Consider the following 57,671-nt stretch of genomic DNA (forward strand, 5'->3'; position numbering starts at 1 on the left):
GCAATCGGTAGTGCGATCCTTGTAACATTTATGAATAACCGTACAAAAGTTAAAGCGGAAGAATTAATTGCAGAAGCAAAAGCGAATGCTGCACAATCAGGAGCAGCGCCTACAGCAGAGCAAATGCAGCAAATGCAAGATCAAATTATGCAAACTGCCTTATTAGATGGTATTACGCATTCCTTCTTAATTGCAGCTGCAATAACAGTGATTGCAGTGGTACTCGCATTCTTCTTGAAACGCGTAAAAGTTGAAAGCGCAGCAGCGTCAATGGATTTAAAAAAGCCAACTAAATAATCAAGTGAATCCCTAGCCAGTAAACATTTACTAGCTAGGGATTTTTTAATTGAGCTTATATGAAAAAAAATTTTAGGATTATTGTTATTTTTCATCATTTTATTTTATATGATAATACTAATTTACAGAAAATTTAGATATTTAAGTGGTGAGGTGCTTACTTGGTAGATGCATATATAAACGACTTAGTGAAAGAACAAGAAATTCCAGGTGCCGTGTTAATTGTTCAGCAGCAAGAAAGAAGGCTATTTTCAGGCAGCTATGGAGCCTATACAGCTGAGGATGGCAGCGAGCAAGCTATATTAAGCAATACGTTATTTGATTTAGCCTCTTTAACAAAAGTTGTTGCAACACTCCCGTCTATTTTACTACTGATGAGTCGAAATCAAGTTAATGTAACAGATTCAGTTCAAACCTATTTGCCTGATTTTAAATATCCCCTTATGACAATCCAACATTTATTGCAGCATTGCTCAGGTTTGCCAGCAGATTTAACACCTGTAGTTAAGAGGCATCATAAGCGTGACATCATGCAGGAAGTATTGGCAAGTGATGTAGTGTGTCAGCCAAATGAACAAGTGCTATATAGTGATTTAGGTATGATTATTCTAGGAAAGGTGATTGAAAAAGTTACTGGCAATTCATTAAAAAGTTTTGTAGAGCAAGAGGTTTTTAAGCCGTGGAGCATGCATCATACATGTTTTCAACTGCCTGAGCATACAAGAAGGCTTGCGGCATCTACAGAAATGGTGGCAGATCAATTTGTGCAGGGAATTGTCCATGATGAGAAAGCTTTATTACTAGATGGGATTGCTGGTAGCGCAGGTTTATTTTCATGTGCAGAGGATTTAGCAAAGTATGCGGAAATTTGGTTGGGGATCAAGCAACAAACGGTGATTCCATACGATTGGTTAGAGCTTGCCTATACGAAAACATTTAAAACGAGGGGACTTGGATTTGAAGTATGGGGAGGGGACGACGCATCATTTTGTTTTGGTAGGAGGTGGAGCAAGGGCTCATTTGGTCATACAGGATTTACAGGTACGAGTATTTGGATGGACCCTGTACAAAAGGCATTTGTCATTTTACTAACGAATGCTGTGCATTATGGGAGAAATACAAACATGAGCAAGATTAGAGAGAAGCTTCATACGATGATTTATGAAAAATTACTGATATGAAGGGTGGATCTGCTGGTATGAGACAAAAGAGTAAATGGTTATTGCCACTTCTTTTATTACTCGTTGTAGGTTTAGTAGGCTGTAACACGAGTGAGAAATCAACGAACTCAACAACACCTGATAAAGAAGAGGAACCGAAAACAGAAGAGGTTTCACTAACAATAGGGAGTTGGCGTACAGAAGATGTTGCCAAGTATGAAAAAGTGATTGCTTTATTTAATGAACAACATCCTGATATACATGTGTCATTTAACCCAACTAAAAATACAGAATACAATACAGTCCTCAATACGGCATTACAGGCTGGGGAGGGTCCAGATATTTTCCACTTACGTCCTTATGCAGCTGGATTGAAGCTTGCGGAGGCAGGTTTTGTTGAGAAAATAAACGGCTTAAATGGATTGAGTGTATTTCCTGAAGAAGCATTAAAGGCTTCTCGCGATGACCAAGGAAATCAGTACGGTGTACCAATTAACTTAAGCTCTACACAATTTTTCTATAATAAAAAGATTTTTAAAGATAATAATCTTGAAATTCCTACTACATGGGATGAATTCATTGCATTAAACGACCAATTATTAGAAAAGGGCATTACACCAATTGCAATGGGTACAAAAGAAGGCTGGTTATTATCATTGCTGCACGGTATTGTCGGTCCGGCTGTTTATGAAGGCAATGACTTCTATCAAGCGGTGCTTGCGGGGGAAAGAGATTTTACAGATGCAAAGTTTATTGAATCGATACAAGTAATGAATGACTTGAAAAAGTATTTTCCAGCCAATTCTGAAGGCTTAGGAATGGATGATATTCGTACTTTGTTTGCGCTGGAAGATGCGGCTATGTTCCCGTTAGGTAGCTGGGAAATTCCTGTTGTATTAGAAATGAATCCAGACTTAGATTTAGGTTATTTCCCTATTCCATCTAAAGTGGGAAATAAAACAGTGACGACTTGGGTAGATGGCTCATTTGCGATCAATGCTAATTCGAAACATAAAGAAGCAGCTAAAATGTTTTTAGAGTTTTTAACAACAAAGGAGTTTGGTGAGTTATTTGTGAAGGAGTTTTCCATGATCAGCGCCATTCCTGGTATTACTTCTGACGATGCATTGCTCAATGATATTAGTCATTCGACTGCAAATGAAGCAACGCTATATATGTGGGTAACTAATTTTACTGGTGGGGACCCGACAACAAAGAGCTTGCTTGAAAGTGAGCTACAAGGCATGTATTTAGGTCAAGTAACGCCTGAAGAGGTGGCCACAAAAGTACAGGAAAACGCTAAAACTTGGTTTACGCCATTTCAAAAATAATGAAAGCATCAAGCCAGCAGACCCCTGAAGCGCTATAAAGGAGTTTAGGGGTCTTGTTGTCTCATTATTAGTAAAGGAGGCTGCTCATGATGAGAGAATCTACAGCTTCATCAGTAAGAAAAAGGAGATCGTGGGCAAGATGGACTATTCATCTTTTCCCTATTCCTGCATTAATCGTATATGGAATGTTTGTGCTTTATCCGATAGTAGCGGCAATGTCCTATAGTTTTTTTGAATGGAAAGGGATGGCTCGTGGCGATTTTATCGGTCTCCAAAATTTTGTGACGCTTTTTACGACAGAACCCTATGGCTCTATGTTTTGGAACGCCTTTAAACATAATGTCCTGTATTTTGTTGTGCAAATGGTAGTTATGAATGGATTAGCCTTCTTTCTTGGCTTTATTATCTATCAAAAAATTAAAGGAGCAGCGTTTTTTAAGGCGGCTTTCTTTCTACCACGGTTATTATCAGTGATTGTGGTAGGTTTCTTATGGAAGCTCATTCTAAATCCTAATTTTGGTACTTTAAATGTTATTTTAGAGAAATTAGGTCTAGAAACCTTACAAAAAGCTTGGCTGGGGGATCCTGGAACAGCGTTAATCGCCATTATTTTAGTTAATTGTTGGTTTGGACTAGGTTTTGGTGTCTTAATTTTCCTTGCTGGCTTTCAAGGGATTCCAAGTGAGTTAGTTGAAGCTGCAAAGTTAGATGGTGCTAAGGGCTTTACTTTACTGCGTACTATTTATTTGCCTCTAATGGTGCCATCTATTATGATCATGGGCATTTTAACGTTTATCCAGTCCTTTGAGGCATTTGAGCTTGTATATGCGATGCAGGGCTCTATGGGAGAGCCATATTATTCTACGGATACGTTAGCTGTGTTTTTCTATCGCTTGGCATTTGGTAGCTCTACAGCTTCTGGAACGACAGCTATTGGGCTAGGCTCTGCGTTAGCGACGGTTCTATTCCTATTTATATTAGTTTGTACCACGCTATTTTTACGCTTTGCCAATAAAAAGGACGTTCAAATGTAAGGGGTGCGTATAGTGAAGCAAGGTGCTATTTGGGTTCGACCATTTTATTATCTAGTGGTATTTACGGTAGCGACCATTAGTTTATATCCTATCGTATTAATGATTTTATCTTCATTTAAAAAGAGCGTGGACATCTACAAAAATCCATTGGGCTTACCGACTAGCTTTAGCTTAGATACTTACCGTACATTATTAGCAAAAATTCCATTTACAACGTATTTTCTAAACAGTTTGTTTGTCAGTATTGTATCTGTTGTACTGATTGTTGTTGTTTGTTCACTGGCTTCATTTTATATTGCCCGCTTTAAATTCTCTTGGAATCATGCATTATTCTTTATTTTTTTACTAGGCATGATGATTCCTATAAAGCTTGGGATTGTACCGCTCTTTATTTTAATGCGTGATTTAGGGCTGATTAACTCCTTATGGTCTTTAATTTTGATGAACACAGCGACAGGGATTCCATTATCCATGCTGATCTTAACGGGCTTTTTTAAAACGATGCCCTATGAGCTGGAGGAAGCGGCCCGTATAGATGGGGCGGGGAACTTAAGAGTCCTTTGGCATGTGGTGTTACCGTTAATGAGACCTGCACTTGGAACAGTGGTGATTATAAATTTTATTGCTGCATGGAATGATTTCTTCTTCCCACTTATTTTTATTACAGAAAAAATGAAACGGACGATACCTGTTGGAATGATGTCACTCTTTGGGGAGCATTCGGCAGATTGGGGCTCTCTTTTTGCAGGTTTAACATTAGCATCATTACCAATGATCCTATTATTCTTTATTGCGTCAAAGCAATTTATGGAGGGGCTGACGGCTGGTGCCATTAAATAGGCAATACATTATTGGGGTCGATGGTGGCGGGACGGAAACTCGTGCAGTGATTGGTACAAGAAAAGGGGAAGTGCTGGCCTTTGTTGAAGGAGCTGGAACGAATATAAAATCAACGCCACCAGACGAGGTAAAGCTACAAATTATCCAGCTACTTGCCCAGTTACTACAAAAGATAGATGCAACAAAGAATGATATTTCTGCGGTGTTCTTATGCGTGGCAGGGGGCGATCGCCAGGTAGATAAAGAACGCTGGGAGCAATGGATTAGTTTCCTTTTCCCTGCTAGCGCCTGTAAAATAACCATCACCAATGATGCGGTAGCGGGGCTTACTAGCGGTACATTTACACAGCAAGGGCTCGTTGTGATAGCAGGAACGGGTTCTATCGTATATGCTGTCGGAAAAAATTATCAAGCTAGTCGTGTTGGAGGATGGGGTTATTTATTAGGCGATGAGGGCAGTGGGTACTATATTGGGCAAGAGGCATTGCGATTTATTACGCGACATTATGATGCTTTTGGCGTGAATGAGGATCTATTTACAGCGACTATTTTGGATCAGCTAGCATTAAAAAATCCTACTGAAATTATTACGCATGTTTATGAGCATTTACAGCCGCGTGTACTCATAGCCTCCTTAGCTCGAGTGGTGTTACGTTTAGCCGAACAAAATAATGATAGGGCAAAGAAAATTATTGGGCAGGCTGCTCATCATTTAGTTCAATTCATCCAAATAATGTTGAAAAAAGAGCCGCAGCTAAAAGGTTACCCTATTGTCCTGTGTGGAGGTTTGTTCGAAAATTTTTATTTTGTTCAATGCTTTCGAGAAAAATTACACCTCGCTACAATACCTAATCGACTCATACAACCAGAGGTGCCACCTGTTATAGGAGCTTTCGTTAATGGACTTCTCAGTGAAGGAATTCCAATAACAGAGGCTTTACAACGAACGGTAAAAGAAACTTGGATGAGCATCCATGAAAAATAGCGTGGGAGGGATTTGATTTCAATGGAAAGAATGACAAAACTGACGACTGAATGCTATCATCCAGATACGACAAATCTAGATTTGATGTCCACTAGTGAAATTGTAAAGCTGATGAATGAAGAGGATAAAAAAGTACCGTTAGCCATAGCAAAGGTTTTACCTGAAATCGAACAAGCTATTACAGCTGTTGTGCATGCGTTAAAGAATGGCGGTAGATTATTTTATGTAGGTGCAGGGACGAGTGGTCGAATTGGTTTGCTAGATGCAGTAGAATGTCCACCTACATTTAGTACGTCACCAAAGCTTGTCCAGGCAATATTGGCTGGAGGGGCAGATGCAGTGATGATCGCCATAGAAGGTGCAGAAGATGATCTTTCATTAGGAGAGGTTGAACTACAGAAACAACAGCTAACAAACCGTGATGTAGTGATAGGGATTGCAGCAAGTGGGCGAACACCTTTTGTCAAAGGGGCATTAATTTATGCTCAACAATTAGGGGCGAAAACAATCAGCTTAGTCAGCAACGCTCATTCTGTCATTAGTCAGCATGCAGATATTGCAATAGAGGTGATTACAGGGCCTGAAATTTTAACAGGTTCTACAAGACTAAAGGCTGCCACAGCTCATAAACAAATATTAAATATGATTACAACGACAACCATGATTAAGCTTGGAAAAGTCTATAAAAATTTAATGGTGGACGTCCATGCTAGTAACTTTAAATTGCGAGAGCGAGCCAAACAAATTGTCTGTGAAGTGACGGGTGTTTCTTATAGTCAGGCTGAAAGTGTTTTAGAACAAACTAATTTTCAAGTAAAACTCGCCATTGTGCTGTTACTGACAAATACAACAATAGAAGAAGCGGCAGAATTACTGGCTCAATCCGAAGGGCATGTACGTAGAGCAGTAGAATTAAAAAAGTATTGATGATAGAGATGAATGGAAGACCTTTTTTTAACTAGGGATGGGGATAGAAAAATGGAAAAAATAAATGCTGGCTTAATTATGCTCGCAGAAATGCGAAAAAAGCTACCACCTTCGGAAAAAAAGGTAGCAAGCTATATTTTAGAGAATCCAACACAGGCGATTAAAATGACTGCGGTTGAGTTGGGAGAAGCAAGTCATACAAGTAGTGCCGCGGTTATTCGGCTGTGTAAATCGTTAAATTTTAGTGGTGTTCAAGAGCTGAAATTGCGTATTGCTGGTGATTTACAACATGCTAAAACGGAAGATCGGGATATTGAAGCGAATGAAGCATTGCCATCGATTGTAGAGAAGGTGACGATGCAAAGTAGTGAAATTTTGACACAAACAGCTAATTTAATAGATATTGCTGAATTGGAGCGTGCCGTAACGGCCTTATCACAAGCCCGTAAAATTATATTTTTTGGAGTGGGTGCATCAGGTATAGCAGCAATGGATGCGGATCAAAAATTTTTACGAATCAATAAAAATAGTAGGGCATTTGTGGATTTGCATTTAGGAGCTACAGCCGTTGTCAATGCACAGAAAGGGGATGTGGTAGTAGGTATTTCCTTCTCTGGAGAAACGCATGAAGTGGCTAAAATCCTTGAAATAGCTAGCCAAACACCAGCCACTACAATTAGTTTAACGAGGTATGGAAGTTCACTTGTGTCTAGCCTAGCAGATATTTGTTTATATGTATCTCCAAATGTTGAAGCAACCTTTAGAAGTGGTGCAACCTCCTCACGTCTTGCTCAGCTACTTGTCATTGATATTTTATTTATGGGGGTCGTGACGAGTGCCTATGAGCAGACAATAAACTATTTAGATGAAACACGTTCAGTTATTCAAGGGTTGCATAAAAAGGTGGCTAAACGAAAAAATAAAATAAAGTAACGAAGACGATTCTATTAGCCATAGCATCGTCTTCGTTTTTTATCTTAATTCAGCAAAGCTTTTTGACGAGCCAGGTACAAAAGGCTCCCTTCTTTCAAGTGGGAGCAAGCATGTTTTTTCAAAGACGCTCCTCTGTTTGAGGATCGAAGAAATGGATCTTTTCTTCCTTCATGACTAGGAAAACCTTATCGGATGGATGCAAATTGTTATCAGCCTGTACTCGTGCAATGAAATTTTGATTTGCTAAAGAACAATAGAGGTAAGTTTCTGCTCCTAGTAATTCTGCTACATCAATCGTTGCATTGAACGTATAGGAGGAAATAACATCAGTAATTTGTAAATCCTCAGGACGAATACCCATAACAATCTCTTTCCCTAAATAATTTTTTTCCTTTAACAATGGTAAGTACATGGATGGAATAGGGAAGCTTTGCTCACCTAACAGGATTTCCGTTTCTGTTAGACGACAATGGAAGAGGTTCATGGATGGTGAACCAATAAAGCCGGCCACGAACATGTTATGTGGTGTATTGTATACTTCTTTAGGTGTCCCAATTTGTTGGATAAGTCCATCTTTCATCACTACTAGACGAGTAGCCATTGTCATAGCCTCTGTTTGATCATGAGTGACATAAATCGTTGTCGTTTGAATTCGTTGATGGAGCTTCTGAATTTCTGCACGCATTTGCACACGTAATTTTGCATCCAAATTCGAAAGAGGCTCATCCATTAAAAATACCTTAGCTTCTCTGACAATAGCTCGGCCAAGTGCTACACGCTGTCGTTGGCCACCAGATAGAGCTTTTGGCTTTCTTTTTAAATAATCCTCTAATCCTAAAATCTTAGCAGCTTCTTTAACGCGATGATCTATTTCCTTTTTATCGACTTTTCGTAGCTTTAAGCTAAATGCCATATTATCATAAACTGTCATATGCGGATATAATGCATAGCTTTGGAATACCATTGCGATGCTACGATCTTTTGATTCCACATCATTCATGAAGACATCGTCAATATATAGCTCTCCATTTGATATATCCTCTAAGCCAGCAATCATACGTAAAGTTGTTGTCTTACCACAGCCAGAAGGACCTACAAACACAATGAATTCTTTATCATGAATATGCAGATTAAAATCAGTTACGGCTTGTATATTTTTATCGTAAATCTTATAGATATGCTCTAACCGTAATTCCGCCATACACACTACACCCCTTTATAAGTCATATTTTCATTGTAAATGACTTTAGAGTAGAGTGATATGGAAAGCATGCACAGTATTGAGGTCATAAATTGTGCAGTTGGTCTTAAAGTGATTCTAAGAAAATAATTGCGAGATAAACTTCTAGCCGATGGGAAAATTGCCGAATATCCTTTTGCGTTATTTGTTGAAATTTTTCTAAGCGATTTTGTAAGGTATTGCGGTGCATATACATTTTTTTAGAGGCTAATGTAATGTTTCCCTCGTATTCAATCAATTTCTTGATTGTGTGGAGTAAATCTGGCTGAGAGGTGGCACTTTTTAGAATAGAGGAGATAAAAATCTCTTTCTCTTGATAGGCTAGATGCTGCGTTACATATGGCACTAAAAGCTCTTGCTGTGTGAGTACATGCTTTGGTGTATAAGTCCAAATGGATGGTAGGAGGTGAACATACCAGTTAAATCGTTCCTTGGTCGTGGTGATGTCATGTATAACATCAGAAACAAAAATCCTAAAATGAACCTCTAAGTCAACCATTATGGGATCATGATAATGAGCCAAATTTAATAATTCATCGCTGTCGATACATTCGATAATGACAAATAATTGTGGATGAAGCGATAGCAGTATAATATCCTTCCCCAGTAAAGCTTCGAAGACTGAACGCAATAATGTAGGTGCTGTAAAGTCTTTGTCAAATTGAAGAAATAACAAACGATGCATAGGAAGGACAGCTGGGGCAACGTCTGTTTTCCCTGTTAGATAATCAAGCCAAACTATACTGTAGTTATGCGACAAGTCAATGGGTCCTGAGAATATCCGCAATAACTCATATTCACTTTGTGTCATTGTGTGTATTGGAATTTCATAAAGCTGGTTGTCAAAATTAAACACATAGTTTCCATCAGTTTTACCTGAAAAGGGGCTTAATAATGGGAAACGTTGCTGTAATTTTTGAAGATCCATGCATGCCACTCCTTTATTTGAATAGAAAGTAATAAGGTCAACTTACTATAATTATATGATGAAATGATTATAGTGTTAATATAAAAACACGGATATTAGCGAGTATGACAATCATACTTAGCTAATGTCCGTGTTATCTATTTAGGCATCTTTTTTAAATAACTTACCTGGCCAAAAAGCATATTTACCTAGTACTGTCGTGATAGCTGGCACAAGCAATGGTCTTACAATAAATGTATCGAGCAACACACCAATGGCTGTCACAACACCAAATTGAACAAGCACCTGAATTGGTAATGTTGCCAGCACAGCAAATGTACCTGCTAGGATGAGTCCAGCAGATGTAATAACGCTTCCTGTTCGGACAACACCTTCTTCTACAGCTGTTAAATGGTCAGTGGTTTTACGCTTTTTCCAAATTTCTGAGATCATAAAGATATTATAATCCTCTCCGAGAGCTACTAAGAAAACGAAGGCATACAATGGAATAGCTCCAGAAATAGCCTCGGCCCCCATGATGTGATGCAAGATTAACCATCCAGCGCCTAATGCTCCAAAGTAAGAAATAATAACAGTCGCTAATAAATAAACAGTTGCTGTAATAGAACGTAAATAAACAAATAATAATACTGCAATTAAGGCAATCATGGTTGGCATGATCACTGTTTCGTCACGCTTAGTTATTTGCTGTGTATCGTATTGACTAGCTGTTTCCCCGCCAATCCAAACTTGTTTCTCAGCATGATTGAGACCTTTTGCCTCCAGCATTTTTATAACCTCTGTTTGTAGTTCTGGAATATGGGCTAATGATTCTTTCGCATAAGGGTTGGCATTGAAAGTGAGTTCGTACAAGTGAATGGACTTATTTTTTTCGCCAATTTGTACATCTGACACACTATCAATATAAGAGATAGCTTCAAGTTGTTGCTGTAAATTAATATCAGTACCTTCTGTATCTATTACTAATTGAACAGGTGCTAGCTCTCCAGGTGAAAAATTCTCTTCAATTAAAGTAAATCCTTCTCTAGACGGCATATCTTTTGGGAAGGATGAAAGCAAATCAAACGTATATTGAATACGTGGAACAAATGCTGCCAATCCTCCAAGTAAGATAACAGTTACAGCAATTACGACCCAAGGTTTATGGGTAACAAAATGGCCGATTTTATGACTGACCTTATGTGAAGGCTTATGCTGTTTCTTGCCCTTTTTATTTGCCATTTCCTCCGTGCGTGGAGTGAAGGGGAAGAACGCTACACGACCAATAAGGACAAGAATAGCAGGTAGGACAACAAGTGCTGCGATTCCCATGACAAGCACGCCAAAGCTAAATGGCACGGCAAAGCGTTGAAATGCGCCATAATGGGCGAGACTAAGGGTAGCTAAACCTATGACAACCGTTAGGGCACTCATTAAAATAGCGCCACCCGATTCTTTGACAGCTAGCTTCATAGCGACCGCCTTATCTTCAACATTAAAGAGTATTTCTCTATATTTAGAAATTAAAAATAAACAATAGTCAGTACCTGCACCAAAAAGTAAAACAGTCATAATGGAGACTGCCTGTGAATCCTTATCTATCCATCCCTGATCAGCAAAAAAACCAAGTGTTGGACTAATTACACCATAGGCAAGCCCTACAACAATTAAAGGAATAATAGCTAGCAATGGAGAACGATAAATGATAATAAGTAGTACCAAAACGAGTAATACAGTTGCGATCAATAGCTTCACATCTGCTTGTGAAAATAAACTGACAGCATCAGTGGCAATTCCCACTGGTCCAGAATAGCGCACATGGAGTACATCACTAGATAATTTCTCATCTAATTGTACTTGATAGCCTTCCATTATCTTTGTCAAATTATCTAAACTATCCTGTAGCATATCTGTAGCGACACCCTTTTCAAAAAATACAGGTGTAACAATTGTTGTGCCATTTTCGGAAGCGGAAGCCATTAAAGCCTGCGGTGGCATTTGATCAAATGGTGGAACCATAGTTTGATGGGCTAAGGGCTTTGCTTGCAGCTCGCTGTAAACACCTTGTATGGCTGAAAAATCATCCGATGTTAAGCCGTTTTCACGATGCCAAACCAGCAATAGCGGTGTGCCAGCATCATTAGGAAATTGCTCTGCAATAATTGCTGCTGCTTGCTCAGACATTTCAGTGTCAGGTAAGTTTTTGCCTGATTCACTTTCTATGCTATTGATTTGTGGCCAAGCAAACGATAATACAACTACTAATAACACCCAAAAAGCTAGTGCTAATAAACGTCCCTTTTTACTTGCAACCATTGAGCCCCATTGCTCAAGTGGATGTTTTTTCATAAGAAGACCTCCATTCATGTAAGTGATTTAATTATATATACTAGAAGGTTAATTAATCAATCTATAAATATTAATATGTTATAATATGCGTAAAAAGAATGCTTAATTAAGGAGGCGAACTTGTTGAAACAATCACCGCGTGTTCTCGGGAGACCTCGCCATGATGAAAATGCGAAACCTACAAAAGATATTGTCCTTGAAACGGCCACAAGACTTTTTATTAAAGAAGGATACAAAAATATTTCGATGGATGATGTAGCAAAAGCTTGTAGCGTAACAAAGGCGACTATCTATTACTATTACCCAACAAAAGGGGAATTATATACATCTGCTTTAATCGCGATGATGGATCGTATCAAGCTATCGATTCTACAAATTTTAGAGCAGCCTAAACCATTTAAAGAACGACTCGAACAGCTTGTTGAGGTTCATTTATCAGCCACTATCGATATTGATATGAAAAATTTTATGAAAGAGGCGACTATCAATTTATCGGAATCACAGTTGAAACAAGTCCAAGCCTCCGAAAATGATATGTATCAAACAATAGAGCAGGCTATGCAAGTAGAGATGGAAAAGGGAACAATTCGAAAAGGAAATGCAAAATTTTTCGCTCATAACTTTATGGCATTGATGACTGTAGGGTATTTTAAAGATGGCGATGGTAAAACCTTGCTAGGCTCAGTAGATGTGACGGCAAAGGAAGTAACAAATTTCTTTTGGCGGTCTGTTGAAAATAAATAAAACTTAATGATTATGTGATTTTTTATAAAAGGAGTTATCTCATTATTTGGGGTAACTCCTTTCTTGGTGTTGAAAAACAAAACAGTCAATTGAAAGGTAGAAATGGATTTTCGTTGCTGGCTACTTGCTTTCCTGTGGGCGAGCGCCGAGCCGCTTCCTCTGCTACCGCTCCGTTTAGTGTCTCGCTATCCCACGGGAGTCAAGTAGCCTTCCACTCCAATCAACAAAAGTGTTACCTTTTTAGCAAAGGTTTTCAAATAATTTTCAAATAAAGTGTAGGTTTTATGAAGAGGTGTTGTCACGCATCACTTCCCCAATAAGAGCTTATCCCCTCTAAGAATACAGATAATGGGCGATTTGATCGCTACTATGAAAAAAGTAAAGACACTTTGCAAAGTAGCTTTTTCTGCCGTTGACATCATCTTTTTGCAACAAACAACATGAAAGGAGTTATCTCATTATTTGAGGTAACTCCTTTAATTGTGATATAGGTCACATACATTGATAATGGTTCTCATTTATAGTTTGGTTATTGACAGAGGAGGAGAAAAAAATGAATTCAACAGAACAGCGTTTACCAACACATCTATTTTTAGCGAAATTAGGAAAGACAATCTTACGTCCAGGTGGAAAAGAGGCAACGAATCGACTATTAGATGCTTGCCAGCTAAATGAAAATAGTCATGTCCTAGAGGTGGCTACTAATATGGGGACAACAGCAATACATATTGCCAAAACATACAATGCTAAAGTAAGTGGCATCGATATTAATAAAGAGGCAGTTCAGAAAGCAAATGAAAATATTATTGGTGAAAATGTTCAGCATCTCGTCCATATTCAGCAAGGGAATGCTACACAATTACCATTCGACGATGGAACCTTCGATGTGGTTATCAATGAAGCGATGCTCACAATGCTACCGCAGGAATTAAAAGAACAGGCTTTGGCTGAATATATGCGAGTTTTGAAGCCAGGTGGCATCTTAGCCACACACGATTTAGTTGTTAAAGCGTCAAGTGAAGAAATTCTTACTGATGAAATTAAGGCACTTCGAAAAGTCATTATTGTAAAGGCACAGCCACTATCAAAGCAAAATTGGCGAAATTTAGTTGAAAAAATAGGGTTCAAACCTGTAGAAGTGCATACTGGAGAACTTCATTTAGTATCTTTGGTAGGGCTTATTCGAGATGAGGGCATCGACGGTTTAATACGTATAGTTGAAAATGCACGAAAAAATTCGGATGATGAGCAATATTTCCTTGAAATAATTGAGCATTTTGATCATGCTCGCCATCACTTTGGTCACATTACCATCATCGCAAAAAAGCAAGGATAATCAATGAAAACAGCAGTTCAATTTCAACAAGTATCTAAATTTTTTGGAACGAAGCAAATCATTAAAGATTGTAATTTAAGTTTGCAGGAAGGTGAAGTAGTGGCTATTGTTGGACCTTCAGGGTGTGGGAAGACGACTTTTTTACACTTAGCAACAAATGTGTTACAGCCGACATCAGGTCATATTAAATGCTTCACAAATAAGTTAGGTTATGTATTTCAGGAACCAAGGCTATTACCATGGTGTACATTATATGAAAATGTCACATTTAGCTGTAATGGAAATGTAGATAGAGCCCAAATTATGAATCTATTGGCTCGTGTCAAGCTTAACAATGAAATTGACAAATTTCCTAAGCAATTATCAGGTGGAATGAAGCAGCGAGCCTCTATTGTCAGAGCATTTGCATGCAAGCCTAAATTTATTATGATGGATGAACCTTTTTCAGCATTAGACTATTGGTTGAAAAAAGAACTTGTGCAGGATCTGATTGCTTTAATAGAAAATGAGCATGTGGGTATGTTTTATGTTACTCATGACTATGAGGAAGCGGCAACGGTGGCAGATCGCATTGTCAATATTGCGTATGCAAAGGATGGAATTTACAAGGAAATAATTTTAGATGTACCAAGAAAACAACGCAGCTTTGATTATATAAAAAATATTGAATATCAATTATTACAACTTTAAACAGGGGAGAAAACATACCATGAAAAAATGGCCTATATTTAGCCTTTTACTATTATGTCTTACAGTGATTTTAGTCGCTTGTGGCAATAAAGAAGAAACAAAGCAAAATCAAGAACCAGAGAAAAGTGAACAAGCTACTGCTGACCAATCAAATGTATCTGAAGTAGCAAAGGCAAAAAAAATGACTATTCAAGCACCAGCAGGTATTTCCATTGCCGCACCACTCTATAAAATGATTGATGACGAATCATTATTAGAAGGTGCAGAGGATGTTGAGTTTCTAACTTGGAATACGCCTGATGAATTACGTGCACGTATCAGTGGAGGTCAGGTGCAAGTATCTGCCGTCCCAACCTATGTAGGGGCTAACCTTTATAATAAAGGTGTAGACATTCAATTAGTGAATACACTGATTTGGGGGATTTTATATTTCATTGGTCCAGAAGGTGAAGCAATATCATGGGAAGATTTAAAAGGTAAAACAGTTCATGTACCATTTAAAGGAGATATGCCAGCATTAGTATTTCAATACTTATTACAAAAAAACGGGCTTGATATAGAAAAAGATTTAACAGTGGAATATACAGCGACACCTCAGGAGGTTGTCCAGTTATTAGCAGCAGGCAAAGCACAGTATGCTGTATTACCAGAGCATACCGCTTCACTTGTTATTGCGAAAGCGAAGAAAGAGGGAATCGCCCTACAAAAATCCATGAGCCTGCAAGAAGAGTGGGCAGCAGCAACAGGAAAGGCTCCACGTATTCCACAAGCAGGAATTGTTGTTGATAAGGCATTGATTCAAGAGCACCCAGAAACTGTAGCATTGCTGCAAGAAAAAATAGAGGAATCTATTCAATTTTTAAAAGATGACCCTGAAGCTGCTGGCGAGCTATTAGCATCATATCAGGAAGGGCTTGATCCAACTTTTATTGCAGGATTATTACCCTATTTAAATATCGAATTTGTCACTGCGCAAGAAGCCAAGGAAGAGCTTGAGTTTTTCTTTGAACAACTAGCTTCACTATCGCCAGATATTATTGGTGGGCAATTACCGGATGATGATTTCTATTATGAACCGTAAAAAAAGCTTGATTATTCAAATGAGCACTTGCAGTGGCATCGTGCTCATTTGGACACTATTATCTTTAAAGTTTCCGAGCATTTTAATACCCTCCCCATATGAAACACTAACAGCACTATGGCACATTACAGTTAGTGGGGAGTTGCTTCATCAACTTTATTTAACAATGGTTCGTATGTTAGTAGGTTTAATAATAGGGATGTCGTTGGCCATTCTATCAGGTTTATTGGCTGGTAGATTTGCAGTTATCTACGAAATGTTCCGCCCCATTATTGCCTTTTTATTAGGTATTCCACCTATTATTTTGGTCGTGGTTGCAATGGTTTGGTTTGGTACTAATTCAATCATACCAATTTTTGTCGTAAGTATTTTAGTGTTTCCGACTTTTTACATGAATATTGCAAATGGTTATCGTCAAATAGATATTCAACTCTTACAAATGGCAACGGTCTATAAAAAATCGACGTGGCAAACATTACGCTTCATCATTTTACCAAGCCTAATGGTGCCATTTTTTACAGCCTGTTCGTTGGCAGCAGGAGGTGCAGTAAGAATTACCATTATGGCTGAATTATTAGGAACAAGCAGTGGTATTGGTGCTGCTTTAACCATGGCACGTATCAATATAAACACGGATAAAGTATTCGCTTGGACATTGATAAGTGTGTTAGTAATTTTAGCAATTGATAGCTTTATCTTAAACCCATTAAAAGCAAGAATGATGAAATGGAATATGGAGGAATGACAATGGCAATTATACCAATTCAAGCAATGTTAGAAGAAAAGGCAAAACATATTGGTAAATTAGGGCGTATCGATGGTGCAGATATTTTGAACATTCAATTGCGTGCAGGTGAAGAAATTCCTGAGCATCATACAGACAATGAAGTTCTAATTATTGTTCAATTTGGTGAAGTTCGCTTTCTTGTTGAAGGTATAGAGGAAATTTTAACACAAGATACTATTCTAACCTTAAAACCATCTGAAAAGCATAGCTTAGAAGCAATTACAGACGTTCGTGTTATTGTAATTAAATTAAATTAAAGAAAAGCTCCTATTCAATATGGAGCTTTTTATATGCTTATTCTAAAGAACTATAATCCATGTTGCGGCAGACGTGCAACGATGGAGATGCCTTGCAGATTCTGGTTATGCTTCATAAACGTTTTACGCATAAACAATACACGCTTCCGAGCTTGCGAATTAGTTGCTACATTTTTTAGGATTTTTAGGACGCCAAATAACCCCTCATCTTCAATTAAGCGTTTCGGATAGAGGAGGTGCATAGGTGCCGTTTCAACATGCTCTATAACAAAACCATGTTGCCTTAAAGCATCCTCCCATTCCTCCATTGTTAGTGGTAGTGCATTGACCTTAATAGCATTGACTAGATCTTTGCGAATATTCTCACGTTGATTACTAGCGATAGTAGAAGGGGTCAAACACATCTCATGGATGGCATATGTGCCACCAGGCTTTAATATTCTTTTTGCCTCACTAATAATGGCATTTTTTTGTTTAGCAGATTGCATGGTCAACATGGCTTCCCCATATACAACAGTTGCACAAGTATTTGGTAAACCAGTTTGCTCAGCATTACCAATAATACAACGTTGAGTTTCCCTATTTAAATAACTTCTTACTTTTGTAGCAGCTTCCTCATCACGTTCAATCGCTATATAGGTAGGATTTTTTTCCAAGGTCATTTTTGCGGTAATACCAAGCCCAGGCGCAAACTCTACAACATAGTCTTGTTCTGTAATGGCTAGATGCTTAAGCATTTGTCGTGTCATTTGAATGCCACCAGGGCGAAGTACTGTTTTTCCCAAGTTTGCGAGCAGCCAATGTCCTGGCATTTTTTCATAATTTAAGGTATGTTTTTTCATTTATAAAATCCTCCTTTAGTTGAAAATGATTATTATTCTCATTATTATATAGGTAATGTATTAATTGATAATGTGATCTAAATCAAATTTGGGGGTATATGAATGGTCTGTCAAAAACAATATTGCTTCTCAAAGGTACCGATATTTCAAAATCTAAAAGGGCATGAAATGGAGGGAATTTCACGTATTATAACGCATCATCATTTTGATAAGGGAGAAATTATATTACTTGCAGGTGATCGTAAGAAAAAATTATTTATCGTAAGACATGGACGAGCAAAAGTTTCTCATATATCTGCAGATGGTCGGGAGTATGTCATGAGAATATTAGAAGCAGGGGAATTTTTTGGTGATGTTACCTTGTTTAATGATGAACCACAAAAATCGACAGTAGAGGCACTGGAAAAAACAGAAATTTGCTCGCTTGATGGTGAGGAACTTATGAAGATATTAGCGGGTACACCTATTACCTTGTTTCATATGCTTGCCCAGCTTTCTGCACGTTTAGAGGAGACAGAAAATCACTTGAGTGAAGCTATTTCTAAAGAGGTGAGTGAAAGACTTGCTGCCTTTATTTTAAAATCAGCTACTTTGGCCAAGAGTGACACATTTCTATTGACACTAACAAAAAAAGATTTAGCTTCCTTATTGAATACTACAAGAGAAACTTTAAGTCGTCGTTTATCTGTATTCCAAAAAGAAGGGTATATAGAGATGACAGGAAAAAGAATTATCATTAAAAATTATGATGCTTTGGAAAATTTATTATAGCAAGACAGTTAATAGTTAATAAAATCAATGAATTTTGAAAAGATTGTCGAAATTGTGATATAGCTCATTGAAATAATGTACAAACAGTCTTATAATGAAGGTTGTAATGTCACCAAGACAAGATAAGGATGGTATTATGATGCGCTTTTTGCGATTTAAAGTAAACATTGTAATAACAAGTCATACGAATCGCTATCCAGCCCTTGTGACTGGTGATTGTGTAAGATATACGCTGTAACGACTGTTAAGTTTTACCTTAATGGTCTTTTTTACATGTAAGCAATAAAAAATAGTACTAGTGATGGCAAAGGAGAGTTCAAAATGTCAGAAACGAATAACCAAACACAGGCTGAACAAGTAACTGTGAGTAAAGAGCAATTAGATGTACTAGATCAATTATTAAAGCCTGAAGTTCAAGAGTCACTTACAACTTTAGTTGAGCAATTACCGAAGTTAACTGAAATGATGACATTATTAACGAAATCATACGAGTTTGCTCAAGCTGTTGCAACAGATGAAGTGCTTAAAAACGATACTGTTGGAGCAGTAACAGAAATGGCTGGTCCTGTAGTTGGCTCTGCGAAAAACCTTGCAGCAACTGCAATTGAAGCGAAAGACCGTGCATCTGAAAGCCATGAAGTAATTGGCTTATTCGGTCTTGTGAAAATGTTAAAAGACCCTCAAGTTCAAAATGTTTTCCGTTTTGTTAATGCTTTCTTACAAGTAAGCTCAGAACGTAAAGCTAAATAAGACTCAAGGTAAATTCAATTCGTAAGGACGGAGGATTAATTAATCATGTCAAAAGAAATCGTCATCTTAGGTGCAGGTTACGCTGGCGTTTTAACTGCATTAACAGCACGTAAGTATCTATCAGCTGATGAAGCAAAAATTACTGTAGTAAACCAATTCCCAACACACCAAATTATCACTGAGCTTCACCGTTTAGCAGGTGGTACAATTGCAGAAGGTGCTGTTGCATTACCACTTAAAAAAATCTTTAAAGGTTTAGATATCGACCTACACATTGCAAAAGTATCAAAATTCAATGTGGATAATAAAAAAGTTGATCTAGATAATGGCTATACATTAACTTACGATACACTTGTAGTATCTTTAGGTAGCCAAACTGGGTTCTTTGGTATCCCAGGATTAGAAGAAAACTCTATGGTTCTTAAATCAGTAAATGATGCCAATAAAATTAACAAACATATTGAAGACCGCATTAAAGCATATGCACAATCTAAAGATGAAGCAGATGCAACAATCGTTATTGGCGGTGGCGGTTTAACAGGTGTTGAGCTTGTTGGTGAAATCGTGGACAACTTCCCGAAAATCGCTGCAAAACACGGTGTTAATTTTGCTGATCTTAAAATTAAACTTGTTGAAGCTGGTCCAAAAATCTTGCCAGTGCTTCCGGATACACTTATCCAACGTGCTACTGAAAGCTTAGCAAAACGTGGTGTAGAATTTATTACAGGTACACCAGTAACAGGTGTTGACGGCAACGTTATTTCTTTAAAAGATCGTGAACCAATTGTTGCAAATACACTTGTTTGGACAGGTGGGGTAGCTCCACTTCCAATCGTAGGCGAATCAGGTCTAGCAGCTGATCGTGGTAAAGCAACGATTAATGAATTCTTACAATCTACATCTCACGAAGATGTATTTGTTATTGGTGACGCATCTGTTGCACTACCAGCTGATGGAGGTCGTCCACTATACGCTCCAACAGCACAAGTTGCATGGCAAATGGGTGAATGTGCTGGTTATAATGTATTTGCACAATACAAAAACCAAGACATGCAATCATTCTCAGCTGTAAACTCTGGTACACTTGCAAGCTTAGGTCGTAAAGATGCTGTTGCTACAATAGGTGCGAGCAACACAGAGCTTAAAGGCCTTCCTGCAACATTAATGAAAGAAGCTTCTAATATTCGTTACCTAACACATATTAAAGCTTTATTCGGTTTAGCCTATTAAAAACATCACACTCACTACTATCACGATATGAAGCTGCTAGTAGTGAGTGTTTTTTTCTAAAAATGTATATTAATCACTTTAAATCCAGTAAAATAATTACATATTCAATATTCTATTTTCTGAGGTGATGGCTGTGTTAACAATGTTTCAATCAAAAAAAGTAGATATAGAGCAATTTAAGGCTAAAATTGATGAACTAAATGCAAAGCTGGACAAGAAAGATCATGAATTTCAAATTTTTTTAAATGAGTTACATAAGGATATCATTGAAACGATTGAACAACATAACAAGGTAAATGATCAGCATACTATTTTAGGAGAAATGGTCGCCGATATTGTAGGAGAGTTTAATAAAGTTGAGGATAGCACTATTCAATCCAATAAAATTTCTGAAAATGCGCTTGATAAAGGCAATTTATTAATTTCTTCCTCGGATCAAATGATGACGTTATCGGTTGAAAGCAAGCAGGCTGTCCAGGAGGTAGAACAGCTGATTGATGCGTTAGGAGAGCAGTCTCAAAAAACATCTTTAAGCATGAGTAATTTAAGTGAGCGCTCAAAGCAAATAGCAGAAATTGTAAATGTTATTGGAGAAATTTCAAATCAAACAAATTTACTAGCTTTGAATGCATCTATTGAGGCAGCAAGAGCTGGGGAGCATGGTAAGGGCTTTTCAGTTGTTGCTGAGGAAGTTCGCAAACTAGCTGAAAACACGAAAACTAGCACAGAAGATATTGCTAATTTAACAAAGAAAATTGAAGAACAAATTGGACTTGCTTACGAGGATAATAAAAATAACATGCAGCTTGTCACGGAAGGTATTGACAAAAGCGCTAAAACCTCAGTAAAAATTGATCAATTACTGCACATTATGACGAATGTTCAAACGGGAATTAATGAGCTATTAGCTTCAATCAAAGATCAAAAGCTATCAAACGAAGATGTTATGCATAAATTTAATACGACTACTGCCTTATTTGATGAAACAAATCGCGTACTAACAAGCCATATTGATGAATCAGAAATTGTGACGAAAAAATTATTAGAGGCAGTCGATCAAGTAAAACATTTCCCAACAGAAAGATAAATAATCTAACTTCATTCAATGGAAGTTTAAAAAAGCAAGAACCCTGCATAGCACCTCCTCAACTTCTTAGTGACTACTACAGGGTTCATTTAATTATTTCAAATCGCCAACTTCAGTCATTTCATTCCACAATTACATCTTTCATACCGCATCTTTCAAAGGCTCGAACACCAGTCGCGGTCTTCCACAAAACGTTCCTGCGATTAAACCTGTGCTAACGCTGACTCGATATAGGTAGCACCAGTCCTAAACAAAGATAAGCTATAGCATTACGCCATATAAAACCTCTTTCAATTCTGTTTTGTTCATCCTAGATTAGTAGGTAACAATTCAGATGGGAGGATGTGAAAGCAATTTTTGCATGAAGCTCCTCTTTACTTAAAATAAACTTTTAATCAATGTATCAATCATGACAGGCATTTCTTTAAACGCACTATCCACATGCAATCGTTCTGTTTTTTGATGGGCATCCTTACCAAATGGACCGACATTTAATACAGGACCTTGTAATGCCGCCATTTCTTTAAATGGAATATGATACGTATCGCCCCATACTGGTGTGTTCCGCTCAAATGCTAGCCATTCATTGGATGCATCTGAATAGTTGACATAGCTTAAATCACAAATTCCGTTAAAGTAGTGAATCTGCTCCACCTCAATATCGAATGTCCGAGCTGTTTGCTTCATTAATTCAATCGACTGTTTCACTAATGGATGATTGGATGAATTAATGGCTGGGTAGTAAGGTGGCGCATATAACAGAACTGTGGCAGGTGCTAATTCCTGACAGCGAATCATGAGCTGATCCACAATGCGAATGGATTTTTCACGATCATCCCATGCACTATGTTGCAGAACCTGCTGCTTAATCGCTTGTACTTCCTCAGCGCCTAATTTATCGATGGCGTGCTCCAATAATGCCTCGTAGCGTAAGACCTTTACTTTGCCCACACCCTGCACATTTTCTCGTGTACAAATGTCCTGATAGTGCGCATTGCAAGCAGCCATAGCCTGTAATGCAACTTCCTCAAAAATAGCCATCACTTCAGCCGCTGTCCGTTTTAACAAGAAGACATTGTAAAGTGCCGCCGCACGATATGGTGTTTGTGTAGAATACTCCATTTTTAAATCTTTTAATTGTAGAGAGACGGGTAGTGGCGTGCTTTCACCTAAATCTGTTTCACGGAAAAGCGGATTCCACTCCATATGCTGTGTCATATAGGAGGCGATAAAGGTAGCCGTCATCCCTTTTAATGGTTCACCCACATGTGTCTCTTTTCCATAGAACAAGGCAGCAGGCATGATTTTACCAATTGTGCCTGAATAAATATATTCATTCGTATCCGATGGCCCTTGTGAAAAGGAAGGCTCACTATTTAAAAATAATTGATAGGATAAACCATGCTGTTCACGCAGTCTCACCAGTTCCACAACAGCCGCTCTCATACCAGCAGAGTTGACTTCCTCATCAGGAACAGTTGTTAAAATCAAATTAATCGGCCATTGCTCAAAGCTTGCCTTTTCAATTAACTGCATGTGTAAGGCAAGACCCATTTTCATATCCATTGTGCCGCGACCAAATAAATAATTCCCTGACTCCAAATCAATGCGAGCTGCCTCTGGTAAGTCTTTTAGGTATTTAGGCTCCAGTAGCTTTTTCGTTAGTTCTTCCGGATAAAAGGCTAACGGCTCTAGTTCGCCATATTCCTCCGTATGTACGGTATCAAAGTGGCTAATTAATACAACCGTTTCCGTTGCCGTTGGATGCTTATAGAAGGCTGTAACCGCGTTTCTGCCAAGTCCTGCATCATGTAATTCAATCAATTCCGGATGTTTATCAAAATATGGAAGCGTTAACAATTTATCTTTTAAGCGAAAGGCAAATTCATTTTCACCCTTCGTTAATGTTCTGCTTTCCCAGCTCACAAGTTCACATAAGAGGGCACGTAGTTTTTCGGGTGTATCCCACATAAAAGTATTCATTATTTTTTCTCCTTTTATAGTAAAATGTTTTATTTTCAAGATGATATAAATAGAAAATTAGAAGGGAATTAAATATTTTTATTGTCATTTATTTTTCACTATATGAAATTAAATCTACATAGTGGAATATAAATTCATCGTAAATGGAAAACAACAAATTGTCAATTTTAATTTTTGTGAATACTCGTAATTTTCCTTACTAATTAAGTGGAACTATGTATATATTTCATGTAGCATCTATTTATATGCATAAAAATTAGTTAAAATAAAATGAAACTACATTCAAAAGTAGGGGCTACATGTAAAAATTTGAGGGTACATAAAAATTTGATAAGTTGCATGAATATTATTTTCATAATGATTCCACTTAGTGCTAACTGGATCTATAAAAACCTTAAGATAGTGATCATATGGGGAAATGAAAGGGAGTAATTGTAATGATTCAATCAATCGAAAGAGCTATGTTAGTTATAAATATACTGGCGAAGCATCCGAAACGTTTTTTTACTGTGCAGGAAATTTTTAATGAAACAGACTTGCCAACGAGCACAATTTACAGATTATTATATACATTAGAAAGTTTTGATTTAGTAGAGAGAAATGAGAATAAAAAGGAATTTCGACTGGGCTATACATGGTTGCAACTTGGCATGAAAATGTATCACGAGACGGATATTAGAGAAAAAGCGCATCCTCTGTTAGAAAACCTTGCATATAATGTTCGCGAAACAATCTATTTAAGTATCGCCAAACAGTTTGCATCCATTATTATTGATCGAATTGATAGTCCTAAAAATGTCCGTATTATTGATATGATTGGCGAAAAAATCCCTTATCCTATCGGAGCTCCTAATAAAGTGTTGCTTGCGTTTTCTAAAAGCGATGTACAGGAACAATTTTTGAAACAACTTGAGGAGCCAGAGAAAGAAAAATTGATTGAGAACCTCAATGGTGTGAGAGAAAAAGGCTTTGCCATAAGCATTGGAGAAAAAACAAAGGGGACAGTATCTATAGCAGCCCCTATATTTGATTCAAATAAACAAATAATTGCGGCCATTAGTGCAGAGTGCTTTGAATATGATACAGATGAGGAAAAATTAGAGAGTATAACACAGGAAGTCATTAAAACAGCACAGCAGCTATCCTATGAATTAGGGTATATATAATAATTTCTTCCTTAAATAAAAACCATCTAGTGTCAATATTATGTTGACGTTAGATGGTTAATTTTTTTCATGAAAAGGGGTTACTTTAGTTTTTCAATTATTGTTGCCTGCTATTCACAATCCTTTGATAATAGTGACCTTTCGTAGGTTTTACATTTAGCAATAGTAGAATAACAGCTACAACCAACATCATAAAGGATGCACTAACGACAACGGAGCGTATTGTTATCCATTCAGCAAAAATCCCAAAAATAGCAGTAAGTATAATAATAAAAAGGGCTTCAAAAAATCCATAAATACTTCCTATTCGACCCATGCTCTTAGAGGGGATATTATTTTGATAAAATGTATAAAATCCTGTATTCGCAAAGGCGGTTGCAAAGGATAAGACAAAGCAACCTAAAGCAGCTATAAAAAAAGAAAATGATGATGTAAATATTAAATAACCTAATGCTGTTATGAGAGATCCCATACCTATTAACCAAGAAGTTGGTATTTTTTCAACAATAACGGAATTAGTTAGCGAGCCAATTAATACACCCACTCCCGCAATACTGACTAAAATACCATATTCTCCTTCAGATAAAGCTAATATTTGTGTTGCAAAGGCAGCCTCTAAAGAATCAGTAGCTGTCATCAAGACAATAGTGATGCTAAACAATAAATAAATGACCATTACATAGGAATTTTTTAAGCTAAAGCGTATGACCATTTGCCAATCTTGAAGCAATACGCGATAAAGCGATGTTTTTTCGGTATTACGATCAAACTTTTCAAAGGCTTCAACATTGGGCATTTTGAACGTTATACAGGCTGATAGAAATAAAGCAATCGCGTTTAAATATATAGCCATATGAGGTGTTCCGACTGTAAATAGCAAGCCTGCAATAGCTGGTCCAGTTAGAAATGCACCAGAGTCGAGCAAGCTGCGTAATGAATTAAAACGTTTCCTTTGTTCGATAGGTATTAACTTAGTGATGTAAGTCATAGATGTTGGATGATACATAGAGCTAGCAACTGTAATGATAAAGACAAAGACATACATCCACACTAGGCTAGAAAAGAAGGGGAGTATGACAATGAGTATAGATTGAAAAATATTTAAAATAATCATTAGCTTTTTCTTATTAAAACGATCGATTAGGCTTCCTGACCAAAAATTAGTGAACAAGGATGAGATTGCTCTTACTATATACAAGCCAGAAACAGCCAGAGCAGATTGTGTAAGATTTAATACAAGAAGATTTAAGGCAATAAAATAGATCCATCCACCAATACTGGAAACACCAATACTACATAATAGAATGGCAGGATACCGCCAGTTCTCAAAAGATTTTTTCATATAAATTCCTCCTTAAGCAAAATGATGATTTGCAAAATAAAAAATCCCACCCCCAAGACGATTAGTCTTAGGGACGAGATTGTGGAATTTATATACTCACGTGGTGCCACCCTAGTTCACTATTATGTCACCATAATAGCCTTTCAGTACGGCATAGTGCCTATGCTTATACTGTAACTCTATAACGGGAGTTCCCGTCGCACCATCATTCAAACAAAATCCAATGCGCTACTCCGAGACTTGTTTCAATAATTCGTTCTTACTCGTTTTCAGCAATCCGAGCTCTCTGGGAAGAACAGCCTTATTTACTCTTCTCTTCAATGTATTTTTGCTAGTGTAGCATATGTACATGATTCTGGTAAATAGTACTATAAAAATATTACTAATAATTTTGTAAAAAGATTTTTAATTGTGTCATCAGCGATTGGCAGTGCTGTATGGATAAATCAACATTCAAAGGAATTTCAAGGGAGTGATCGAGGTCCTCAATAATAGCAAGCTGAAGAGTAGTAAGTTGCGCCAGTTTTTCCTGTGAATAATAAGGATCCGCAGTACCGATTGCCAAAAATGCATGTTTGTCTAATAGATTTGCCATTGTATGTTGAAGAGATAGTAATGGGGTGAAGAGAATATAACGAGCAGGAATAAAAGGAGTCTGCTGCATATAAAAGTCGATAATAGGCATAGTACCTAAAGATTTTCCTAGATAGACGACTTCTCTATAAGGTTTTGATTGCAAGCTGTTTTCTACAATAGGGTTGGCAACATGATAGACCATTTTTGATATGGCTTGTGAGTCCTGTTCGAATTGCTGCTGCTCAAACGTATAATTGATTTGAATGACATCATAGTCAAGTTCTAGCATTAATGCCGTAGAATAATAAAGTATAGGTTTATCATAGGTATAGCCTGTGCCAGAGAGCATAAAACATACCTTATCGCTTTTTCTATCAAAAAAGTTGTAGGATATACCGTTATACATGGCGTGCTTAGGTTTGATTTTCATGAAGATTCCTCCATTTATAGTAACAATAGTTTATAATTGTACTATAACAAAGGGGGAGAAATTTATGAAGGCTATTATTATCAATGAGTTTGGTGCACCTAATGTTTTAACATCTATTGATTGTCCAAAGCCTACTATTTCTGAGGGTGAAATCTTAATACGAACAACCTATACAAGCGTCAATTTTGCAGATATTAAAAACCGTACAGGTAATAAAGCTAAAGCAAAATTTCCGATGGTTCTTGGTTTAGATGTTGCAGGGGTGATAGAAGAAGTTTTTAATGATAACAGTGGCTTTCAAAAGGGTGACCAAGTTATCGCCTTCCCGAAAAACGGTGCTTATGCAGAATTTGTTGTAGCAAAGGAACAACTGGTTTTTAAAGTTCCTAGTGATGTACCAATCGAGAAGGTGGCAGCTGTACCAACTGTTTCATTTTTATCGTATATGTTAACACATCAAATAGCAGCAATTGGTCAGCAGGATGCCGTCTTAATTCATGCTGCTTCTGGTGGAGTCGGGACAATGCTTATCCAAATGGCAAAAAGGCTAGGAGCTAAACTGATTATTGGTACGGTGAGTAGTTTGGAGAAGGCCTCAATCGTTTATCAGCTCGGCGCAGATCACGTGCTTACATATGATCAATTCAGTACACATGTCAATGAACTAACAAAGGGTCGTGGCGTTGATATCGTGTATGATTCCATTGCAGAAGCTGTCACAGAGGAAAGTTTAACTTGTTTAGCACCTTATGGCACGCTTGTCCAATTCGGAAATAGTGGAGGCAGAGCAGGCAATATAAAAACATCAGATTTACACAGTAGCTGCCGCAATATAAAAGGATTTAGCTTAGGTACGACAAGAGCTTTGAAGCCAGAACTGTTACAGCAGGTTGCACAGGATATTTTTTCTTTGTTAAAAGATGATAGTTTCCAGGTGCCAATTGCTAAAATATTTCCCTTAGAGGAAATGCAAAAGGCCCATGAATTTATGGAAAGTCGCCAGCATCAAGGGAAAATACTTATTAAAATATAAAAATACAAAAAGATGACGCTCCAAAATGGGTGTCATCTTTTCAACGTCTATCAGCGATCTAGTTCAGTAAGCTTTTCATAAATACGTCTTTTTCGGTACAGCATCGTACCAGTTTCGGCTACATCCTGAATCATGCCTTTATTGGCATAGGCTCCAAAAACCATCCCTGCAATAGGAATCATTTGAAACAGCTTTTTCCAGCCTAGTTGATCTCGATACGTGTAAAATACTTCCTGCCATCCTTGAAGCTGAGAAATCATATTATCTGAAGCCTTTTTCGAGCTGTTCATAGTAGAAAGCTCCTGTAGGATTGCTTCTTTACCAACAATATCAGCAGAAGTAAATTGTAGACATTTTACAATAAAAATACGTTCCATTTTATCATTCGGATCATAGCCATGAATGATCGCTATTTCTTGCAATGTTTTGAGTGCAGTTCCTAAAATCATTGGAATATCAATAGCTAAAGTAAAGATGCCACCAAAGCCAGTAGAGGCTCCTTGTACAGTAGCAAATTTTACACGGTCATTTTGTAATTTATCACTGAGAGTGATCATGTCCTCTAAAGGAATCTGACCAATATCAGATATAGTTAAAATATGCTGTGTGGAAGAATAGTCACGGATTTTTTGTATCATGGCTTGTTCATTGATTAAATACTTTCCACCTGACTGAATATAATTGCCTAGTTCATCGACCAATAAAGCAATTTTATTTTGAAGAAAGGCGGGTGTCACTTTATCTAATAATTTAAATGGTATTCTCCCTAGTTTCTCCCAAAACCATAAATCCTTTTGATCTTTTTCCCACACTTGAATCTCTTGTAAATGCTGCTCTAATAACTCTCGGTTCTCCATGATTGTCTTATCCCCTTATGTGTCCATTTAACTTTAAATACGAAAAATACTATATAAAGTTTCGCTTTATTAAATGAGATTTCGACAAACTAATGAATCACATGCTATTGCCAAACGGACGCAAGGAGTGCAATTCCTTCATTTATTTGCTGAAGCGTCAGTCCACCATATCCTATAATGACCATCGTTTCATTCGTACCATCCTGATAGGAGGTAGAGCATGGATAGACTTGAACTCCTACCTCTTGAGCAAGCTGAATCGCTCTACTCTCGTTGAGATGTTGGGGTAGCTTGATGACAATATGTAGTCCAGATTTTTCACCGATTACTTGAAATTCATTTGAAAAATGTGTAGAGATGGCGGTCAATAATGCTTGCTGCTTTTTACGATAGATTGTTCGCATTTTTGCTAAATGCTTATCGAATAGACCTTGTGCAAGAAAGTCCGCCAAGACAAGCTGGTCTACTTTGGAGACAACTGATTTTTGCTCATCATGAAAAGTCATAAACGGCACTACTAGAGACTTTGGTAGGATCATATAACTAATGCGTAATGATGGAAGCAATGTTTTCGAGAATGTTCCGAAATAAATGACATGCTGAAGCTGATCCATTTTGGCTAAAGAGGGAATTGGCAGCCCCTTATAACGAAATTCGGAATCATAATCATCTTCTATAATAAGAGCCTCGTTCAAGTTGGCCCATTGTAACAATGCTGCTCTTCTTTCCATGGTCATAATCATGCCTAAAGGAAATTGATGAGCGGGTGTTGTGTATAACATGTGAATTATTTTTCGAGGTAGGGTAATTCCTGAATAATCCACAGGTATCGCCTCTGTGGACAATCCACATTGCTGAAAAACGGCACGTACTCGTTTAAAGCCTGGCTCCTCTAATCCAACACGTGTCGCTGGACCAAGAAAATGACAAAGAGCCTGAAGCTGGCTTTGTGTACCACTATAAACAAATACCTGTGAAGCATCACAACTAACCCCACGAGAACGTTCTACATAGCGAGCAATCTCTGTGCGTAAAATCGTCTCTCCTGCCCAAGGGCTTGTTGATAAGTTGTTACTATTAAAATGCTTTTTTATAAGCTTGTGCCAAGCAGTATAGGGAAAAGCCTCGTTATCCACATGCCCATTAGTAAAATCAAATTGTATATTGTTAGGGATACTATTACTTGTAGCAGACACATGCTGGGGTACTTGCTGTAGCCAATCAAATTCAAAGGGAGCAATAAAATAGCCAGATCGCTCTTTGCTATAAATATAGCCTTCTGCAAGTAATTGCTCATAGGCTTCTTTTATAGTGTGTACACTCACATCCAATGTTAGGGCGAGAGCTCGCTTAGAAGGCAATTGTTCGTGAGCAAGTAATTTTTTAGTGATAATAGCATGCTTTATTTCTTCATAGATTTGAATGTATTTCGCCAAATCCCCTCTAAATATAATGGCTAGCTCCACATAGATGCCTCCTTTGGTATGGTTGATTTTTTAGTAATTGGTTATATCTATCATATCAATTTTACCGTTAAATAAGTAAAAAAGGAGTGAAGTGTAATGGAATTTATAACATTAGAAAATGAAGTGGTTAAACTAAAACCTTTAGAATTGAGCGATTTACCAGAAATTTTAGAGACAGGGAGTTATCCAGAAATTTGGTCACATATGTCCACAACGATAGAAAAAAAGGAGGATGTGAATAACTTTGTGGAAAACGCATTAAGAGCCAAAGACGAAAAAACAGAATTTCCATTTGTGATTGTGGATAAACAATCAGGGGACATTATTGGTTCTACTCGTTTTATGGATATTGATGACAAGCATCAGCGATTAGAAATTGGCTATACATGGCTAACACCCGCATACTGGCGTACAGCTATTAATACTAACTGTAAGTATTTGCTCTTACAACACTGTTTTGAGCACCTTCATTTACAACGCGTTCAAATAAAAACGGATCATGATAATATCCGTTCCCAAAAGGCAATTGAGCGAATTGGTGCCACAAAAGAGGGGATATTGCGTAATCATATGATTCGCAAGGATGGTACAACAAGGCATACCGTTATGTATAGTATTACAATTGAAGAATGGCCACAGGTGAAAAAACATTTAGAAAAGCTCTTAGTGCAATTCGGATAGTTATAGGTATAAAATGGTATTTATTTAATTCATAAAACCGTTTTTTCTTATAAAAAGTGTCAAAAAATAAAGGGAAGGGTAGAGTAGAGTACCGAAAAATTGAAAGAGGGTAATCTACTTGAAACCAAAATATACTTTAAGACAAATTTATGGCGATAATGCTGTGTACACACCAAGAACACCGTATAGTGATAATCCGTGGATGATGGATGATCCTCATAAGCTGGATGCTTTAACCTCAAGAGAAGTTGCTATTGCTGATATCCCGGTGCTAGTACATCGAGCCACACAAACAGAAAAAGCCCAAGAGTTTCATCAACTAGCAGGATTACCATGGATTGAACAGCCCTATAGCTATGAGACACAGGAGGAATATCTGGCACTGATCCAAGCTTGGTGTGAGGAAGGGAAGACCATTGTATGCCAATATATACATGACCTGGAGCATATGGATCGTCAATGTTATTGGATGGATGCAGAGAAATTTAATGAGTTGAATACAAAAGCATATATCGATCATTTAATCGATAGCAAATTTGTGCCAAGTCGTCTAAATGTGGAGACGTATAGACTTTCAGATGCCATTAAAAATTGGCAGCCACCTGTAGTACTAAAGCCTGGCGATGATTCTCCAACATCGGGAGGATATGGCGTAACCATTTGTCATAACAAAGAGGAACTGACAGAAGGTTTACGTCAATTTCGGATGACGGGAACTGAAAGTATAATCATTGAGGAGCTTTTACAGACAAAGGACAACTATAGTTGTCAATTTGTTTACTCGGAGGAGCTTGGCATTCAATACTTAGGAGCTTCCCAGCAAATTACGGATGACAACGGCATTTACGAGGGGAATATCATTGTAGATAAAGTACCCGAAAAAGTAATTGAAGTAGGAAAACATATTATGGAACGCGGTGTTGAGGAGGGCTTTGTTGGTGTGGCAGGCTTTGATTTAATTGTCACTGAAGCTGGTGATGTTCAAGCGATAGACTTAAATTTCCGTCAAAATGGTTCAACCTCTATGCTGATGTTTCATGAGGCTTTAGGAAAGCCCATCAATAAATTTAGCTCCTATTCAGCACAAAGCCCACAACAGAATGATTACTTCTATCAAACAATCAAAAAATTTATAGAACAGGGAATGTTATTTCCCTTATCTTTCTATGATGGAGATTATTTTGAGGAGCCCGTAGCTTCTAGATTTGTCGGTGTATGGTACGCAGATACGCTAAAAGAGATTGAAAAGCTGGAAAAGGAATTATTATAGGTAGAAAAGAATGGTCTTTAATCTTATATGTACTAAATGCACTAGAATCCTTTTGCAAGAGTTAGCGTCAGAAAAATGCGGATTTACAACGTTAAGAAATATGCATAATTTTATTTATTAAAGTCGATAGTGCAGCAGTGTTCCAAATACCACTAAAGCATTGCTATGGCCTAATTTAGTAGAACGTGCATAAAAGCATGTATAAATAATGTTCACAAGGAAAGGCACGAACGTTGATGGTACAACATTCGTGGCTTTTTTTGGCGTGTTCAAATTTTTACTTGGGAACGTTATTTTGAATTATTATGTATACGTTATAAATCCTTGTTGCACTAAAGCTCCCGTTGAAAAGGAGGCTTTATATTAATTTGAGATGAATGGTGCTTTTTGTACATACTTTAGATTTTCAATTTGGTTAATAATAAAAGTCGCTATATCTTGATTAGTTATTTTTGTACCAGGCATATTTATTAAACTTTCTTTTATGCTTCCTATTTCTGCGCCATCAACTATAAATGGAAGCCTAATTAAAGTCCAATTAATTAGTTTGTTCTTGTTAAGAATATGCCATTCTTTTTTCTTATCTATCATCATATTAGAGTAGATAAGTTCAAACAACTTTGCACCAACTCTATTTACAATGCTCTTTTTATCCCCACTAATAGTTAGAGACGCACCCGTAACACTAATATAACGACCAATTTGTAAATCAGTCATTACTTCAAGTATATTTTCAGTTACACTGCTATAAATCGGTTTCTCTTTGATTGGTTGACCAAAAGTATTTATAACTATCTGACAATCTTTTAGTAGCTTTCGAATATCTTCAGGATTTTGTACATTTCCTTCTACTACTTCAATCCTACTGTCTCTGAAAGTTAAATTTTCTGGATTTCTAACTAACATACGGACTTGATACCCATTTTCTAACGCTCTAGAAGCAATATGACGTCCTACTTTCCCTGTCCCACCGATAATAGCTATCTTATAAGAGTTAACCATAATATACCTCCAAATAGTCATAATATTATGTATACGGTCAAAATCTGTTTTAGATTCAAATATTCCGTTTTTCAATTAATCTGCGCTATTAGTTGAAGGAAAAAAAGCACCCAAAGCGTTGGTTGGGTACTTTATGTTGCTTACCGTTGTAAATCCGTATGAACCCGAATAAGTAATTATTTTTTATTATTTAGTTCTAAAGGTATGGGTGCTATCTTTAGTAAGATAGAAAAATTTGTGAAAAAACTATAATGCTCTTTCCATACTAGGTACTGCATCTTCTAAAGCTGCCCAATCTTCCACTTTTACCCACTGAGATACAAGACTATATTCTGAACAAAGTGTAATGCTGTAAATGATAACCCCATTGCCATCGCAAGTTTATAATTTTTACCTGTTGTATACATATAAAGATTTATAAAAGTTGCTACTATTGCAATAAGACCTAATATTAACCATATAATTATACCTCTATTATAGTTTTATTTAATAAGTTTTAGTATGGTTTCTTACCTGTAATAATTTAATCGACCATTCTTTTTTTATAAATAATTGCTGCGATAAACCAAGAAATAAGGGACCATACTATAAACGTTACCATTGGAATGATTATATCTGTCATGGAGTGCTTCCCTTCTAACGCCTCTGCTAAAAGTAATAATTGAGAGCTAGGTATCTACTCCGCTATTTTTAAAATAGGGTAAGTAGATGCAAAAGGCAGGGCAAGAGGACCGAATGAGAAAAGAAAGATTACAGGTAAAACAATTATTGAGCCTTCCATAATAGACTTAGCAAATAATCCACATATTGTTCCAAGTGCAATATAGAATACAGTAGATACTAGTAATGCTACAGATAAGATAGCTAGATTGGCAGGTGTATATCCAACTAGAAAGATAGACAGTGCCAGTACAACAACGGTCACGATGAGAACAAATAAACTTTTACCAATTAGAATATCTCCAAGTGAAGCAGGGGAAAGCATAAGGCTACGTAAAGTATTTTTTTCTTTTTCCTCTGCGATTAAACAGCATTGTATATAAGTTGTTACCATAGAAAACGTTATATTGATGGGTAGGAAATAAGCATTGATAGTAGACGCTCCTGTTTTGTTGTATAAAAAAGCCAAAATTAGAGGCAGAAGTATCATCGTTGATACGGCATAGTTACGAGAAAATTCCTTATAATCCTTCACTAATATTGCTTGAATACGTGTCATTGAAATGTTCATACCAAATCACTCCCTGTTATTTGCATAAAAATATCACCCAATGTCGGCTCGTTTGTATTAATTCTTGTCACTTCATTGGAATGCATCCATTGATACAGCTTCTCTGCATCTTGTGCACCGTTTTGTATAATCTCTTGTAAACCATTTTTGAGTTCAACTGTTATGGAATCAGTGCCAAATTCCTTTTTCAAGTCCTTTGGTGCACCTATTGCTCGAATTTTCCCCCTATGAAGGAAGGCTACACGGTCACAAAGTATCTCTGCTTCGCTCATATCATGAGTAGTTAAAAAAATCGTCGTACCCATGTCATTTAATCTTCGTAAGCCATTATAAATATGCTGGGTATTCACAGGGTCCAAAGCAGAAGTAGGCTCATCTAAAAATAATAATTCGGGCTTATGCATAATTGCACGAGCAAGTGTGACACGTTGAATCATTCCCTTTGAAAGCTGACTGATTTTCTTTTTACGTTCTGTATATAAGTTTACAAAGTCCAAAGCTTCTTTTACAGCAGAGTGAGATAGCTGATATAAATTACTATAAAGTAATAAATTCTCTTCAATAGTTAGTCTTGTATACAAGCCACTATTATCTGTTAAAATACCAAAACGTTTACGATTTTGACTTTTCTTCATTTCAGAAGCTGGTTGCCCAAATAACAGAACATTGCCTGCCGATTTATCTGTTTGTGCCGTTAATATTTTAATAGTAGTTGTTTTACCAGAACCACTGGGCCCTAGAAAGCCGAATATTTCCCCTTTCTTAATCATAAAAGAAACATCCTGTAATGCTGTTTCATTATTAAATGTCTTTTTCAAGTTTTGTACATCAATCACTGCATTCATGTGTAAACCTCCTGTTTGTTGTTGATATCTACACTATAAATAACAAGCAAAAGGAACACAGTAAAAAGTGGGTGAACAGCAGAAAATTGAGCATAGGAAGAACAATATCGAAGGTGACAGGAGTCGTTTATTTCCTGGGAAATCTACTAAATTCCGAGTATTTCCTTTAAATTAGCAAGTTTATTTTTCGACAGTGGAACCACAGTTTTTTCTGTACTGTTGAGTGCTAGGCTATAGCTATTGCGTGTCCAAGTAATGATCTCTCGAACCTTTTGTAGGTTAACAATATAAGAACGATGGCTTCTAAAAAAGCCGAATGGTGTCAATTTTTGTTCTAGTTCATTTAGCGATAGAGTACACGGATATGCTTCACCCGCTACATAAATAGATACTTCTCCTTCAACACTTTCAATATAATCAATTTCTGGTGGATTAAATAAAATAATCTTATCATTTTTCTTTGTTGGGATTTTATCCAGTCGAATGGGTGCATTTTTAAGGGGCTGAGGCGTTTTCTCTATGTCAACCTCTTTTATGTCTAAAGCATGTAAGTCAGTTCCATCTAATCGATGTATAGATGTACTTGCAAGCATTAAATCTTCTAGATTATTTGATAATAAAATGATAATTTTATGCTCTTTCACGAGGTTTTTTAATAACTGTTGGACAGTTTGTTTCGAAAATTCATCTATATTTTGAAAGGGTTCTTCTAAAATTTGAATAGATGCCGGATGTAGGGACGTATTCAATAATTTTAATCGCTGCTTTTCACTATTAGAAAGCTTACTAATTCTATTGTTTTTTTGTTCAGTAAGCTTAAAAAGCTTCAATAAATTCTCTGTTTCATTAGTTGGGCGATTAAAAAGTTTCAAAAAGAACTGGATGTACTCGCGAGCTGTGAGTCGTTCATATAATGCACTTTCACGAAAATAAGTACTAGTATCATTTTGTTTCATAAACCATTGCATTAAAGTATGTATTTTGGAAACGTCTGTGTAGATGCCGATAATCGTGCCAGGTTGTAGAGAAAGATGAAAGCTTGGATAAATAACATTGCCAGCTTCAATATATGGATCAACCTGAATATCAATATTTTGTTCCACGTTCATTCCTCCTAAATTTTGCTAGCTTGTAAAAAGTATTTGATATCAGTGTGTGCTTGTGAGTGGCTCATTTGACAATAATTTGAGTTAGAGGTATCCATAAAGCCATGTAAGCCTTGATATTGTTTGATTTGAACATTCGGTATGCCAGCAAGTGTCTTCTTTAATAATTGAACATCAAAGCTACTTTCATGGCTAGGTAAAATGACCAAAGTTGGGCAAGATGGTATGTTATCAAGGTATTGACGGATCCGTGATCCATATACACAAATGACACGGTGTAGGGGGAGTGTAGTTAATCTCCAGGCTAAAGTTGCACCTACACTATAGCCAATTAATATTACCTCATCGTAATTTTCACAAGCCTCCAATAATTTTTGTGAAAGGAACTCAAGAGGAGCATCGAAGCCAACTGTCTGTACGAAAAAATCATAGGCTTGTTTTTCCTGTTCATATGGAAAGGAAAGTCCCTCTGGATAGAGCGAAATAAGGGAAACGGCAGTGTCTTCATCACAATATACTTGTACCTGTTCTTTAATAAAATGATTAACCCCATAGATTTCATGTAATATAAAAACTTTTCTTTTCATTACAACCTCTATTATCTTTTTTCCAATAGTGTATCAAAAAGTAAGTATAACGTATATTTAGCTTTCAAAAAGTGCTACGATGGACATTTTTACGTTTATGCACAAAAAAACACAAATTTGTTCATCGGGTATTATATGTACTCCGAAAAACGGATTTGCTATTATCTTTTTGATAATGATTCTCATTATTGCATTGGAAAACTAAAGGAGGATATACAATGAAGAAGCCATGGATAATGGTGTTATTCACTTTGTTACTATCAGTGTTGCTAGTAGCATGTAATAATGCCGAAGAGAAAGTAGCGAATCAACCCGAAAAAGAAAAAGAGGAGATGAAGGGGGAACCTTCCATTTATCCCCTGACATATACAGATGCTCTAGGAAAAGAAGTAATCATTGAGAAAGAGCCGAAGCGTGTTATTTCTTTGATGCATGTATTATACCCAGATGTTTTATTAGCATTAGATACGAAGCCAGTAGGTATTGCAAATGCTGATACTATGTTTAATTTATGGGAATCCTATCAATCTTTTGTGAAAGAACAAAAATTTAAAGATATTGGTGATGTTAGAAGTCCAAGTCTTGAAAAAATAGTAGAACTAAAACCGGATTTAATTTTGGCTGCTTCAGGTGTGCATGATCAGCTATATGACCAATTATCAGCAATAGCACCTGTTGTATATTTAAATCAAAGAGCGATGTCTACTGATCAAGAGTTAGCCGTGACAGAAATTTCAAAGGTATTAGGGAAAGAAGAACAAGGAAAGGCGCTATTAGAAGAAGTCAGCGGAAAAATTACAGACGGCCGTGAAGCTTTAAAGAATTTTACAGCCAAAGGAGAAACGGTAGTTTTTACATCCGTAAATACGAAAGAAGGGTTTTGGATATATGGTAAAAATATTGCGCCAACGAATCCTGAACATGGTTTAGGTATTAAAGTTCCAGAAAATTACCCAGAAGATATAACAAAGGAAGTAAGTATGGAGGGAATGTCGGTCTTAAACCCAGATCACTTATTTATTTTCCTTGATAAGAGTGGTATTACCATGAGTGAAGAGGAATTTTTAAAATCCTATGAAGAGAGTGCAGTTTGGAATAACATCAATGCAGTGAAAAATAAAAATGTTTATATTGTGGATCGTTCCTTATTTGCACAGGATGCCCCAATTGCAACCATGTATGGAATAGATATAGTTGTAGATTTATTAAAAGATAAATAAGATTATGCTAAAAATGAAATAGTATGCCTAATGCATACTATTTCTCTTAGTGTTGAAAAACAAAACAGTCAATTGAAAGGTAGAAATGGATTTCCGGTGCAGGCTACTTGCTTTCCTGTGGCGAGCGCCGAATCGCTTCCTCCGCTACCGCTCCGTTTAGAGTTTTGCCTGTCTCGCAATCCCACGGGAGTCAAGTAGCCCTCAACTCCAACCCACTTTTTAGCAAAGGTTTTCAAATAAAGTGAAGGTGTTCGCTACTCTTTATGAAGAGGTGTTGTCAAGCATCAATTTTCCACATTGAAAATAAGAACTCATCCCCTCTAAGAATACAAATAATGGGTTATTTTGTTCGCTACGACCAGTATGAAAGATAAAGTAAAGACACTTTTGCAGAATGGTTGATTGGAGTGGAGCCAGCGTCACTCCTAGGGGATTTAGCGTCACAGAGGAGACCCTGGAGCGAACGTTAGTGAGTGAAGCGGCTCCTCGGACGCCCCCTGGAAAGGACGCTGGCGGAACGGAAATCAACCCCTCGCCTTGCAAAGTTGCTTTTTCTTCCTTTATAAAGAAGAATGTTAATAAATGGTGACGGAATATGTATTATTATCATGTTTTGTAATAATTTCGTTTGATAATGATTATCATTATCGTATAATGGTATTAAGGAGGAAGTTCAAAGTAATTTATACAAGTAGAAATATACAGTAGGGCTGTCATGCAGTATTAGTCCAATTGTTTAGATAGGTAATGACAAAAAGAAAGGTGTGTTAAGTATTGTTAGAACAAGAATTGTATGATGTAACCATTATTGGTGGTGGACCAGCAGGTTTATATTCTAGCTTTTATTGTGGTTTACGTGAAATGAAAACCAAGCTAATTGAATCACAGCCACAGCTAGGCGGTAAAATTCATGTTTATCCAGAGAAAATGATTTGGGATGTTGGTGGTGTAACGCCTATTTCAGGGGGACAACTAATTAAACAATTAGTTGAGCAAGCCTTAACCTTTAATCCTTCTATATATACAAATGAAAAAGTACTGTCCATTGCTAAAAATGAAGATGGTATTTTTGTCATCGCAGCAGAGTCAGGAAATATTCATTATTCCAAAACGGTTATCGTTGCTATTGGTGGTGGCATCCTAAATCCTCAAAAAATTGAGATTGAGGGCGCTGAACGCTTTGAAGTATCTAATTTAAATTACACAATTAAATCCTATGAAAAATTTAAGGATAAGGCAGTTATTATTTCAGGTGGTGGTAATACAGCGGTAGACTGGGCATTAGAATTAATGGAGATAGCATCCAAGGTCTATTTAACCTATCGAAAAGATACTTTATCTGCACATGAGGCTCAAATTACAGAGCTTACAAATAGTTCGATTGAATGCCATTTCAATTCTGAAATTACGAAGCTGATTGCAGACGATCAAGCAGGAATGATTAAAGCAATTGCTTTAACAAATCATGAAACAGGTACTGTAACGGAAATTCCTATTGATGAAGTGGTCATCAGTCATGGATATGTACGTGATAAAGAATTGTTAGATAATAGTCCGTTAGCCATTGATCGCAAAAATGATTATTTTATTGCTGGTACGATTAATAGTGAATCATCCATTCCAGGCCTTTATGCTGCTGGTGATATTTTGAGCCATGATGGTAAAATTCATTTAATTGCAGCAGCATTTCATGATGCACTTCATGCAGTGAATAGTGCGAAGAAGTATATTCAACCTGATGCTTCTGAGGGCGGTATCGTTTCCTCCCATAATGATATTTTCAAACAACGTAATCGTAAGCTATTACAGGAAAGTTTAAAATAATCGATTTGAGGAGCACTAATGTATTATTAGTGTTCCTTTCTTTTTGTCTTGATGTAACAATATGAAAAGAAGGGAGGCGTTCAACATAGACACACAAGAAATAATAGAATTCTATACAACTGCTCCATTAACATTTATAGATGTCATTACGGAGAAGATTTCTTCCGAAACAGTTGTCACGAATTACAAGACGATGACCAACGCAGCAGGTTTAATTTTTCCGATCAAGGGAGTAGCTGATGTACAAATTGAAGGTGAAAATTACCGCTTAGAAAAAGGGCAGATTGTCCATGTGGGTCCCAATTTACCTATACATCGTATAATTGCGAGCGATACTAAATTCGAGTATGCAGTCATTCATTTTCAACTAGCAGAAGGAGATAATGCAAAGTTCCCTCTCTATAATCGTCACTTTACTTTACAGGTAGGAGAACAAATCAAATTAATGAGTATGCTGCAGCAATTAATACAAAATTATCTTATGCGTAGTCATTTATCTTTTCTTCAATCTAAGGCTCTTTTTTTAAACATTTTAGAGGAAATGCTTTTAACCATTAAAATGATGGACTATCAATATAAAAAAGAAAACATAACGTTAATTATGGAGTATATACAAGAAAATTATACAAAGAATATGACTGTCATGGATATCGCAAAACATTTTAATATGGAACGAAGAAAACTGGCCTATCTATTTGAGAAAAAAATGGGTGTTAGTCCAAATGTTTATCTCACTGATTTGCGTATTCAAAAATCTAAAATTTTACTGAGAACTTCCCATTTATCTGTTAAAGAAATTGCAGAAAAAGTGGGCTATACAGACTATTTTTATTTTAGTCGTGTATTTAAAAAAATCACAGGGTTATCGCCAAGTCTCTTCCGTAAATATATGAATTAACAAACACCTAGTGGAAAAATAACTTTCATTAGGTGTTTTTCGTATAGAAAGAACATAGCTTTTCCTTTTTTGGACATCCTAAGATAGAAAAAATGACATGAGGTGATGATCATGAAAATAGAAAGGTCGTCCGAGTGGGAAGAAGGCTTTATCAACAGATTAAATCATCTTGAAAACTGGCATAGCTGGACATTGTATAAGATGAACTATGATATTGTGAAAATGAAATTAATACCTGATTTTACAGGATTGCAGGCTACGAAGTATTTACCTAATTTACAACCTTTGGCGCACCAGCTACAAGCAGCTGAAACAGTTATTGAACGTATGAATGGGAAAGCTATTTTAGCCGATGAAGTAGGACTAGGTAAAACGATTGAAGCAGGGCTAATCTTAAAGGAATACCTTATTCGAGGCCTTGTGAAAAGAGCATTGATTTTGGCTCCAGCTTCTCTAATAAATCAGTGGATTGAAGAGTTAAATATAAAATTTCATATTCCTGCCATTGCATATAAAAAAAATTGTCCGATAGAGCGCTATGATGTCCTCATTATGAGTATGGATACGGCTAAAAAGAGTCCACATAGAGAGCGCATTTATGAGCAGGATTATGACATGATTATTATTGATGAGGCACATAAGTTAAAAAATAATAAAACACAAATTTATGAGTTTGTACAAGGCTTAAAGAAAAAGTTCTGCTTACTATTAACGGCCACACCTATTCAAAACGATGTCTTTGAATTGTATTATTTAATCTCCTTATTAAAGCCTGGGCATCTAGGTAACTATGATACCTTCCAATCGGCCTTCTCTGCTAGTAAGCATGATTTAGAACATGATGATTATTTAAAAGAATTGGTCAACCAGGTAATGGTAAGAAATCGTCGAGAAGATACAGGGATTGAATGGACAAATCGTTGTGTCCAAATTGTACCGATTACATTTACGGACGAAGAAAGAGAAGTTTACGAAATGCTTGGAAACCTTGAAAACACAGGATCATTTTCCTTAATTACGTTGCAAAAAGAAATGTGTAGTAGCAAGGAAGCTACAGCATTAACATTAACGAATATGCTGGATGATCATGTACAACCACAAGAAATTGAAGCGATTATAACTAAATTAATGACCTTGGAAGTGAATTCAAAAGCAGAAAAGACATTAGAAATTGTTAAACAAGCAAATGACAAGGTTATTATTTTCACAGAATATCGTGCTACGCAAATCTATTTGCAATGGTACTTACATTCTAATGGCATTTCAAGTGTGCTATTTAATGGTAAGTTTAATAAAAGTAAACGAGATTATATGAAGCACCTATTTAAAGAAAGAGCACAGGTACTCATCGCTACCGAGGCAGGTGGAGAGGGGATAAATCTTCAATTTTGTCATCATGTAATCAACTATGATCTACCATGGAATCCAATGAAACTAGAGCAACGTATTGGCCGTGTCCATCGTTTGGGACAAGAACATGATGTCCATATTTATAATCTTGCCATTGAACATACGATTGAAGAAAAAATCCTGGAATTACTTCATACAAAAATTGATGTGTTTGAGAAGGTGGTTGGCGATTTAGATGCCATTTTAACGAACTTTAAAGAATCTGTATAAGGTAGGGAGGTGCAACTATGTATCCGCAACAAGTTCACCATTATTTAAAGGAATTTTTTATGGAAAATGACTGTGCAATTTTAGGAGAAGAGGCTCATTATCTAACCGTTCAATTAACGGTAGACATAGATAAAAGAATTATGAATAGGCCATTTTATTGGCAATACGTTGAAGCGACAAATAGTGAGCCAAACCCGGCTCAAGTAACCTTCATTACAAATCAAACAGCAATGGTTGGAAACATATTTGGAGAAGCTATTCATTACGGCTCGCCTCGTTTAAATCAGGTATTTTTAGCTACAAGAGAACTAGGCGCATTTGTTCAATTATTTGAAAAGGTTGATCGTGATATGGGGCAGGTTATTTTAACACCTTGGTTAGGTGTCAACTTTAAAGTTTCTTATTGCTGTGATCGTACAAAAGAAATGCTTTACTCATTTGGCATCAATTTATTAACTGGTGTTATCAAGGAAGATTTTCATGAAACGATTTGTTCATCGGACTTTGACACAGAACCCGAAGAGAATGTATTTCATGTGCAATATATTATTAAACCTGCCCGAGCAATTGAAAGATTAAAGGCAACAATTGAGTCAATTATTGAGCAGGATGATCATTCTTGGGCAACGGAAGCACAAAAACGATGGCAACGTGATCAACGTGTATTAGATTATTTTTATGAAGATGTAGAGGATAAACCAGAATGTTATGAAATTGAAAGAAAGGCATTAGAAGAGCAATATGAAGCAAAAATTAAAATTGAAGTCATTAATGGGGGATTATTTTATCTCTTTTAAATGAGGAGCTGTCTGACAAAAAGACAGCTCCTTCTTGCTTTAATGATCTTCAACCATGCTTTGAAGCTGAGCCAATTTATTGTCCCAAAATAAATGGAAGTATTGGAGCCAATCTTCAATCTCCTTTAGGCGCTCACTATGCAACGTATAGATTTTTTCGCGCCCTTTTTTTTGAGCAGAGATCAGCTCCGCTTGTTCCAATATTTTCAAGTGCTTCACAACAGCCGTTCGACTAATTTCAAAATGCTCAGAAATATTGGAAATGGGTCTATCACTTGCTGCAAGGAGCTGTAAAACATTTCTTCTTGTCGGATCAGCAATTGCTTGAAAAACATCATACTTTATTGCTGGGTGTGTCATTAGGATTCAGCAGCCTCTTTTAATTTATGATTAATAATCATTGTCCAGCCGCCATCCATATTAGTACGTACGGCTTCAGTGGTAGTGTTCGCTTTAGGAATAATATGTGAAGCTTCCTTCCAGCCACCATGTGTTAAAGTAAATTCAGTTTGCTCGCCTACTTCTTTTAGCTCAAAAGTTACGAACCAGCCATCTTGATCCCAAGCAAATCGCAAAAAGTGTGGTGCATCTACACGTTCTACCTTACAGGGTGATGGGCCAAACGGTGATTGAATTGTGAATTCGTGGCCTTCAATCGGTTGAAAATCATTTGGCATAAACCAAAAAGCAATTTTGTCAGCCGTAGCGACAGTCTCCCAAACTTTTTCGATAGGGGCATCCAATGTAATTGTTTTGACAATATCCTGTAATTTTTCAGTCATGTTCTATTACTCCTTTTTGATTGATGAGTGATACCTTGGCGTAATGGTGTTCAACGTTATTCGAGTCCACTATAGCAGAGGAGTAGACAGAAAAATATAACCATAAGGTGTTACGAATATATAACACCTTATGGTTATATGTCAATGAAAACAATTTGTATCTTTCTGTTAGTCTTTACGTATGTTACAATTACTTTTATAATTTTCTGACAGAAAGAGGGGCGTAATATGGTTGATATATCTGTGTTCTTAGTTATGTGCATTTTACTTATTATTTTACCTGGCCCTGATACAGCGATTGCTACAAAGAACACGCTGACTGTAAGCAGAAAGGGCGGTTTACAAACAATCCTAGGTTCTTGCTGCGGTTTATTAATTCATACTTGTGCGGCTGTTATTGGACTTTCGGCGATTATTGTGAAATCTGCCTATATATTCGCTGTTCTAAAATATGTTGGTGCGGTTTATTTATGTTATTTAGGTATCAAAACCTTGTGGACACTTCGAACAATTCGGACACAATCTCCAGTTGTACAAGATGAAGCAAGTATAGAACACAAATATTCTCAACAATCTTGCTTTAAACAGGGATTTCTCACAAATGTGACAAATCCAAAGGTCGCAGTATTTTTCCTAACATTTCTCCCTCAATTTGTAGATGGAAATAGTGGAACATTTTTTCCTTTTTTAATCATGGGTCTCATTTATACAGCATTAACAATGCTATGGTTTATCTTCTATGTGTACCTTTTAGATCGAATTAGCGCATTTATGAAAAAGCCATCAACTAAGGCAGTAATTGAAGGGTTAACAGGTGCAATATTAATTGCATTTGGCATTAAGTTAGCGTTTGAAAAAGCACACTAAGTATAAAATACACCACTTTTTAAGGTGGTGTATTTTCATGTTGTTGAAAAAAGGTGATGTCAACGGCAGAAAAAGCAATTTTGATAGGCGAGAGGTTGATTTCCGTTCCACCAGCCTTCACTCTAAGGTCTCCTCTGTGAGGCTAAATCCCTTAGGAGTGACGCTGGCTCCACTTCAATACTTAGTAAATTATTACAATATATAATTGATTGTAGGACATATAACTCTCACAAACTCTGAAGTTCAATTGCAAAGGATTAAAAAGGAATGTGGAGAATTTATTACTAAAGGGTATTGCTTTTAGATATTTTCATAACAAATAAGAATAAATGGAGTAGATAGTGATGGAATTAAGGGATTTAAAAGCCTTTATGGCTGTTGTTGAACATAGGAGTTTTACAAAGGCTGCAAATGATTCCTTTGTATCTCAGCCTTCACTAAGCAAAAGCATCAAAAAATTAGAAGAATCATTAAAGGTTGAACTGTTGAACAGATCTACGCGTAATGTAGAGTTAACTGATGCGGGCAGTATTGTCTATAAACAAGGTCAAAAAATAATACATGCTGTACAAGAATTGCATATTTTGCTGGATGATTTATTAAATATTAAAACAGGCACCATCAAGTTAGGTATCCCACCTTTAATTGGAACACTATTTTTCCCTGAGATAGCTAGAGGATTTCATCAACTCTATCCAGAAGTGCATTTAGCGCTTGTTGAACGCGGTGCAAAGATGGTGGAACTGCTAGTTGAAAATGGCGATGTGGATATGGGCATCGTCGTATTACCAGTAGATGAAAGGAAGTTTACTGTTCAACCGTTTATAGAAGATCAGTTTTTTGTCTTTATGAATGAGTCTCACCCGTATGCAAACAGGGAATCAATAGCTTTGCAAGATTTAAAAAATGAAACGTTTATTATCTTTGCAGAGGAGTTCACGCTTCACGACTATATAATTAAATCCTGTGAAAGCGTAGGTTTTACACCTACAGTCGGCTATAAAAGTTCACAATGGGACTTGATTGTGGAATTAGTGTCCTCCAATTTAGGGGTTACATTGTTACCACATTCAATTGCTGCCAAGCAAACAAATGCCAATGTAAAAATTATTCCGTTACATAATTTTGAAATGCCTTGGCGTTTAGGGATTATTACGAAGAAAAATACCTATCAATCTTATGCATTGAAACAGTTACTAGAAATGATTAGCGGGAATGGAAAAGGTAAATGTATTCCATAAAGGAATAAGTAGTATTCTAATTAATTCCTTTACTTATAAAATAGCGGTGATGTAGAATTTTCCTTAATAAGTGAGCAATTTAGGGAGGTTTCGAGATGGGGAATGGGAAAGTATGGAGTTCGTTTGAAGAGGCGATTGCGGATATTAAGGATGGTGACACATTAGCTGTAGGCGGCTTTGGGCTATGTGGTATACCCGAAAAATCAATCGCAGCATTAGTGCAACAGGGAACAAAGGATTTAACGGTTGTCAGTAACAACTGTGGTGTAGATGACTGGGGATTGGGTCTACTATTAGCAAACAAGCAAATACAAAAAATGGTTGCTTCCTATGTAGGAGAAAATAAGATTTTTGAACAACAATTTTTAAGTGGTGAGCTAGAAGTAGAATTGACACCGCAAGGAACTCTTGCAGAGCGTTTACGTGCAGGTGGAGCGGGAATTCCTGGGTTTTACACAGCTACGGGAGTTGGAACGCCGATTGCTGAAGGAAAAGAAGTGAAGGTTTTTGATGGAAAAGAGTATATTTTGGAAGAAGGAATTGTTGCAGATTTTGCTCTAGTCAAAGCATGGAAAGCCGATAAACTGGGAAATTTAGTCTACAGAAAAACATCACGCAATTTTAATCCATTAGCTGCTATGGCTGGGAAAATTACGATTGCCGAGGTAGAAGAAATTGTTGAGGTAGGCGAACTGGATCCAGACCATATTCATACACCAGGAGTTTTCGTGCAACGTGTATTAGTAGGCGAAAATTATGACAAGCGTATTGAGCGTTTGACGGTGAAAAAGGAGGAAGCATAATGGATACAAGACAAAAAATTGTTAACCGAGCAGTAAAAGAAATAGCTAATGGCATGAATGTCAATTTAGGTATAGGTATTCCAACTCTTGTTGCCAATGCAATCCCAGCCGACTATGATGTACTCTTACAATCTGAAAACGGACTTCTCGGTATTGGTCCTTACCCAGTTGAAGATATGGTAGATCCTGATTTAATTAATGCCGGAAAGGAAACGGTTACGGTCGTTCCAGGAGCATCCTTCTTTGATAGCGCTGAATCATTTGCGATGATTCGAGGTGGCCATATAGACCTTGCCATTTTAGGTGGTATGGAGGTATCTGAAACAGGAGACCTTGCGAACTGGATGATTCCAGGAAAAATGGTGAAGGGTATGGGCGGTGCTATGGACCTTGTTGTCGGAGCAAAAAGAGTAATCGTCGTCATGGAGCATGTGAATAAAAATGGGGAATCTAAAATTAAAAAACAATGTGAACTTCCACTAACAGGTAAATGTGTCGTGCATCGATTAATTACAGATTTGGCTGTATTTGATTTTACGAAAGATGGTATGCAGCTGATAGAGTTAGCGGAAGGTGTTTCTTTAGAGGAAGTAAAGGAAAAAACAGCTGCATCGTTTAGCGTCGCTTTAGTACAATAACTTCAGACCTAGGACTGTTTCCAGCGCTATCGTCTCATTTTACAATAGGCTAAAAGGGGATTTATAACGATGGAACAACAATGGACAAATGAATTAGCAGTCGCACAGGTGCGTGTGGCAAGACCAACCGATCAGCTAAAGGAAATAGAGCGGTTTTACTGTGAAGGTGTCGGATTAAAGAAAATAGGCTCTTTTGCAGGACATCGTGGCTATGATGGTCTAATGATTGGTCTTCCAAATGCAAATTACCACTTAGAATTTACAGAGCATATTGACGGTAGCCCTTGTCCAGCACCAAGTAAAGACAATCTTTTTGTACTTTATATCCCAAACAGAGATACGATTCGTCATATTGCCGAACGACTTGCGCTCATGGGCTATCCCGAAGTAGAGCCTGAAAATCCATATTGGGCTGAGAAGGGGGTAACTATTGAAGACCCTGATGGCTGGCGTCTCGTATTCATGAATACAGAAGGCATTTAAATAAAGAATTTGAAGCACGAGCTATGTATGTAGTCTCGTGTTTTTTTATGACCTAAAATACCCCATGTAGTATATAATATGTTTAGGAGGTTACCAAATGCAACGGATAATGACATTGGACAATTGGAGCGAGGTTTTGGAGCAATCGAAGCTCAAACCTTGTCTTGTATTAAAAATTAGCATGACATGTATAAGTAGTATTTCAGCATTAAAGGAATACAAAGCACTACAAACGAAATTGCCTAAATACCTTGTCATCGTACAAATGGATCGTGTGGTTTCCAATGCTATTGCCTATGATCTTCAAGTGAAGCACGAATCACCACAGCTAATAATCCTGCAGGGTAAGAAAGGCATTTGGCAAGCAACGCACTATAAAATAAAGCAACCTCTTTTAGTAGCCGCTATAGAACAGTATGTAAAAAAAGATACGCCACAATAGGTTGTGGGGTATCTTTGTGTGGTTAATCCTCCAAAGCCTCATCTTCATGATAATTTGTTGCGCTAGACTCGATATCAACTTGTAGATAATTGGCCCAGTCTACTTTGTGAAAATCCTCTTCACTGAAATAAATATTCAAAACCTCAGTCATCGTTTTGTCCCCATCAGGTTCCGTGAGAGGAGCAAACCAAGTAATAGCAGGTGTCTTCACGCTTTTTAATTTGGACAAATCAGCGAAAATTTTAGTAGAATCCTTCAACATCTGACTTTTCGATCCTTCTGTCACATCTGTATCTTGAATGGAAATTGTGACAACACCGTCTTTCGATTCTTCCACAGAGAATTCATTTTTCACAATCGCACCCACAATGTCTTCAACATTCGTATTTTGATCGACTGCTACTTCCTTTGGTTCTGCGTTCTTTCCACAAGCTACTAACAGTAGTGAAGTAAAAACCAATAGATAAATTAATTTCTTCAATGTCATAACCTCCCTTGTTACTCCATCTATGTGCAAAATAGAAGGGAATTATACAGAATACAAGAAGGTTGTCCACACTTTTTATGAATGGTTCGGTACTTGATTGGATAGAGAAGAAGAGGAACTAGGAGCGATCAGGTTATGTGAAAATTAATGATATTAATTTTGTAAATACTGAAATTTTTAGGAGGGGAGAATATGTATAAAAAGCACCTTAACCAAAATGGCTAAGGTGCTGTATAAATAATGTAATGTAAAAAGCCGCGTATGCCGTAGTTATTATAGAAAGTTTTAAACCACCACTCCTCAAAGTGGGTGTTCGCAGAAGTTTTCCTGCTTATCCTCATGCACCGTAGTGTGAGGCCCGTCATTCCAACTCCAATAATAAAACTCCCTTTTACAGCTTAAAGGTTAAAACTTAATATTATACGAACAATGCAGCCTTTATGGATATAATAAAGCATGATCAACAAACATGCAAGTAAGATGATAATGGCAAATTAGTCAATGGGCAAGTGTTCCAAATAGCGTGATGAACATCTAGAAATACGTTCAAAAAGATGCTGATGTTTCATATTTTTTTCACAAATGCGAACGGAAAATACGAACAACCTTTGCTAAATAAGGTCGACTATGTAAAGATAGGAGCATAAAGAGGATTTTCCTAGCAAAAATGTAAAAGGAGGAAGTGGAAATGGCAGCTTATCCAAATTGTCCAAAATGTCATTCAGAATATACGTATGAGGATGGAGCAAACTATGTATGTCCAGAATGTGCGCATGAATGGAGTATGGATGCAACTGAACAGGAATCAGATGCACTTATTGTAAAAGATGCAAATGGTAATCTGTTAGCTGACGGCGATTCAGTTACCGTTATTAAAGATTTAAAGGTGAAGGGTAGTTCTTCCACTTTAAAAATTGGTACAAAGGTAAAAAGTATCCGTCTTGTAGAAGGTGATCATAACATCGACTGTAAAATTGATGGCTTTGGTGCTATGAAATTAAAGTCAGAATTTGTGAAAAAGGCCTAATAAACAAAATGCACCTCAACTTTGGTAACAAAGTTTAAGGTGCTTTTTTGTTTATTGAAAAATCCTACGTAATAGAATGGCAAAAGCAGCGCCAATTAAGGCAAAAATAGTATGTAAAAGTGCGATGTAGCCAGCCCCAATTACTAGTGCTCCTAGTTCTGTTAAAGAAAAGGTTGTAATATAGAGCTCATTATTAAGATTATTTATGATAGCCCAAACGAATACAGGCACAGAACTTATGATAAAGACAATCCAGATGTTTTTATAGAAAAGATAAGAAAGACAGCCGAAAAGTGCATACGAGATGACGAAGCCCTTTTGATTGCCGAGTAAGGATGAGTTAATGGCGAACATAAAGGATAAGACAATAAATATGATATGAAAAAAGGATACTGTTCTTTTCATGGGTAAGTATTCGTTTTGAGTTGATGACTTGGCTGCTAGCTGCTGACATTGCTGACAAGTCGTTAGGTGTAGTTCAACAAATTCGATTGTTGATGCTTGGAGCATTTGTTTTTTATAAAGAGGTATTAAATCTTCTACAATTGAGCATTCCTGTGACAATACTTTCCCTCCATTCAATCTCTCCCTATTATACGACTTTTTGTAGAAAATAAAAAAAGCCTTCCGTGAATTTTTCAATCGGAAAACTTGTACATGCACCCTATTAATTTGCTGTTAGTACTTCATTTGTTAATGCTTGAATATCGATATGTGTTTTTTCCTTTACTGCGTCTTTTAAAATTTCTGTGCGGAAATAATGAACGGTCGCTTCAAGTGGAATGGCCAAAAGTTTTGAAAGGGCTGATTGGTACATATAGACAAATTCTTTGTCAGTATTGCCACGCTTTAATTCTGCGAAAGCTTCATAAAACTGATCGAGTTTATCTGCAAATTCAAGTAGCCGACCCTCTATAGTAGTATCCTTACCTTCTTTCATCCGTTCAAAGAAAATAGCCTGAAATTCTTGTGGGATTTCATTGATAATAAATTTTTCCATCATCTTTTCTTCCACATGTGCTAGCATTTGCTTCAACTCTGGACTAGCATGTTTCACAGGCGTCTTAATGTCCCCAATAAAAACTTCAGCAAAGTCATGATTGATCGTTTTTTCATATAAAGACTTCCAATCAACTGTTGCACCGTGCATTTCTTCTAACGTTGCAAAGAACATCGCATATTGTGATACTTTCCATGAATGGGCTGCCACGTTGTGCTCTTCAAATTTGAAGCGACCTGGGCAACGAATAATACGCTCTAAATCATTAAGGCTTGTAAAAAATTGATGAATTCCTATAAAAATCACTCCTTTTTGTTCTATAAGTGCATGTTACTATAAACAATACCCTCTTTATACGGTTTTCAAACAATTTAACAATGATTCAAGCTGTGTTTACAAAGGATTCACAATTGCTGATAAAGTAGATTCAGGTTGAATGCTATAATGTAGGGGACTGATGAAAAGGGGCGTACACATCATGTTTTCCATTTATACACTTCTTCTTTATATACATATTTTAAGTGCGATTCTTTCGATTGGGCCTTTGTTCGTTGTGCTAACTATTGTAAAAAAAATGCGCACAGCTTCCAATGATGAAATGCCGCCATATATAGAAGCCTTTAAGGGTGCCATTGCGCTTGTCAAACATTCAGGGCATGTGCTGGTAGTATCGGGTATTTTGTTAATGTGGCATGCAGGCTATCATTGGAGTACTTCGTGGATTGTATTAACCTTCCTCGTGATGCTTGCATCAATCGTATTTTTAGCGAGAGCGTTTAAACCGACGTTGCGTACATTTAACACGCCTGCGTATAATCAACAACAATTTGTTTCACTTTTGCATCGTAAAACATGGATGTATATTTTATTATTGCTCATCATGCTTTGGTTGATGGTAGCAAAGCCCGTTCTTTGGTAAAAAAATCGCACCCCTTGAGGAGTGCGATTTTTTTAGCTTACTAAACGTTTAAAATAAATTTTACGAATTAATACATAGCTGATGAGGAAGAGTACAAAGAAACAGAAAGAGCTAGCCATGGAAACTTGTAAAAATGCTGTAGAAACCATTGTTCGCATAGACAAGAGCGTAATTAGTAAGAGTGTAATGGCTATGGAGAATGGTACAAATATAAGAATCGCCAATTCTTTAGCAATAACGGTAGCTAATTCTTTTTTAGATAGACCCAACTTACGGATACCAATATACTTTTCCTTCTCTTGTTGTAATGTTGTTTGTAAATAGAAGTACAGTATACTCATGGCAGCACTTAAGAAAATTAGGCTTAGCATGGAGCCGATAAAAAACATAACGCTTTTGACAAACATCTCTGTGTCATATAAATCAATTTTAGATGTTACATAACGTTCTCCAGGTAAAGACGGTATGTCGCCGGTAATAGTATTCGCCAATTCTGTATGGGCTGTCCAATCGTCTAATTCATAGATATAGGTTTTATAAACAGGGTAGTCAATAGCATCGTAAATGTCATCAGGAATAATGAAATAATTTTTTTGAAAACCAGTAGATAGCAGGTTTTGCTCTTGGGTTCTGGCTAGTTTGAAAGAGTTTATATACAGATCGTTGGCAGTGTTTATTATTGGCGCTACATCACGACTGCCAGCAACGGCAATAAACTCATCTTTACCTAGATCAGTTTCCTGCTGTTGTAACAGGTTATAATCTGATAATGCCATATAGCCGATACGTTGGTCCTCGTTTGATTTAAATTCAATATAATACTTGTGAGCTTGAACCGTTGATAAAGTTTTTTCAAGATAACCAAGATCAGCCTTTACCATATTGTCATCAGCTTTTGGATCAGCAATATATTGAAAGCTATATGGATAATTTTCTTCACTAGCCTTTTTTACATTGTAATAAGAGCTAAATAAAATGCTTGTACATAGAAAGACACCGCTTAATAGGATAGTAATGAGAAACAGCATATTTGCATGTGATTTCATTTTTGCATTTAAATTAGATGCCAAAAGCATATTTGTTTTTTGAAGATAGGCAGGAGACTTTTCATATATTTTCAAAAACAAACGAAATCCTTGTGCAATGACTAAATAAATCGTACTAAGAATGCTAATAAAAAATAATAGATAATAAAGAACACTTAAAGTGTCTACAATGGAATGCTCGATTTTTAGCAAGTAGGCTAATGTTGCAGTCATCATAATACTTAGTACTAATAACACATAATGTGGCTTAATGGGTTTTTCGATAACTGTATCACTTTTTAGGAGCTGGATAGAAGTTTCTTTATTAATGAACCTCGTAACGACTGTCGATATCACCACAAATAAAATCAGAAATAAGCCTATGGTTAAGCCCATTGCTTGAAGAGGCATGTACATCCCAAATGTATCTGCTTTTAAAACGACTTTTGCCCCCATCAAGAAAAGAGGCGTAATGACAAGTCCAAGAACGATAGCTGTCAGAATAGCTATGATGCCAATCAATAGATTTTCTCGGAAGACAAGCTTACGAATTTGCTTCATGGAAGCCCCAGTAATCATAAATATCCCTAAAGTTTTAGTCTTCTTACGTAAAAATGCCCTGATTGAATAGATGATGTAGATAAAAGAAAATAAATAAACGAGCATACTAGCTAACATCAAAGATATTCCAAGTGTTGAGTCTGGATCAAGGCTTTTCAGATTGGGATGAAAGACGATAACAGAAAATAGAAAGAAAATAATAATGGAAAACATACTACTCAAGAAATAAGAAACGTATGTCCATTTGTCACGTAAAATATTTTGGATAACAATATGGTTAAAGCTCATGCTGTCCACCACCTAGAAAAGCAAGCGTGTCCATAATTTCCTGATAAAATTGCTTGCGGTTGTTGCCCCGGTGTATTTCGTTATATAACTTACCGTCTTTAATAAAAATAATGCGATTGGCAAAGCTCGCTACATAAGGATCATGTGTCACCATGAGAATAGCTGTTTTAAGCCCTTGATTAATAGCAGAAAATAAATTCATGACATCATTGACTGCCTTGGAATCCAGATTTCCAGTAGGTTCGTCTGCTAACAATAAACTCGGCTCATGAATAACAGCACGAGCGATGGCTACTCGTTGTTTCTGTCCACCTGAAATTTCATAAATACGTTTAGGCAATAGTTCCTCGATACCGAGAAATTGAGCGACATCCTTTAAACGTTGATGCATTTTTGAAGCAGGTAGGCTATCTAACGTTAATGGCAATAAAATATTTTCTTTCACTGTTAATGTATGCACAAGATTAAAATCCTGAAATACAAAACCTAATTCAGAGCGTCTGAATTTGGCGAGCTCTTCATCATTTAATGCATAAGGATTATGATTGTTTATGACAATATCACCAGCGGTAGGACGATCAATAGTGGATACACTATTTAAAAATGTTGTTTTCCCACTACCTGAAGGTCCCATGACAGCTACAAATTCTTGTTGACGTAGCTGAAAATCGATACCGTTTAACGCCCTATAGGTGATCTCTCCGATGTATTCCTTTTGCAAATTGGTTACTTGTAGTATTGTGTTGCCCAAATTGAAACAACTCCTTTATGGTCATTAGATACCTTTAGTATAGAAAAGGAGCGGTACATAACCTATTTCGCTTGATGACGTGAAGATGACAAAGTTGTCATCTTCATTTTTTTTAGACTATTTGAAAAACGAATAGAAAAAGTAGTGACATGGTCAGAAGATTGTAAAGTGAAGGGATGCTCTAGTGTAGTTAAAATCTTTTGCACTAAATATAATCCGATACCTGTTGCTTCGCCATTCGTTCGTCCCTTCATGCCTGTATAAAATAAATCAAAGACTCGTGCTATTTCGCTAGTAGGGATCGTCTCACCCCGATTTTTTATGTGTAAAGCAGCATTATCATAATGGATATGGATTGTGCTTGCCGTTTCACTATATTTAATGGCGTTATTTAACACTTGATAAAGTACAATTTTTAACCACTTTCGATCAGAATAAATGATTTGGTCTTCAGCAAGCGTCAGCTTTGGGAAAACTTCCTTTGTGATAAAGTAATCCTTCAAATCATTGATGACTTCTTGCACGAGTCCTTTTAAAACAATAGGTTCAATTTTTAAATCAGCTACTAAATGAGAGGTGCGTTCATACGTTAATAACTGATTGAGGGTAAATGTCAATTTATCGCACTCCTTATTAATAATATGCCATTGCTGCAATTCGTCAGGGGTCTTGTTGGATGTAGATTGAACAATTAATTGAATAACAGATAGAGGCGTCTTCATTTGATGTGCAAAATGTGATAGAACTAGTTGCTTTTCATGTGCTTGTTCCTCTAATCTTTGTTGTTGGGTTAAAAATAAATACTGCATTTGTCTTAGCTTTTCGCTATAGTACTGCTCAATAGATGCACGTGGTTCAAATAGATGGAGGTCATCCTGTGTGTGGATCTTTTTTTGTAAATGATGATAAAACTTTCTTCTACGATAATAACGACCAAGTAGCCACAGAATAAACAGAAAGCTGACAAGAAAGATAAAGTAGGCATAGTGTGATGATAGGTCATCTAATACATGAATAATCAAAGGTAATAGTAGAAAGCTTATGCTATAGAGAATGATGATACTAAGATGATCCCGAAAGAATAACTTCATTTACCTTCCTCCACCAATTGGTAACCAAGACCACGAATGGTTTTAATCTCAAGTTGAGAGTGAACAGCTTCCAATTTTCTACGTAGCCGACCAATATTCACAGACAAAGTATTTTCCTCAACAAAGGTTTCATCATCCCAAATAGCACTTAAAAGCTTTTGACGAGGCACTACATTAGGGTAGGCTTCGAATAATAACTTACTAAGCTGCATTTCTTTTAGCGTTAACAGGCTCTCATTGCCTTTCGTTTGAAGACGAACTGTATCTGGATTAAGTGTAGTATTGGCTATGGTCATGGTAATTGTCTCGGTTAAAGCATATTCTCCATAGGTACGTCGAAGTAGCCCATTAACTTTTGCCATAAAGACATCTAATGAAAATGGTTTCGTGATAAAGTCATCCGCACCATTTTCAATTCCATATACTTGATCAATATCATTTACTCTGGCGGACACAATGATGATGGGACATGTTGAGAGTTGACGGATTTTTCGTGACCAAAAATAGCCATCATAAGTTGGGAGATTAATATCCATAATGACTAGATGTGGTTGTATAGCGCTAAATTCTTCTATAATATGTGGGAATTGTTGTACAGTATAGCATTCAAACTGATATTTGGATAAATGCTCGACAATCAGTGAAGCTATATTTGCATCATCTTCTATTATGTAAATTTTGTACATACCTATCGACCCTTCCTTTATCCTATATGTATAATGTACCCTGATTTCCAAAAATCTATAGAAGAATTGTAACTTGAAACTTGGTGGAAGAGCCACTACAAAACAGAATAGAGAATGTTATGACTATTTTTAGTAACAACACTTTTAAATTATAAAAGTAAAGCTGAAATGAGGGGGGATTGTGTAGTAAAAGGTTGTGAGGAAGAGCTATAAATTGCTGATTGTTCTTCATATAGAAATAAAAACTTTAAGACTAAATAAATTGAACTATATGGATATTATAGTTCGATTTATTTTTTTATTGTATTCAGAATAGAGGGAGAATTAATTAGTTTTTAAGTATTCTTTAAGAGATATGACGTATGATGATTGAATAAATATATCGAAGTTTGAGTTGAAACATAGATAAAGTTTAACGAAAAAATCATCTCAATGGGAGAAATGATCTATTGTGGGTAAATTCAAGTTAAAGTTATCGTTTCTTATTGTTAGTATGACGATAATAGTTGTACTCGCGGCATCTAGTATTAGTATTTGGAGTAGCTATCTAAATTTTAATGAAATTTTGCAGGAAAATAAAAAAGATATGAAAGAAACCTATGTAAAGGAAGTTTCAACACTTACAGAAGACTATTTACAAGGCTCTATGACAGATGAACGTTCATTAGAACCATATGTGGAGCAGGTCGTTGATACTTTACTTGATGAAAGAGTTGTTTCTTTTAGTTTGCTTTTTAAGAAAACCATTGTCCCTATCATTATAGTAGTAGTTATTGTATTGGGACTAGCTATATGGTTAGCTCTAAAAATTACGCGACCACTAAAGGATCTTGCAACAAGAATAGAGATAGGGGAGACATTACAGGGAACAGAGGGTATTGCTGATTGGTATTACGAAGTAAAATTATTGAAAAATAATGTGCAAAATATGATGATTTGTTCCGAAAGTAAAATCACTGATTTAACAGAGCAATTGAACCTAGATTCATTGACGGGAATTCCTAATCGAAGAAGAATGGATCAAACTTTACAAGAGTTGATTGTACATAAAGTGCCACATGCAATCAT

59 protein-coding genes, 1 other RNA gene, 1 pseudogene and 1 other annotated feature (2 of these 62 cut by a window edge) are annotated in these 57,671 nt (G+C 36.6%); of the genes and pseudogenes, 36 read left to right on the top strand and 25 right to left on the bottom strand.

Going from position 1 to position 57,671, the window contains the following annotated elements; translation table 11 throughout:
* The 8 genes from ACEVFT_RS02615 to ACEVFT_RS02650 all read left to right on the top strand — a co-directional run.
* Nucleotides 1-297: the 3' portion of a DHA2 family efflux MFS transporter permease subunit gene (locus tag ACEVFT_RS02615; RefSeq protein ID WP_393947981.1), read on the top strand. It extends 1,218 nt beyond the left edge of the window; only the last 297 of its 1,515 coding nucleotides appear in the window; its start codon lies beyond the left edge, outside the window; its stop codon occupies nt 295-297.
* Nucleotides 298-458: 161 nt separating this feature from the next.
* Nucleotides 459-1,478: a serine hydrolase domain-containing protein gene (locus ACEVFT_RS02620; RefSeq protein WP_393947983.1), complete on the top strand. Its 1,020-nt coding sequence runs from the start codon at nt 459-461 to the stop codon at nt 1,476-1,478.
* Nucleotides 1,479-1,495: 17 nt separating this feature from the next.
* Complete coding sequence (locus ACEVFT_RS02625; RefSeq protein ID WP_393947985.1) at nt 1,496-2,788, top strand: ABC transporter substrate-binding protein; 1,293 nt, start codon at nt 1,496-1,498, stop codon at nt 2,786-2,788.
* An 86-nt stretch (nt 2,789-2,874) separates the two neighbouring features.
* Entirely contained in the window at nt 2,875-3,822 is a 948-nt protein-coding gene (locus tag ACEVFT_RS02630) for a carbohydrate ABC transporter permease (RefSeq protein WP_393947987.1), read from the top strand.
* Nucleotides 3,823-3,834: 12 nt separating this feature from the next.
* On the top strand, nt 3,835-4,662 hold the full coding sequence (locus tag ACEVFT_RS02635) for a carbohydrate ABC transporter permease (RefSeq protein ID WP_342442270.1): 828 nt from the start codon (nt 3,835-3,837) through the stop codon (nt 4,660-4,662).
* On the top strand, nt 4,649-5,647 hold the full coding sequence (locus ACEVFT_RS02640) for an N-acetylglucosamine kinase (RefSeq protein WP_393947990.1): 999 nt from the start codon (nt 4,649-4,651) through the stop codon (nt 5,645-5,647). Before ACEVFT_RS02635 ends, ACEVFT_RS02640 begins: the two co-directional genes overlap by 14 nt.
* 21 nt (nt 5,648-5,668) lie before the next feature.
* Nucleotides 5,669-6,574 (top strand): N-acetylmuramic acid 6-phosphate etherase, encoded by a 906-nt coding sequence (gene murQ / locus ACEVFT_RS02645; protein ID WP_393947992.1) that lies wholly within the window; start codon nt 5,669-5,671, stop codon nt 6,572-6,574.
* A gap of 51 nt (nt 6,575-6,625) precedes the next feature.
* Nucleotides 6,626-7,507 (top strand): MurR/RpiR family transcriptional regulator, encoded by an 882-nt coding sequence (locus ACEVFT_RS02650; protein ID WP_393947994.1) that lies wholly within the window; start codon nt 6,626-6,628, stop codon nt 7,505-7,507.
* Nucleotides 7,508-7,625: 118 nt separating this feature from the next.
* Here ACEVFT_RS02650 and ACEVFT_RS02655 read toward each other — a convergent pair whose 3' ends face one another.
* The 3 genes from ACEVFT_RS02655 to ACEVFT_RS02665 form a co-directional block, all read right to left on the bottom strand.
* Nucleotides 7,626-8,708 carry an ABC transporter ATP-binding protein gene (locus tag ACEVFT_RS02655; protein WP_393947996.1) on the bottom strand — a complete coding sequence of 361 codons (1,083 nt, stop codon included), beginning with the start codon at nt 8,706-8,708 and terminating at the stop codon, nt 7,626-7,628.
* Between the two features lie 106 nt (nt 8,709-8,814).
* Nucleotides 8,815-9,675, bottom strand: coding sequence for a PucR family transcriptional regulator (locus ACEVFT_RS02660; RefSeq protein WP_393947998.1), 861 nt, complete (start codon nt 9,673-9,675; stop codon nt 8,815-8,817).
* Between the two features lie 141 nt (nt 9,676-9,816).
* Nucleotides 9,817-12,003 carry an MMPL family transporter gene (locus ACEVFT_RS02665; protein ID WP_393947999.1) on the bottom strand — a complete coding sequence of 729 codons (2,187 nt, stop codon included), beginning with the start codon at nt 12,001-12,003 and terminating at the stop codon, nt 9,817-9,819.
* A 123-nt stretch (nt 12,004-12,126) separates the two neighbouring features.
* Between ACEVFT_RS02665 and ACEVFT_RS02670 the strand changes: the two genes are divergently transcribed.
* The 6 genes from ACEVFT_RS02670 to ACEVFT_RS02695 all read left to right on the top strand — a co-directional run bounded on the left by ACEVFT_RS02670 (nt 12,127) and on the right by ACEVFT_RS02695 (nt 16,898).
* Nucleotides 12,127-12,747 (top strand): TetR/AcrR family transcriptional regulator, encoded by a 621-nt coding sequence (locus ACEVFT_RS02670; RefSeq protein ID WP_342442277.1) that lies wholly within the window; start codon nt 12,127-12,129, stop codon nt 12,745-12,747.
* Nucleotides 12,748-13,300: 553 nt separating this feature from the next.
* Nucleotides 13,301-14,083 carry a class I SAM-dependent methyltransferase gene (locus ACEVFT_RS02675; RefSeq protein WP_393948001.1) on the top strand — a complete coding sequence of 261 codons (783 nt, stop codon included), beginning with the start codon at nt 13,301-13,303 and terminating at the stop codon, nt 14,081-14,083.
* Nucleotides 14,084-14,086: 3 nt separating this feature from the next.
* Nucleotides 14,087-14,773, top strand: coding sequence for an ABC transporter ATP-binding protein (locus tag ACEVFT_RS02680; protein WP_393948003.1), 687 nt, complete (start codon nt 14,087-14,089; stop codon nt 14,771-14,773).
* 19 nt (nt 14,774-14,792) lie between these two features.
* Nucleotides 14,793-15,854, top strand: coding sequence for an ABC transporter substrate-binding protein (locus ACEVFT_RS02685; RefSeq protein WP_393948005.1), 1,062 nt, complete (start codon nt 14,793-14,795; stop codon nt 15,852-15,854).
* The gene (locus tag ACEVFT_RS02690; RefSeq protein WP_393948006.1) at nt 15,844-16,599 is read left to right on the top strand and encodes an ABC transporter permease; all 756 of its coding nucleotides are present in this window, start codon (nt 15,844-15,846) and stop codon (nt 16,597-16,599) included. Before ACEVFT_RS02685 ends, ACEVFT_RS02690 begins: the two co-directional genes overlap by 11 nt.
* A 2-nt stretch (nt 16,600-16,601) precedes the next feature.
* Entirely contained in the window at nt 16,602-16,898 is a 297-nt protein-coding gene (locus tag ACEVFT_RS02695) for an AraC family ligand binding domain-containing protein (protein ID WP_342442282.1), read from the top strand.
* Nucleotides 16,899-16,948: 50 nt separating this feature from the next.
* On the opposite strand, the gene ACEVFT_RS02700 is transcribed toward ACEVFT_RS02695, so the two are convergent.
* Nucleotides 16,949-17,740 carry a methyltransferase domain-containing protein gene (locus tag ACEVFT_RS02700; RefSeq protein ID WP_393948007.1) on the bottom strand — a complete coding sequence of 264 codons (792 nt, stop codon included), beginning with the start codon at nt 17,738-17,740 and terminating at the stop codon, nt 16,949-16,951.
* Nucleotides 17,741-17,842: 102 nt separating this feature from the next.
* On the opposite strand from ACEVFT_RS02700, the gene ACEVFT_RS02705 reads away from it, so the two are divergent.
* The 4 genes from ACEVFT_RS02705 (at nt 17,843) to ACEVFT_RS02720 (ending at nt 21,578) form a co-directional block, all read left to right on the top strand.
* The gene (locus tag ACEVFT_RS02705; protein ID WP_393948008.1) at nt 17,843-18,511 is read left to right on the top strand and encodes a Crp/Fnr family transcriptional regulator; all 669 of its coding nucleotides are present in this window, start codon (nt 17,843-17,845) and stop codon (nt 18,509-18,511) included.
* A gap of 321 nt (nt 18,512-18,832) precedes the next feature.
* Entirely contained in the window at nt 18,833-19,261 is a 429-nt protein-coding gene (locus tag ACEVFT_RS02710) for a helical membrane plugin domain-containing protein (protein ID WP_205446557.1), read from the top strand.
* A gap of 45 nt (nt 19,262-19,306) precedes the next feature.
* Nucleotides 19,307-20,491: an NAD(P)/FAD-dependent oxidoreductase gene (locus ACEVFT_RS02715; RefSeq protein ID WP_393948010.1), complete on the top strand. Its 1,185-nt coding sequence runs from the start codon at nt 19,307-19,309 to the stop codon at nt 20,489-20,491.
* 127 nt (nt 20,492-20,618) lie between these two features.
* Nucleotides 20,619-21,578: a methyl-accepting chemotaxis protein gene (locus tag ACEVFT_RS02720; RefSeq protein ID WP_393948012.1), complete on the top strand. Its 960-nt coding sequence runs from the start codon at nt 20,619-20,621 to the stop codon at nt 21,576-21,578.
* Nucleotides 21,579-21,956: 378 nt separating this feature from the next.
* On the opposite strand, the gene ACEVFT_RS02725 is transcribed toward ACEVFT_RS02720, so the two are convergent.
* A complete protein-coding gene (locus tag ACEVFT_RS02725) occupies nt 21,957-23,561 on the bottom strand; it encodes a M20/M25/M40 family metallo-hydrolase (RefSeq protein WP_205446560.1) in 1,605 nt (534 codons plus the stop codon).
* A gap of 437 nt (nt 23,562-23,998) precedes the next feature.
* On the opposite strand from ACEVFT_RS02725, the gene ACEVFT_RS02730 reads away from it, so the two are divergent.
* On the top strand, nt 23,999-24,727 hold the full coding sequence (locus tag ACEVFT_RS02730; protein ID WP_342442288.1) for an IclR family transcriptional regulator: 729 nt from the start codon (nt 23,999-24,001) through the stop codon (nt 24,725-24,727).
* 97 nt (nt 24,728-24,824) lie between these two features.
* Here the strand turns inward: ACEVFT_RS02730 and ACEVFT_RS02735 are convergent, their stop codons facing one another.
* Entirely contained in the window at nt 24,825-26,069 is a 1,245-nt protein-coding gene (locus tag ACEVFT_RS02735; protein WP_393948015.1) for an MFS transporter, read from the bottom strand.
* A gap of 66 nt (nt 26,070-26,135) precedes the next feature.
* Nucleotides 26,136-26,399 (bottom strand) — a binding site (T-box leader).
* Between the two features lie 52 nt (nt 26,400-26,451).
* Nucleotides 26,452-27,075 (bottom strand): hypothetical protein, encoded by a 624-nt coding sequence (locus ACEVFT_RS02740; RefSeq protein ID WP_393948016.1) that lies wholly within the window; start codon nt 27,073-27,075, stop codon nt 26,452-26,454.
* 64 nt (nt 27,076-27,139) lie between these two features.
* Here ACEVFT_RS02740 and ACEVFT_RS02745 point away from each other — a divergent pair, with 64 nt between their 5' ends.
* Nucleotides 27,140-28,108, top strand: coding sequence for a quinone oxidoreductase family protein (locus ACEVFT_RS02745; RefSeq protein ID WP_393948017.1), 969 nt, complete (start codon nt 27,140-27,142; stop codon nt 28,106-28,108).
* A gap of 50 nt (nt 28,109-28,158) precedes the next feature.
* On the opposite strand, the gene ACEVFT_RS02750 is transcribed toward ACEVFT_RS02745, so the two are convergent.
* Both ACEVFT_RS02750 and pdxR read right to left on the bottom strand, forming a co-directional pair.
* Entirely contained in the window at nt 28,159-28,965 is an 807-nt protein-coding gene (locus ACEVFT_RS02750) for an EcsC family protein (RefSeq protein WP_393948018.1), read from the bottom strand.
* Nucleotides 28,966-29,069: 104 nt separating this feature from the next.
* Nucleotides 29,070-30,431, bottom strand: coding sequence for a MocR-like pyridoxine biosynthesis transcription factor PdxR (pdxR, locus tag ACEVFT_RS02755; RefSeq protein WP_393948020.1), 1,362 nt, complete (start codon nt 30,429-30,431; stop codon nt 29,070-29,072).
* Between the two features lie 96 nt (nt 30,432-30,527).
* Between pdxR and ACEVFT_RS02760 the strand changes: the two genes are divergently transcribed.
* Nucleotides 30,528-31,112: a GNAT family N-acetyltransferase gene (locus tag ACEVFT_RS02760; RefSeq protein ID WP_393948021.1), complete on the top strand. Its 585-nt coding sequence runs from the start codon at nt 30,528-30,530 to the stop codon at nt 31,110-31,112.
* 118 nt (nt 31,113-31,230) lie between these two features.
* Nucleotides 31,231-32,382: an L-aspartate--L-methionine ligase LdmS gene (gene ldmS, locus ACEVFT_RS02765; protein ID WP_393948023.1), complete on the top strand. Its 1,152-nt coding sequence runs from the start codon at nt 31,231-31,233 to the stop codon at nt 32,380-32,382.
* Nucleotides 32,383-32,745: 363 nt separating this feature from the next.
* On the opposite strand, the gene ACEVFT_RS02770 is transcribed toward ldmS, so the two are convergent.
* From ACEVFT_RS02770 to ACEVFT_RS02795, 6 genes and pseudogenes are all read right to left on the bottom strand, one after another.
* The gene (locus ACEVFT_RS02770; protein WP_393948024.1) at nt 32,746-33,384 is read right to left on the bottom strand and encodes an NAD(P)-dependent oxidoreductase; all 639 of its coding nucleotides are present in this window, start codon (nt 33,382-33,384) and stop codon (nt 32,746-32,748) included.
* Nucleotides 33,385-33,560: 176 nt separating this feature from the next.
* A pseudogene (locus tag ACEVFT_RS02775) lies at nt 33,561-33,845 on the bottom strand (hypothetical protein).
* Between the two features lie 215 nt (nt 33,846-34,060).
* On the bottom strand, nt 34,061-34,615 hold the full coding sequence (locus ACEVFT_RS02780) for an ABC transporter permease (RefSeq protein WP_393948026.1): 555 nt from the start codon (nt 34,613-34,615) through the stop codon (nt 34,061-34,063).
* Nucleotides 34,612-35,460, bottom strand: a complete 849-nt coding sequence (locus ACEVFT_RS02785) for an ABC transporter ATP-binding protein (protein WP_205446576.1) — start codon at nt 35,458-35,460, stop codon at nt 34,612-34,614. Before ACEVFT_RS02785 ends, ACEVFT_RS02780 begins: the two co-directional genes overlap by 4 nt.
* 146 nt (nt 35,461-35,606) lie before the next feature.
* Nucleotides 35,607-36,563, bottom strand: a complete 957-nt coding sequence (locus tag ACEVFT_RS02790) for a LytTR family transcriptional regulator DNA-binding domain-containing protein (RefSeq protein ID WP_393948027.1) — start codon at nt 36,561-36,563, stop codon at nt 35,607-35,609.
* A gap of 11 nt (nt 36,564-36,574) precedes the next feature.
* Nucleotides 36,575-37,153, bottom strand: a complete 579-nt coding sequence (locus ACEVFT_RS02795) for a dienelactone hydrolase family protein (protein WP_393948029.1) — start codon at nt 37,151-37,153, stop codon at nt 36,575-36,577.
* Between the two features lie 218 nt (nt 37,154-37,371).
* Here ACEVFT_RS02795 and ACEVFT_RS02800 point away from each other — a divergent pair, with 218 nt between their 5' ends.
* From ACEVFT_RS02800 to ACEVFT_RS02820, 5 genes are all read left to right on the top strand, one after another.
* Nucleotides 37,372-38,373 carry an iron-siderophore ABC transporter substrate-binding protein gene (locus tag ACEVFT_RS02800; protein ID WP_393948030.1) on the top strand — a complete coding sequence of 334 codons (1,002 nt, stop codon included), beginning with the start codon at nt 37,372-37,374 and terminating at the stop codon, nt 38,371-38,373.
* A 774-nt stretch (nt 38,374-39,147) separates the two neighbouring features.
* Nucleotides 39,148-40,197, top strand: coding sequence for an NAD(P)/FAD-dependent oxidoreductase (locus tag ACEVFT_RS02805; protein ID WP_205446580.1), 1,050 nt, complete (start codon nt 39,148-39,150; stop codon nt 40,195-40,197).
* 61 nt (nt 40,198-40,258) lie between these two features.
* Nucleotides 40,259-41,095, top strand: coding sequence for an AraC family transcriptional regulator (locus ACEVFT_RS02810; RefSeq protein WP_393948032.1), 837 nt, complete (start codon nt 40,259-40,261; stop codon nt 41,093-41,095).
* 105 nt (nt 41,096-41,200) lie between these two features.
* A complete protein-coding gene (locus ACEVFT_RS02815; protein WP_393948034.1) occupies nt 41,201-42,715 on the top strand; it encodes a DEAD/DEAH box helicase in 1,515 nt (504 codons plus the stop codon).
* Nucleotides 42,716-42,732: 17 nt separating this feature from the next.
* Nucleotides 42,733-43,512 (top strand): YqhG family protein, encoded by a 780-nt coding sequence (locus ACEVFT_RS02820; RefSeq protein WP_342442302.1) that lies wholly within the window; start codon nt 42,733-42,735, stop codon nt 43,510-43,512.
* 39 nt (nt 43,513-43,551) lie between these two features.
* Here the strand turns inward: ACEVFT_RS02820 and ACEVFT_RS02825 are convergent, their stop codons facing one another.
* Together ACEVFT_RS02825 and ACEVFT_RS02830 are read right to left on the bottom strand one after the other, a co-directional pair.
* Complete coding sequence (locus ACEVFT_RS02825; protein WP_393948035.1) at nt 43,552-43,872, bottom strand: ArsR/SmtB family transcription factor; 321 nt, start codon at nt 43,870-43,872, stop codon at nt 43,552-43,554.
* Nucleotides 43,872-44,294 carry an SRPBCC family protein gene (locus tag ACEVFT_RS02830; protein WP_393948036.1) on the bottom strand — a complete coding sequence of 141 codons (423 nt, stop codon included), beginning with the start codon at nt 44,292-44,294 and terminating at the stop codon, nt 43,872-43,874. Before ACEVFT_RS02830 ends, ACEVFT_RS02825 begins: the two co-directional genes overlap by 1 nt.
* A gap of 228 nt (nt 44,295-44,522) precedes the next feature.
* Here ACEVFT_RS02830 and ACEVFT_RS02835 point away from each other — a divergent pair, with 228 nt between their 5' ends.
* The 6 genes from ACEVFT_RS02835 (at nt 44,523) to ytxJ (ending at nt 48,768) form a co-directional block, all read left to right on the top strand.
* Nucleotides 44,523-45,161: a LysE family translocator gene (locus ACEVFT_RS02835; protein WP_393948038.1), complete on the top strand. Its 639-nt coding sequence runs from the start codon at nt 44,523-44,525 to the stop codon at nt 45,159-45,161.
* A 344-nt stretch (nt 45,162-45,505) separates the two neighbouring features.
* The gene (locus tag ACEVFT_RS02840; protein WP_393948040.1) at nt 45,506-46,402 is read left to right on the top strand and encodes a LysR family transcriptional regulator; all 897 of its coding nucleotides are present in this window, start codon (nt 45,506-45,508) and stop codon (nt 46,400-46,402) included.
* 95 nt (nt 46,403-46,497) lie between these two features.
* On the top strand, nt 46,498-47,205 hold the full coding sequence (locus ACEVFT_RS02845; protein WP_393948042.1) for a CoA transferase subunit A: 708 nt from the start codon (nt 46,498-46,500) through the stop codon (nt 47,203-47,205).
* Nucleotides 47,205-47,843: a 3-oxoacid CoA-transferase subunit B gene (locus ACEVFT_RS02850; protein ID WP_393948043.1), complete on the top strand. Its 639-nt coding sequence runs from the start codon at nt 47,205-47,207 to the stop codon at nt 47,841-47,843. Before ACEVFT_RS02845 ends, ACEVFT_RS02850 begins: the two co-directional genes overlap by 1 nt.
* A 69-nt stretch (nt 47,844-47,912) precedes the next feature.
* Nucleotides 47,913-48,326, top strand: a complete 414-nt coding sequence (locus ACEVFT_RS02855; RefSeq protein WP_393948044.1) for a VOC family protein — start codon at nt 47,913-47,915, stop codon at nt 48,324-48,326.
* A gap of 97 nt (nt 48,327-48,423) precedes the next feature.
* Entirely contained in the window at nt 48,424-48,768 is a 345-nt protein-coding gene (gene ytxJ / locus ACEVFT_RS02860; RefSeq protein ID WP_393948045.1) for a bacillithiol system redox-active protein YtxJ, read from the top strand.
* 22 nt (nt 48,769-48,790) lie between these two features.
* Here ytxJ and ACEVFT_RS02865 read toward each other — a convergent pair whose 3' ends face one another.
* Both ACEVFT_RS02865 and ssrS read right to left on the bottom strand, forming a co-directional pair.
* The gene (locus ACEVFT_RS02865; protein WP_243456380.1) at nt 48,791-49,255 is read right to left on the bottom strand and encodes a hypothetical protein; all 465 of its coding nucleotides are present in this window, start codon (nt 49,253-49,255) and stop codon (nt 48,791-48,793) included.
* A 248-nt stretch (nt 49,256-49,503) separates the two neighbouring features.
* A non-coding RNA gene (gene ssrS, locus ACEVFT_RS02870) (6S RNA) lies at nt 49,504-49,696 on the bottom strand.
* Between the two features lie 247 nt (nt 49,697-49,943).
* Between ssrS and ACEVFT_RS02875 the strand changes: the two genes are divergently transcribed.
* Nucleotides 49,944-50,282 carry a zinc ribbon domain-containing protein YjdM gene (locus ACEVFT_RS02875; protein WP_048393229.1) on the top strand — a complete coding sequence of 113 codons (339 nt, stop codon included), beginning with the start codon at nt 49,944-49,946 and terminating at the stop codon, nt 50,280-50,282.
* Between the two features lie 51 nt (nt 50,283-50,333).
* Here ACEVFT_RS02875 and ACEVFT_RS02880 read toward each other — a convergent pair whose 3' ends face one another.
* Both ACEVFT_RS02880 and ACEVFT_RS02885 read right to left on the bottom strand, forming a co-directional pair.
* Nucleotides 50,334-50,846 carry a zf-HC2 domain-containing protein gene (locus tag ACEVFT_RS02880; protein WP_393948047.1) on the bottom strand — a complete coding sequence of 171 codons (513 nt, stop codon included), beginning with the start codon at nt 50,844-50,846 and terminating at the stop codon, nt 50,334-50,336.
* Between the two features lie 103 nt (nt 50,847-50,949).
* Nucleotides 50,950-51,588: a YfbR-like 5'-deoxynucleotidase gene (locus ACEVFT_RS02885; protein ID WP_205446620.1), complete on the bottom strand. Its 639-nt coding sequence runs from the start codon at nt 51,586-51,588 to the stop codon at nt 50,950-50,952.
* 172 nt (nt 51,589-51,760) lie between these two features.
* On the opposite strand from ACEVFT_RS02885, the gene ACEVFT_RS02890 reads away from it, so the two are divergent.
* The gene (locus ACEVFT_RS02890; protein ID WP_205446621.1) at nt 51,761-52,201 is read left to right on the top strand and encodes a DUF2269 family protein; all 441 of its coding nucleotides are present in this window, start codon (nt 51,761-51,763) and stop codon (nt 52,199-52,201) included.
* 32 nt (nt 52,202-52,233) lie between these two features.
* Here the strand turns inward: ACEVFT_RS02890 and ACEVFT_RS02895 are convergent, their stop codons facing one another.
* The 4 genes from ACEVFT_RS02895 to ACEVFT_RS02910 all read right to left on the bottom strand — a co-directional run bounded on the left by ACEVFT_RS02895 (nt 52,234) and on the right by ACEVFT_RS02910 (nt 56,603).
* Entirely contained in the window at nt 52,234-54,075 is a 1,842-nt protein-coding gene (locus tag ACEVFT_RS02895) for an FtsX-like permease family protein (RefSeq protein ID WP_393948049.1), read from the bottom strand.
* Nucleotides 54,065-54,826 carry an ABC transporter ATP-binding protein gene (locus tag ACEVFT_RS02900; protein ID WP_393948050.1) on the bottom strand — a complete coding sequence of 254 codons (762 nt, stop codon included), beginning with the start codon at nt 54,824-54,826 and terminating at the stop codon, nt 54,065-54,067. The genes ACEVFT_RS02895 and ACEVFT_RS02900 overlap by 11 nt, the downstream gene beginning before the upstream one ends.
* Before the next feature lie 62 nt (nt 54,827-54,888).
* Nucleotides 54,889-55,917 (bottom strand): sensor histidine kinase, encoded by a 1,029-nt coding sequence (locus tag ACEVFT_RS02905; RefSeq protein WP_393948052.1) that lies wholly within the window; start codon nt 55,915-55,917, stop codon nt 54,889-54,891.
* Complete coding sequence (locus tag ACEVFT_RS02910) at nt 55,914-56,603, bottom strand: response regulator transcription factor (RefSeq protein ID WP_393948054.1); 690 nt, start codon at nt 56,601-56,603, stop codon at nt 55,914-55,916. Before ACEVFT_RS02910 ends, ACEVFT_RS02905 begins: the two co-directional genes overlap by 4 nt.
* A gap of 451 nt (nt 56,604-57,054) precedes the next feature.
* Between ACEVFT_RS02910 and ACEVFT_RS02915 the strand changes: the two genes are divergently transcribed.
* Nucleotides 57,055-57,671, top strand: partial view of a GGDEF domain-containing protein gene (locus ACEVFT_RS02915; protein ID WP_393948056.1) — the 5' portion only. It continues 400 nt past the right edge of the window; the window shows 617 of its 1,017 coding nt (coding positions 1-617); the start codon lies at nt 57,055-57,057; its stop codon lies beyond the right edge, outside the window.

Origin of the sequence: Lysinibacillus sp. PWR01 (genome assembly GCF_043359455.1) — a bacterium.
Classification (GTDB): domain Bacteria; phylum Bacillota; class Bacilli; order Bacillales_A; family Planococcaceae; genus Lysinibacillus; species Lysinibacillus fusiformis_F.

Coding starts and splice junctions, on each gene's coding strand:
- ACEVFT_RS02625 (WP_393947985.1), top strand. CDS start 1,496: ATGAGACAAAAGAGTAAATGGTTATTGCCACTTCTTTTATTACTCGTT.
- ACEVFT_RS02630 (WP_393947987.1), top strand. CDS start 2,875: ATGATGAGAGAATCTACAGCTTCATCAGTAAGAAAAAGGAGATCGTGG.
- murQ (WP_393947992.1), top strand. CDS start 5,669: ATGGAAAGAATGACAAAACTGACGACTGAATGCTATCATCCAGATACG.
- ACEVFT_RS02650 (WP_393947994.1), top strand. CDS start 6,626: ATGGAAAAAATAAATGCTGGCTTAATTATGCTCGCAGAAATGCGAAAA.
- ACEVFT_RS02655 (WP_393947996.1), bottom strand. CDS start 8,708: ATGGCGGAATTACGGTTAGAGCATATCTATAAGATTTACGATAAAAAT.
- ACEVFT_RS02660 (WP_393947998.1), bottom strand. CDS start 9,675: ATGGATCTTCAAAAATTACAGCAACGTTTCCCATTATTAAGCCCCTTT.
- ACEVFT_RS02665 (WP_393947999.1), bottom strand. CDS start 12,003: ATGAAAAAACATCCACTTGAGCAATGGGGCTCAATGGTTGCAAGTAAA.
- ACEVFT_RS02675 (WP_393948001.1), top strand. CDS start 13,301: ATGAATTCAACAGAACAGCGTTTACCAACACATCTATTTTTAGCGAAA.
- ACEVFT_RS02680 (WP_393948003.1), top strand. CDS start 14,087: ATGAAAACAGCAGTTCAATTTCAACAAGTATCTAAATTTTTTGGAACG.
- ACEVFT_RS02685 (WP_393948005.1), top strand. CDS start 14,793: ATGAAAAAATGGCCTATATTTAGCCTTTTACTATTATGTCTTACAGTG.
- ACEVFT_RS02690 (WP_393948006.1), top strand. CDS start 15,844: ATGAACCGTAAAAAAAGCTTGATTATTCAAATGAGCACTTGCAGTGGC.
- ACEVFT_RS02695 (WP_342442282.1), top strand. CDS start 16,602: ATGGCAATTATACCAATTCAAGCAATGTTAGAAGAAAAGGCAAAACAT.
- ACEVFT_RS02700 (WP_393948007.1), bottom strand. CDS start 17,740: ATGAAAAAACATACCTTAAATTATGAAAAAATGCCAGGACATTGGCTG.
- ACEVFT_RS02705 (WP_393948008.1), top strand. CDS start 17,843: ATGGTCTGTCAAAAACAATATTGCTTCTCAAAGGTACCGATATTTCAA.
- ACEVFT_RS02710 (WP_205446557.1), top strand. CDS start 18,833: ATGTCAGAAACGAATAACCAAACACAGGCTGAACAAGTAACTGTGAGT.
- ACEVFT_RS02715 (WP_393948010.1), top strand. CDS start 19,307: ATGTCAAAAGAAATCGTCATCTTAGGTGCAGGTTACGCTGGCGTTTTA.
- ACEVFT_RS02720 (WP_393948012.1), top strand. CDS start 20,619: ATGGCTGTGTTAACAATGTTTCAATCAAAAAAAGTAGATATAGAGCAA.
- ACEVFT_RS02725 (WP_205446560.1), bottom strand. CDS start 23,561: ATGAATACTTTTATGTGGGATACACCCGAAAAACTACGTGCCCTCTTA.
- ACEVFT_RS02730 (WP_342442288.1), top strand. CDS start 23,999: ATGATTCAATCAATCGAAAGAGCTATGTTAGTTATAAATATACTGGCG.
- ACEVFT_RS02735 (WP_393948015.1), bottom strand. CDS start 26,069: ATGAAAAAATCTTTTGAGAACTGGCGGTATCCTGCCATTCTATTATGT.
- ACEVFT_RS02740 (WP_393948016.1), bottom strand. CDS start 27,075: ATGAAAATCAAACCTAAGCACGCCATGTATAACGGTATATCCTACAAC.
- ACEVFT_RS02745 (WP_393948017.1), top strand. CDS start 27,140: ATGAAGGCTATTATTATCAATGAGTTTGGTGCACCTAATGTTTTAACA.
- ACEVFT_RS02750 (WP_393948018.1), bottom strand. CDS start 28,965: ATGGAGAACCGAGAGTTATTAGAGCAGCATTTACAAGAGATTCAAGTG.
- ACEVFT_RS02760 (WP_393948021.1), top strand. CDS start 30,528: ATGGAATTTATAACATTAGAAAATGAAGTGGTTAAACTAAAACCTTTA.
- ACEVFT_RS02770 (WP_393948024.1), bottom strand. CDS start 33,384: ATGGTTAACTCTTATAAGATAGCTATTATCGGTGGGACAGGGAAAGTA.
- ACEVFT_RS02780 (WP_393948026.1), bottom strand. CDS start 34,615: ATGAACATTTCAATGACACGTATTCAAGCAATATTAGTGAAGGATTAT.
- ACEVFT_RS02785 (WP_205446576.1), bottom strand. CDS start 35,460: ATGAATGCAGTGATTGATGTACAAAACTTGAAAAAGACATTTAATAAT.
- ACEVFT_RS02795 (WP_393948029.1), bottom strand. CDS start 37,153: ATGAAAAGAAAAGTTTTTATATTACATGAAATCTATGGGGTTAATCAT.
- ACEVFT_RS02800 (WP_393948030.1), top strand. CDS start 37,372: ATGAAGAAGCCATGGATAATGGTGTTATTCACTTTGTTACTATCAGTG.
- ACEVFT_RS02810 (WP_393948032.1), top strand. CDS start 40,259: ATGAAAAGAAGGGAGGCGTTCAACATAGACACACAAGAAATAATAGAA.
- ACEVFT_RS02815 (WP_393948034.1), top strand. CDS start 41,201: ATGATCATGAAAATAGAAAGGTCGTCCGAGTGGGAAGAAGGCTTTATC.
- ACEVFT_RS02820 (WP_342442302.1), top strand. CDS start 42,733: ATGTATCCGCAACAAGTTCACCATTATTTAAAGGAATTTTTTATGGAA.
- ACEVFT_RS02825 (WP_393948035.1), bottom strand. CDS start 43,872: ATGACACACCCAGCAATAAAGTATGATGTTTTTCAAGCAATTGCTGAT.
- ACEVFT_RS02830 (WP_393948036.1), bottom strand. CDS start 44,294: ATGACTGAAAAATTACAGGATATTGTCAAAACAATTACATTGGATGCC.
- ACEVFT_RS02835 (WP_393948038.1), top strand. CDS start 44,523: ATGGTTGATATATCTGTGTTCTTAGTTATGTGCATTTTACTTATTATT.
- ACEVFT_RS02840 (WP_393948040.1), top strand. CDS start 45,506: ATGGAATTAAGGGATTTAAAAGCCTTTATGGCTGTTGTTGAACATAGG.
- ACEVFT_RS02845 (WP_393948042.1), top strand. CDS start 46,498: ATGGGGAATGGGAAAGTATGGAGTTCGTTTGAAGAGGCGATTGCGGAT.
- ACEVFT_RS02850 (WP_393948043.1), top strand. CDS start 47,205: ATGGATACAAGACAAAAAATTGTTAACCGAGCAGTAAAAGAAATAGCT.
- ACEVFT_RS02855 (WP_393948044.1), top strand. CDS start 47,913: ATGGAACAACAATGGACAAATGAATTAGCAGTCGCACAGGTGCGTGTG.
- ytxJ (WP_393948045.1), top strand. CDS start 48,424: ATGCAACGGATAATGACATTGGACAATTGGAGCGAGGTTTTGGAGCAA.
- ACEVFT_RS02865 (WP_243456380.1), bottom strand. CDS start 49,255: ATGACATTGAAGAAATTAATTTATCTATTGGTTTTTACTTCACTACTG.
- ACEVFT_RS02875 (WP_048393229.1), top strand. CDS start 49,944: ATGGCAGCTTATCCAAATTGTCCAAAATGTCATTCAGAATATACGTAT.
- ACEVFT_RS02890 (WP_205446621.1), top strand. CDS start 51,761: ATGTTTTCCATTTATACACTTCTTCTTTATATACATATTTTAAGTGCG.
- ACEVFT_RS02895 (WP_393948049.1), bottom strand. CDS start 54,075: ATGAGCTTTAACCATATTGTTATCCAAAATATTTTACGTGACAAATGG.
- ACEVFT_RS02905 (WP_393948052.1), bottom strand. CDS start 55,917: ATGAAGTTATTCTTTCGGGATCATCTTAGTATCATCATTCTCTATAGC.
- ACEVFT_RS02910 (WP_393948054.1), bottom strand. CDS start 56,603: ATGTACAAAATTTACATAATAGAAGATGATGCAAATATAGCTTCACTG.